Annotated in this window: 56 protein-coding genes and 2 pseudogenes (2 of these 58 only partly in view); 32 read left to right on the top strand and 26 right to left on the bottom strand. The window is 73.6% G+C overall.

The genetic code is table 11. The annotated features are described in order from the left end of the window. From ACWDUZ_RS01015 to ACWDUZ_RS00995, 5 genes are all read left to right on the top strand, one after another. On the top strand, positions 1 to 511 hold the 3' portion of the coding sequence (locus tag ACWDUZ_RS01015) for an alpha/beta fold hydrolase (RefSeq protein WP_451629617.1). It extends 797 nt beyond the left edge of the window; 511 of the gene's 1308 nt are visible here — the last part of the coding sequence; its start codon lies off the left edge, out of view; its stop codon occupies positions 509 to 511. Between the two features lie 283 nt (positions 512 to 794). Next, entirely contained in the window at positions 795 to 1223 is a 429-nt protein-coding gene (locus tag ACWDUZ_RS01010) for an ester cyclase (protein ID WP_451629616.1), read from the top strand. Between the two features lie 299 nt (positions 1224 to 1522). Continuing rightward, positions 1523 to 2428 (top strand): sigma-70 family RNA polymerase sigma factor, encoded by a 906-nt coding sequence (locus ACWDUZ_RS01005; protein ID WP_451629615.1) that lies wholly within the window; start codon positions 1523 to 1525, stop codon positions 2426 to 2428. A gap of 78 nt (positions 2429 to 2506) precedes the next feature. After that, positions 2507 to 3382, top strand: a complete 876-nt coding sequence (locus ACWDUZ_RS01000; protein ID WP_451629614.1) for an alpha/beta fold hydrolase — start codon at positions 2507 to 2509, stop codon at positions 3380 to 3382. A gap of 10 nt (positions 3383 to 3392) precedes the next feature. Next, on the top strand, positions 3393 to 4259 hold the full coding sequence (locus tag ACWDUZ_RS00995) for a pentapeptide repeat-containing protein (protein WP_451629613.1): 867 nt from the start codon (positions 3393 to 3395) through the stop codon (positions 4257 to 4259). Here ACWDUZ_RS00995 and ACWDUZ_RS00990 read toward each other — a convergent pair. Then, the gene (locus ACWDUZ_RS00990) at positions 4221 to 5828 is read right to left on the bottom strand and encodes a cytochrome P450 (RefSeq protein ID WP_451629612.1); all 1608 of its coding nucleotides are present in this window, start codon (positions 5826 to 5828) and stop codon (positions 4221 to 4223) included. The genes ACWDUZ_RS00995 and ACWDUZ_RS00990 overlap by 39 nt on opposite strands. A gap of 97 nt (positions 5829 to 5925) precedes the next feature. On the opposite strand from ACWDUZ_RS00990, the gene ACWDUZ_RS00985 reads away from it, so the two are divergent. Both ACWDUZ_RS00985 and ACWDUZ_RS00980 read left to right on the top strand, forming a co-directional pair. Continuing rightward, positions 5926 to 6537, top strand: a complete 612-nt coding sequence (locus ACWDUZ_RS00985) for a TetR/AcrR family transcriptional regulator (RefSeq protein ID WP_451629611.1) — start codon at positions 5926 to 5928, stop codon at positions 6535 to 6537. Between the two features lie 172 nt (positions 6538 to 6709). Further along, entirely contained in the window at positions 6710 to 7435 is a 726-nt protein-coding gene (locus tag ACWDUZ_RS00980; RefSeq protein WP_451629610.1) for a DUF2470 domain-containing protein, read from the top strand. Here the strand turns inward: ACWDUZ_RS00980 and ACWDUZ_RS00975 are convergent. The 4 genes from ACWDUZ_RS00975 to ACWDUZ_RS00960 form a co-directional block, all read right to left on the bottom strand. Next, positions 7403 to 8647: a lactonase family protein gene (locus ACWDUZ_RS00975; protein ID WP_451629609.1), complete on the bottom strand. Its 1245-nt coding sequence runs from the start codon at positions 8645 to 8647 to the stop codon at positions 7403 to 7405. The genes ACWDUZ_RS00980 and ACWDUZ_RS00975 overlap by 33 nt on opposite strands. 146 nt (positions 8648 to 8793) lie before the next feature. After that, positions 8794 to 9798 carry a hypothetical protein gene (locus ACWDUZ_RS00970; protein WP_451629608.1) on the bottom strand — a complete coding sequence of 335 codons (1005 nt, stop codon included), beginning with the start codon at positions 9796 to 9798 and terminating at the stop codon, positions 8794 to 8796. 25 nt (positions 9799 to 9823) lie between these two features. Continuing rightward, positions 9824 to 11077, bottom strand: a complete 1254-nt coding sequence (locus ACWDUZ_RS00965; RefSeq protein ID WP_451629607.1) for an FUSC family protein — start codon at positions 11075 to 11077, stop codon at positions 9824 to 9826. A gap of 107 nt (positions 11078 to 11184) precedes the next feature. Beyond that, a complete protein-coding gene (locus tag ACWDUZ_RS00960) occupies positions 11185 to 11679 on the bottom strand; it encodes an FBP domain-containing protein (protein WP_451629606.1) in 495 nt (164 codons plus the stop codon). Between the two features lie 273 nt (positions 11680 to 11952). Here ACWDUZ_RS00960 and ACWDUZ_RS00955 point away from each other — a divergent pair. Beyond that, positions 11953 to 12183 (top strand): annotated as a pseudogene (locus ACWDUZ_RS00955) (DUF3626 domain-containing protein); the annotation flags it as partial. Positions 12184 to 12304: 121 nt separating this feature from the next. Beyond that, complete coding sequence (locus ACWDUZ_RS00950) at positions 12305 to 13591, top strand: ROK family transcriptional regulator (RefSeq protein ID WP_451629605.1); 1287 nt, start codon at positions 12305 to 12307, stop codon at positions 13589 to 13591. 24 nt (positions 13592 to 13615) lie between these two features. Here the strand turns inward: ACWDUZ_RS00950 and ACWDUZ_RS00945 are convergent, their stop codons facing one another. The 3 genes from ACWDUZ_RS00945 to ACWDUZ_RS00935 all read right to left on the bottom strand — a co-directional run bounded on the left by ACWDUZ_RS00945 (position 13616) and on the right by ACWDUZ_RS00935 (position 15792). Beyond that, a complete protein-coding gene (locus ACWDUZ_RS00945) occupies positions 13616 to 14425 on the bottom strand; it encodes an SAM-dependent methyltransferase (protein WP_451629604.1) in 810 nt (269 codons plus the stop codon). Positions 14426 to 14667: 242 nt separating this feature from the next. Further along, positions 14668 to 14922, bottom strand: coding sequence for a DUF397 domain-containing protein (locus tag ACWDUZ_RS00940; protein WP_451629603.1), 255 nt, complete (start codon positions 14920 to 14922; stop codon positions 14668 to 14670). Positions 14923 to 14925: 3 nt separating this feature from the next. Beyond that, positions 14926 to 15792: a helix-turn-helix domain-containing protein gene (locus ACWDUZ_RS00935; protein ID WP_451629602.1), complete on the bottom strand. Its 867-nt coding sequence runs from the start codon at positions 15790 to 15792 to the stop codon at positions 14926 to 14928. Positions 15793 to 16048: 256 nt separating this feature from the next. On the opposite strand from ACWDUZ_RS00935, the gene ACWDUZ_RS00930 reads away from it, so the two are divergent. The 3 genes from ACWDUZ_RS00930 (at position 16049) to ACWDUZ_RS00920 (ending at position 18114) form a co-directional block, all read left to right on the top strand. Then, positions 16049 to 16633, top strand: coding sequence for an ATP-binding protein (locus tag ACWDUZ_RS00930; protein ID WP_451629601.1), 585 nt, complete (start codon positions 16049 to 16051; stop codon positions 16631 to 16633). Further along, positions 16630 to 17781, top strand: coding sequence for a DUF6624 domain-containing protein (locus ACWDUZ_RS00925; protein WP_451629600.1), 1152 nt, complete (start codon positions 16630 to 16632; stop codon positions 17779 to 17781). Before ACWDUZ_RS00930 ends, ACWDUZ_RS00925 begins: the two co-directional genes overlap by 4 nt. Before the next feature lie 81 nt (positions 17782 to 17862). After that, positions 17863 to 18114, top strand: coding sequence for a hypothetical protein (locus tag ACWDUZ_RS00920; protein ID WP_451629599.1), 252 nt, complete (start codon positions 17863 to 17865; stop codon positions 18112 to 18114). 111 nt (positions 18115 to 18225) lie between these two features. Here ACWDUZ_RS00920 and ACWDUZ_RS00915 read toward each other — a convergent pair whose 3' ends face one another. The 4 genes from ACWDUZ_RS00915 to ACWDUZ_RS00900 all read right to left on the bottom strand — a co-directional run bounded on the left by ACWDUZ_RS00915 (position 18226) and on the right by ACWDUZ_RS00900 (position 22574). Further along, a complete protein-coding gene (locus ACWDUZ_RS00915) occupies positions 18226 to 19254 on the bottom strand; it encodes an SDR family oxidoreductase (RefSeq protein ID WP_451629598.1) in 1029 nt (342 codons plus the stop codon). A gap of 171 nt (positions 19255 to 19425) precedes the next feature. Further along, positions 19426 to 20403: an SDR family NAD(P)-dependent oxidoreductase gene (locus tag ACWDUZ_RS00910; protein WP_451629597.1), complete on the bottom strand. Its 978-nt coding sequence runs from the start codon at positions 20401 to 20403 to the stop codon at positions 19426 to 19428. Positions 20404 to 20817: 414 nt separating this feature from the next. Beyond that, entirely contained in the window at positions 20818 to 21483 is a 666-nt protein-coding gene (locus ACWDUZ_RS00905) for an HAD family hydrolase (RefSeq protein ID WP_451629809.1), read from the bottom strand. 53 nt (positions 21484 to 21536) lie between these two features. Next, a complete protein-coding gene (locus ACWDUZ_RS00900; protein WP_451629596.1) occupies positions 21537 to 22574 on the bottom strand; it encodes a PHP domain-containing protein in 1038 nt (345 codons plus the stop codon). A gap of 110 nt (positions 22575 to 22684) precedes the next feature. Between ACWDUZ_RS00900 and ACWDUZ_RS00895 the strand changes: the two genes are divergently transcribed. Next, a complete protein-coding gene (locus ACWDUZ_RS00895) occupies positions 22685 to 23497 on the top strand; it encodes an SDR family oxidoreductase (protein ID WP_451629595.1) in 813 nt (270 codons plus the stop codon). Between the two features lie 138 nt (positions 23498 to 23635). Beyond that, entirely contained in the window at positions 23636 to 23872 is a 237-nt protein-coding gene (locus ACWDUZ_RS00890) for a hypothetical protein (protein ID WP_451629594.1), read from the top strand. An 86-nt stretch (positions 23873 to 23958) separates the two neighbouring features. On the opposite strand, the gene ACWDUZ_RS00885 is transcribed toward ACWDUZ_RS00890, so the two are convergent. Next, positions 23959 to 25203 carry a lectin gene (locus tag ACWDUZ_RS00885; protein WP_451629593.1) on the bottom strand — a complete coding sequence of 415 codons (1245 nt, stop codon included), beginning with the start codon at positions 25201 to 25203 and terminating at the stop codon, positions 23959 to 23961. Between the two features lie 319 nt (positions 25204 to 25522). On the opposite strand from ACWDUZ_RS00885, the gene ACWDUZ_RS00880 reads away from it, so the two are divergent. The 7 genes from ACWDUZ_RS00880 to ACWDUZ_RS00850 all read left to right on the top strand — a co-directional run bounded on the left by ACWDUZ_RS00880 (position 25523) and on the right by ACWDUZ_RS00850 (position 30410). Further along, positions 25523 to 25708 (top strand): hypothetical protein, encoded by a 186-nt coding sequence (locus ACWDUZ_RS00880; RefSeq protein ID WP_451629592.1) that lies wholly within the window; start codon positions 25523 to 25525, stop codon positions 25706 to 25708. Further along, the gene (locus ACWDUZ_RS00875; protein WP_451629591.1) at positions 25705 to 26157 is read left to right on the top strand and encodes a monovalent cation/H+ antiporter complex subunit F; all 453 of its coding nucleotides are present in this window, start codon (positions 25705 to 25707) and stop codon (positions 26155 to 26157) included. Before ACWDUZ_RS00880 ends, ACWDUZ_RS00875 begins: the two co-directional genes overlap by 4 nt. Continuing rightward, positions 26150 to 26413: a Na(+)/H(+) antiporter subunit B gene (locus tag ACWDUZ_RS00870; RefSeq protein WP_451629590.1), complete on the top strand. Its 264-nt coding sequence runs from the start codon at positions 26150 to 26152 to the stop codon at positions 26411 to 26413. The genes ACWDUZ_RS00875 and ACWDUZ_RS00870 overlap by 8 nt, the downstream gene beginning before the upstream one ends. Beyond that, the gene (locus ACWDUZ_RS00865; RefSeq protein WP_451629589.1) at positions 26410 to 27150 is read left to right on the top strand and encodes an MnhB domain-containing protein; all 741 of its coding nucleotides are present in this window, start codon (positions 26410 to 26412) and stop codon (positions 27148 to 27150) included. Before ACWDUZ_RS00870 ends, ACWDUZ_RS00865 begins: the two co-directional genes overlap by 4 nt. A gap of 72 nt (positions 27151 to 27222) precedes the next feature. Then, on the top strand, positions 27223 to 27582 hold the full coding sequence (locus ACWDUZ_RS00860) for a sodium:proton antiporter (protein WP_451629588.1): 360 nt from the start codon (positions 27223 to 27225) through the stop codon (positions 27580 to 27582). Further along, the gene (locus tag ACWDUZ_RS00855; RefSeq protein ID WP_451629587.1) at positions 27582 to 29363 is read left to right on the top strand and encodes a complex I subunit 5 family protein; all 1782 of its coding nucleotides are present in this window, start codon (positions 27582 to 27584) and stop codon (positions 29361 to 29363) included. Before ACWDUZ_RS00860 ends, ACWDUZ_RS00855 begins: the two co-directional genes overlap by 1 nt. A 75-nt stretch (positions 29364 to 29438) precedes the next feature. After that, on the top strand, positions 29439 to 30410 hold the full coding sequence (locus tag ACWDUZ_RS00850) for a ribose-phosphate diphosphokinase (RefSeq protein ID WP_451629586.1): 972 nt from the start codon (positions 29439 to 29441) through the stop codon (positions 30408 to 30410). A gap of 67 nt (positions 30411 to 30477) precedes the next feature. Here ACWDUZ_RS00850 and ACWDUZ_RS00845 read toward each other — a convergent pair whose 3' ends face one another. The 4 genes from ACWDUZ_RS00845 to ACWDUZ_RS00830 form a co-directional block, all read right to left on the bottom strand. Further along, positions 30478 to 30858 (bottom strand): anti-sigma factor antagonist, encoded by a 381-nt coding sequence (locus tag ACWDUZ_RS00845; RefSeq protein WP_451629585.1) that lies wholly within the window; start codon positions 30856 to 30858, stop codon positions 30478 to 30480. Between the two features lie 148 nt (positions 30859 to 31006). Further along, on the bottom strand, positions 31007 to 31939 hold the full coding sequence (locus tag ACWDUZ_RS00840; RefSeq protein ID WP_451629808.1) for an NADP-dependent oxidoreductase: 933 nt from the start codon (positions 31937 to 31939) through the stop codon (positions 31007 to 31009). Between the two features lie 60 nt (positions 31940 to 31999). Next, a complete protein-coding gene (locus ACWDUZ_RS00835) occupies positions 32000 to 32323 on the bottom strand; it encodes a DUF4235 domain-containing protein (protein ID WP_451629584.1) in 324 nt (107 codons plus the stop codon). Positions 32324 to 32350: 27 nt separating this feature from the next. Further along, a complete protein-coding gene (locus ACWDUZ_RS00830; RefSeq protein ID WP_451629583.1) occupies positions 32351 to 33370 on the bottom strand; it encodes a glutathione S-transferase family protein in 1020 nt (339 codons plus the stop codon). A gap of 255 nt (positions 33371 to 33625) precedes the next feature. On the opposite strand from ACWDUZ_RS00830, the gene ACWDUZ_RS00825 reads away from it, so the two are divergent. Continuing rightward, positions 33626 to 34543: a cation diffusion facilitator family transporter gene (locus ACWDUZ_RS00825; protein WP_451629582.1), complete on the top strand. Its 918-nt coding sequence runs from the start codon at positions 33626 to 33628 to the stop codon at positions 34541 to 34543. A gap of 114 nt (positions 34544 to 34657) precedes the next feature. Here the strand turns inward: ACWDUZ_RS00825 and ACWDUZ_RS00820 are convergent, their stop codons facing one another. Then, positions 34658 to 35107 carry a nitroreductase family deazaflavin-dependent oxidoreductase gene (locus ACWDUZ_RS00820; protein ID WP_451629581.1) on the bottom strand — a complete coding sequence of 150 codons (450 nt, stop codon included), beginning with the start codon at positions 35105 to 35107 and terminating at the stop codon, positions 34658 to 34660. 150 nt (positions 35108 to 35257) lie between these two features. Next, entirely contained in the window at positions 35258 to 35890 is a 633-nt protein-coding gene (locus ACWDUZ_RS00815; protein ID WP_451629580.1) for a LysE family transporter, read from the bottom strand. A gap of 299 nt (positions 35891 to 36189) precedes the next feature. Between ACWDUZ_RS00815 and ACWDUZ_RS00810 the strand changes: the two genes are divergently transcribed. Then, a complete protein-coding gene (locus ACWDUZ_RS00810) occupies positions 36190 to 37398 on the top strand; it encodes a cytochrome P450 (RefSeq protein WP_451629579.1) in 1209 nt (402 codons plus the stop codon). 13 nt (positions 37399 to 37411) lie between these two features. Next, positions 37412 to 37612, top strand: a complete 201-nt coding sequence (locus tag ACWDUZ_RS00805) for a ferredoxin (protein WP_451629578.1) — start codon at positions 37412 to 37414, stop codon at positions 37610 to 37612. A 36-nt stretch (positions 37613 to 37648) separates the two neighbouring features. Here the strand turns inward: ACWDUZ_RS00805 and ACWDUZ_RS00800 are convergent, their stop codons facing one another. After that, positions 37649 to 38593, bottom strand: coding sequence for a sigma-70 family RNA polymerase sigma factor (locus tag ACWDUZ_RS00800; RefSeq protein ID WP_451629577.1), 945 nt, complete (start codon positions 38591 to 38593; stop codon positions 37649 to 37651). Between the two features lie 77 nt (positions 38594 to 38670). On the opposite strand from ACWDUZ_RS00800, the gene ACWDUZ_RS00795 reads away from it, so the two are divergent. The 4 genes and pseudogenes from ACWDUZ_RS00795 (at position 38671) to ACWDUZ_RS00780 (ending at position 43181) form a co-directional block, all read left to right on the top strand. After that, a complete protein-coding gene (locus ACWDUZ_RS00795; protein WP_451629576.1) occupies positions 38671 to 39345 on the top strand; it encodes an FMN-dependent NADH-azoreductase in 675 nt (224 codons plus the stop codon). A gap of 138 nt (positions 39346 to 39483) precedes the next feature. Next, positions 39484 to 40129 (top strand): annotated as a pseudogene (locus ACWDUZ_RS00790) (flavoprotein). A gap of 55 nt (positions 40130 to 40184) precedes the next feature. Beyond that, complete coding sequence (locus ACWDUZ_RS00785; protein WP_451629575.1) at positions 40185 to 41153, top strand: aldo/keto reductase; 969 nt, start codon at positions 40185 to 40187, stop codon at positions 41151 to 41153. Positions 41154 to 41336: 183 nt separating this feature from the next. After that, the gene (locus ACWDUZ_RS00780; protein ID WP_451629574.1) at positions 41337 to 43181 is read left to right on the top strand and encodes a ricin-type beta-trefoil lectin domain protein; all 1845 of its coding nucleotides are present in this window, start codon (positions 41337 to 41339) and stop codon (positions 43179 to 43181) included. 31 nt (positions 43182 to 43212) lie between these two features. Here the strand turns inward: ACWDUZ_RS00780 and ACWDUZ_RS00775 are convergent, their stop codons facing one another. From ACWDUZ_RS00775 to ACWDUZ_RS00760, 4 genes are all read right to left on the bottom strand, one after another. Further along, positions 43213 to 43737: a universal stress protein gene (locus tag ACWDUZ_RS00775; protein WP_451629573.1), complete on the bottom strand. Its 525-nt coding sequence runs from the start codon at positions 43735 to 43737 to the stop codon at positions 43213 to 43215. A gap of 59 nt (positions 43738 to 43796) precedes the next feature. Further along, entirely contained in the window at positions 43797 to 45086 is a 1290-nt protein-coding gene (locus ACWDUZ_RS00770) for an SLC13 family permease (protein ID WP_451629572.1), read from the bottom strand. 52 nt (positions 45087 to 45138) lie between these two features. Further along, on the bottom strand, positions 45139 to 45858 hold the full coding sequence (locus ACWDUZ_RS00765; RefSeq protein ID WP_451629571.1) for a DUF4232 domain-containing protein: 720 nt from the start codon (positions 45856 to 45858) through the stop codon (positions 45139 to 45141). Between the two features lie 280 nt (positions 45859 to 46138). Continuing rightward, positions 46139 to 47506, bottom strand: coding sequence for a serine/threonine-protein kinase (locus tag ACWDUZ_RS00760; RefSeq protein WP_451629570.1), 1368 nt, complete (start codon positions 47504 to 47506; stop codon positions 46139 to 46141). A 45-nt stretch (positions 47507 to 47551) separates the two neighbouring features. Here ACWDUZ_RS00760 and ACWDUZ_RS00755 point away from each other — a divergent pair, with 45 nt between their 5' ends. Continuing rightward, complete coding sequence (locus ACWDUZ_RS00755; RefSeq protein WP_451629569.1) at positions 47552 to 48103, top strand: RNA polymerase sigma factor; 552 nt, start codon at positions 47552 to 47554, stop codon at positions 48101 to 48103. Between the two features lie 148 nt (positions 48104 to 48251). On the opposite strand, the gene ACWDUZ_RS00750 is transcribed toward ACWDUZ_RS00755, so the two are convergent. Then, the gene (locus ACWDUZ_RS00750; protein WP_451629568.1) at positions 48252 to 50639 is read right to left on the bottom strand and encodes a SpoIIE family protein phosphatase; all 2388 of its coding nucleotides are present in this window, start codon (positions 50637 to 50639) and stop codon (positions 48252 to 48254) included. A 339-nt stretch (positions 50640 to 50978) separates the two neighbouring features. Between ACWDUZ_RS00750 and ACWDUZ_RS00745 the strand changes: the two genes are divergently transcribed. Beyond that, positions 50979 to 54077: a glycoside hydrolase family 2 TIM barrel-domain containing protein gene (locus ACWDUZ_RS00745; RefSeq protein ID WP_451629567.1), complete on the top strand. Its 3099-nt coding sequence runs from the start codon at positions 50979 to 50981 to the stop codon at positions 54075 to 54077. Here the strand turns inward: ACWDUZ_RS00745 and ACWDUZ_RS00740 are convergent. Beyond that, positions 54058 to 54468 (bottom strand): hypothetical protein, encoded by a 411-nt coding sequence (locus tag ACWDUZ_RS00740; protein WP_451629566.1) that lies wholly within the window; start codon positions 54466 to 54468, stop codon positions 54058 to 54060. The two genes, ACWDUZ_RS00745 and ACWDUZ_RS00740, sit on opposite strands and share 20 nt — an antisense overlap. Positions 54469 to 54685: 217 nt before the next feature. Here ACWDUZ_RS00740 and ACWDUZ_RS00735 point away from each other — a divergent pair, with 217 nt between their 5' ends. Both ACWDUZ_RS00735 and ACWDUZ_RS00730 read left to right on the top strand, forming a co-directional pair. Further along, the gene (locus tag ACWDUZ_RS00735) at positions 54686 to 54931 is read left to right on the top strand and encodes a hypothetical protein (protein WP_030172510.1); all 246 of its coding nucleotides are present in this window, start codon (positions 54686 to 54688) and stop codon (positions 54929 to 54931) included. Positions 54932 to 54934: 3 nt separating this feature from the next. Then, positions 54935 to 55154 carry the 5' portion of a toxin Doc gene (locus tag ACWDUZ_RS00730; protein WP_451629565.1) on the top strand. It continues 158 nt past the right edge of the window, so only the first 220 of its 378 coding nucleotides appear in the window; it begins with the start codon at positions 54935 to 54937; its stop codon lies off the right edge, out of view.

Below are 55154 nucleotides of genomic sequence, written 5' to 3'. Positions count from 1 at the left end.
GTCCGACGCCTTCCAGGAGGAGGTCCAGGGCCTGCTGTCGTACGCCGGGCATCCGCTGTACGCCCTCGTCCACGAGGCGATCTACGGTCAGGACGCTCGTCCCACCGCCTGGTCCGCCGAGCGGGTCCGCGGGGAGTTCCCGCAGTTCGACGCGGCCAAGGCACTGGCGGGCGACGGACCGGTGCTGTTCACCGGCGAGTCCGTGCATCCCTGGACGTTCGACTGCGACCCGGCGCTGCGTCCGCTGCGCGAGACCGCCGACCTGCTCGCCGCCCGCACCGACTGGCGACCCCTGTACGACCCCGCCCGACTCGCCGCCAACAAGGTCCCGGTGGCCGCGGCCGTCTACCACGACGACATGTATGTCGACACCGAGCACGCCCTGGACACCGCCCGTGCGATCCGCGGGCTGCGCACCTGGGTCACCGACGAGTTCGAGCACGACGGGGTGCGGGCCGGCGGGCCACGCGTCCTGGACCGGCTGCTGGCCCTGGTCCGCGACGACGTCTGACGACGGGCACCTTCGCCCCGCGGGGCCGGCCCGGCGGCGCGCCGTGAGCGGCGGCCGGTCCGCCGCCACGACGGAGCCGAAGGCGGTCGGCTCCAGCCGCTGCCCGTTGCCCGGCGCCTGCGACGTGAAGGGCAGCGGCCCGAAGCGGCGGCGGCACCCGCGCCCCGGCCACGGAGGAAAGCGGTCGTCCGGGTGCTCCGGAGCCGTGAGTGGTGCGCCATATTCCCACCGGGGTACAGCTCGGCGGTGTGGGACATGGTCGGTCGAACCGTTGGAGGATGCCATGGCGTACGCGAACTCCGTCGAGATCGTCGAGGCGTTCTGGGAGCAGGTGTGGAACGCGCACGATCCCGACAAGGCGGACGACTTCGTCGTCGAGGACTTCGTGATCACCAACGCGGGCGAGCGCATCGAGGGCCGTGACAACTTCAAGGCCTGGATCAGGGACTTCCTCGACCAGGTCGGCGACCTGCGGCTGGAGGTCGCCGAGACCTTCCAGAACCAGGACGGCAGCCGGGTGGCCTCCCGCTGGTGCGTGCACGGGCTGAACAACGGCGTCATGGGCACCGAGGCCGACGGGCGGCCGATCTCCTTCTCCGGTATCGCGGTGTGGGCGGTACGCGAGGACGGCAAGCTGCTGCACAACTGGGTCGAGCGGGCCGGCTGGGAGCTGTACCGGCGCCTCACCGCGGCGCCGTCCCAGGACGACTGACGTGGTCCGGGCCGCTCGCGGGCAGCCCGGTCGCGGACTCCGCGCATCGGCGCGTCCAAGGGCTGTCCCGTGATCCGCGGTGGATCGGCGCGCGGCGTCGGATGCCGGGGCACCTCCCACGCCGTTCAGGCAGTGGGGGATCATCGCAAGGCGCAGGGGCGTCCGCATACTGGGCGTATGCGGATGTTCCGACAACGCGGCAAGGCGTAGCCGGCGTCGCGCGCCCGCCGGGGATCGCGGGACAGCCCTTAGGCTGATCCGCAAGGACCGGGACAGGGGACGCGGACGGGGGGCAGAGGATGACCGGGACGGGTGACCAGGAGATCCTGGCGCGGCGCTTCGAGGAGCACCGGGGTCAACTGAGGGCGGTGGCCTACCGCATGCTCGGCTCGCTGCCGGAGGCCGAGGACGCCGTGCAGGAGGCCTGGCTGCGGCTGACCCGCGCGGACGCGGATGCCATCGACAACCTGACCGCCTGGCTGACCACCGTGACCGGCCGGATCTGCCTCGATCTGCTGCGCACCCGCACCTCGCGCCGCGAGGAACCCATGGACGAGACCTTCGTCCCCGACCCCGTGCTGCGACCGCTGACCCGGATCGACCCCGAGCAGGAGGCGCTCCAGGCCGACTCGGTGGGGCTCGCCCTGCTGGTCGTGCTGGAGATGCTGGAGCCGGACGAGCGGCTGGCGTTCGTGCTGCACGACCTGTTCGCGGTGCCGTTCGACGACATCGCCCCGATCGTGGAGCGCACCTCGGCCGCGACCCGGCAGCTCGCCAGTCGTGCCCGGCGCCGGGTCCAGGGCGCCACCCCGTCCACCGAGACCGACCTCGGACGGCAGCGGCAGGTCCTCGACGCCTTCCTCGCCGCGTCGCGCGGCGGCGACTTCGAGGCACTGGTGGCCGTGCTCCACCCCGACGTGGTGCTCCGGGTCGACGCCGGAGCCCTGGTCCGGGGCGGCGCCGTCTCCAAGGTGGTCCACGGCGCCAGGACGGTGGCCGCGCAGGCGCTCACCTTCTCCCCGTACGCGGGGTCGGCCCGGCTCGTCCTGGTCAACGGCACGGTCGGCGTGGCCAACGCGCCCGAGGGCCGGCCGCTGTCGGTCATGGGCGTCACCGTCGCCGACGGCCGGATCACCCACATGTACATCCTGGCCGACACCGAGCGGCTGGAACGGCTGGACCTGCCCGCCGTCCTGGCCCACTGACCGCCGCCGGCGCGGGAAAGGTCGCGGGACGGACGATCCGGTTGCCCGGCCGGCCCGCCCGCTGACAGGCTCCTCGCCATGCCCGCCTTCTCCGCCCACGACGGAACCCGCCTCGCCTACCACGTGAGCGGTGACGGCCCGCCGGTGGTCTGCCTGCCGGGCGGTCCCGTACGGGCCTCGGCCTATCTCGGCGACCTCGGGGGCCTGTCCGCCCACCGGCGACTGGTGATCCTGGACCTGCGGGGCAGCGGACAGTCGGCGATCCTGCGGGACCCGGCCGGCTACCGCTGCGACCGACTCGTCGACGACGTCGAGGCGCTGCGGGAACACCTCGGCGTCGAGCGTGTGGACCTGTTGGCGCACTGCGCCGGCGCGAACCTGGCGGTCCTCTACGCGAGCCGCCACCCCCGACGCGTGGGACGGCTCGCGCTGATCACGCCGAGCGTGGCGGCCGTCGGCATCACGATCACGGCGGAGGTGCGGCTGGCCACGGCGCGGCAGCGCCGGAGCGAACCCTGGTTCCCGACGGCGTACGCCGCTCTGGAGGACGTGGTGAAGGGCAGAACCGCGGACGGGCAGTGGGAGGCCATCGCCCCCTTCCTGCACGGCCGCTGGGACGAGTCCGCCCGGGCCCTGGACGCGGCGGACGCCGAGCAGAAGAACAGCGAGGCCGCGGCCGTCTACGGCGGCGGCGGCGCCTACGACCCGGAGGCCACCCGCTCGGCCCTCGCCCGGCTGCCCGCACCCGTGCTGGTGCTCGCCGGCGAAGTCGACCTGAACTCCCCACCGGCCGCGATGGCCGAGTACGCCGGGCTGTTCCACCACGCCGGACTGGTCGTCCAGCCCGGCGCCGGGCACCATCCCTGGCTCGACGACCCGGAACGCTTCACGGCGGCCAGCGCCGTCTTCCTGCGCCGACCGGGGTGGTCCGGAGGCGGCCCCGCAGGTCAGTAGGGTGGACGGCATGCCAGATCAGACAGCCGGCCCGGCCGGCCGGACGGACGTGCCCCACCGGTCCGACCTGCGCGGCGACTGCGCGCGCTGCTTCGGGCTGTGCTGCGTGGCCCTGCCCTTCGCCGCCTCGGCGGACTTCGCGCTCGACAAGCCGGCCGGGAAGCCCTGCCCGAACCTCCGGGGCGACCACCGGTGCGGCATCCACGCGCGGCTCAGGCAGAAGGGCTTCACCGGTTGCACGGTCTACGACTGCTTCGGCGCCGGCCAGAAGGTCTCCCAGGTCACCTTCGCCGGCCGGGACTGGCGTGACGGCTCCCGGGAGGACGCCCGGCGGATGTTCGAGGTGTTTCCGGTGGTCCGCCAGCTCCACGAGCTGCTCTGGTACCTCACCGAGGCGCTGGGTCTGCCCGCCGCCCGTCCCGTCCACGCCGACCTGCGCCAGGCCCTGGCGAAGACCGAGCGACTCACCCTGCTGCCCCCCGGGGAGCTCACCGCGCTGGACGTCGGCGCCCACCGCCAGGACGTCAACGTGCTCCTGCTGCGCACCAGCGACCTGGTCCGGTCCGCGGTCCGTGGCGGGAAGGGCAGAGGCAAGGACCGGCGGGGCGCCGACCTGGTCGGTGCCCGGCTGCGGCGGGCCGATCTGCGCGGGGTCAGCCTGCGCGGCGCCTACCTGATCGCCGCCGACCTCACCGGCGCCGATCTGCGCGGCGCTGATCTGATCGGCGCCGATCTGCGGGACGCCGACCTGACGGACGCGGATCTGACCGGTGCGTTCTTCCTGACCCAGCCCCAGCTCGACGCGGCCCGTGGCAACGAGCGCACCCGGCTGCCCGCGTCAGTGACCCGTCCGGTGCACTGGGCAGCGCGGGGCTGAACGCCCTTCCCCGTCCGGGACCGGAACCCGGTCGTCCGAGGACGGCACCCGAGCCACCCCGGCCGCGCCCGAGGGCGGCGGCGCGAGGGGGGCCGTCCGCCGCTCGAGGCGCAGCCGCAGGCCCTCCGGCATGAGGGTCAGCCGCTCGGTCACCCTCAGCCGGTACCCCGGATCGGCGTGCAGGTCGTAGCGGCGCAGCAGCAGACCGAGGACCAGCGTCGCCTCGTGCAGGGCGAACTGGCGGCCGATACAGGCCCGGGCTCCGGTGCCGAACGGCTTGAAGACGTGCGGCGGGCGGGCCCGTACGGCCCGTGCCTCGAACCGGTCCGGGTCGAACCGCTCGGCGTCCGCGCCCCACACCTCGGGGTCGCGGTGCAGCATCGTCGTCAGCACCAGCGCCCAGGCGCCCCGGCGCATCGGATGCTCTCCGCCCAGCACCGTGTCCCGCAGGGCCTCACGGGCGAAGGCGGGCGCCGTCGGCCAGAGCCGCAGTGACTCGTCCAGCACCCGGCGCACGTACCGCAGTTTGGCGACCTGCTCGTAGCCGGGCGCCGGCGTGTCTCCCCACACACGGTCCACCTCGGCCCGGGCGCGGGCGGCGACCTCCGGGTGCCGGGCGAGGTGGTGCAGCGCGAAGGACAGCGCGCCCGAGGTGGTCTCGTGACCCGCGACCAGGAAGGTGATCACCTGGCGGCGCACGTTCTCGGGGGACAGCCGCTCCCCGGTGTCCGGGTGAGCCGTCCGGAGCATCCGGTCGAGCAGGTCCCCGTCGCCGGCCGCGTCGCCACCCGCCGTGCGCCTGGCGCGGACGAGGTCGTCGACCGTCCGGTTGAGGTAGGCGATGTCGGCGGCGTTGCGGCGGGTCGCACCCCGCAGCAGGTACGGGGCCAGCGGGGCCGGGACCGTGTTGAGCCGCTGCGCGTAGGAGAGGGTGCCGACCATCGCGGTGACGAACGGGTGCGGCCGGGGGCGCTCGAAGGAGCCGAAGTCGTGGCCGAAGCCGGTGCGCGCGATGGTCTCCAGGGTCAGCTTGGTCATGTCCCCGGGCACGTCCACGGTGCGCCCGGCGGCGAGCGCGCGGTCCCAGTGGTCGGTGAGCCGGGCGGCCACGTCCAGCATCATCACGTGATAGCCGGCCATCGCCTCCCGGCTGAAGCCCGGGGCCAGGACGTCGTGCGCCAACTGCCAGTTGGGCTCGTGGTTGTACGCCGTGAACAGGCCGTCCCCGGCGACCGGCCGCAGGTTGGCCACGCCGAGGCCCACGTGCTTGGCGAAGCGTGTCTCGTCCGCCAGGTCGGCGGCCGGCCGCGCACCCCAGACGAACACGAACTCCTTGCCGAACACCCGGCGCCGGAAGATCGGGCCGAGTGCGCGGGCGTAGCGCATCGAGTCCTGCACGGGCTTGCGCCGGTGGGCGCCGAGCACATCGCCGAGGAGCGGGAGTCGGTGCGGCGGATGCGGGATGCGGTGCAGCTCCGGCCAGCCCAGCTCCGCACCGCGGAATCCTTTCGGAAGCTCGTCATATCCGGCGGGTCCGGCCGGTCCGGTTCCGGTCGTCGTCTGCGCCATGCGCTCGTCCCCCCGGTCGCCTCGGTGTTGTACGCGGATTCAATAGCGGTTCGCAGTCTGGTCCGGCTGTTGAACCGGCGTCAAGTAGAGTGCGGGCATGGCCGCGAACCAGGGGGAGCAGCGCACGCGCCGCCGGCTCAGCACGGAGGAACGCCGCGAGCAGCTGCTGTCGGTCGGGGCGCGTCTGTTCTCCGAAAGCCCGTACGACGACGTGTGGATCGAGCAGGTCGCCGAGATCGCGGGTGTCTCGCGAGGGCTGCTCTACCACTACTTCCCGACCAAGCGGGACTTCTTCGCGGCGGTCGTGGAGCGGGAGAGCGAGCGCATGCTGCGGATGACCGCGGCCGTGCCCGGAGTGCCGGTGCGGGAGCAGCTCGCGGCGGGGCTGGACACCTATCTGGAGTACGTGCGGGCCCATGCGCACGGCTACCGTGCCTTCCATCGCGCGGACGCGGCGGGCGACCAGGCCGTGCGCCGCGTCTACCAGCGGGCTCTGGCCGCCCAGGAGCGGCAGATCCTGGCCGCGCTGGCCGCGGATCCCGAGTTCGGCCCGCTCGCCGCGCGGCGTCCCGACCTCGAACTCGCGGTGCGCGGCTGGCTGGCGTTCACGACCGCCGTCTGCCTGGAGTGGCTGCGCCGTTCGGATCTGACGCGCGAACAGGTGCGGGACCTGTGCGCACGGGCGCTGCTGGGCGTGCTCTCGCCCTGAGCGGAACTTCGGGCCTCCGCGTCCGGTCGGAGACCGCCGCGTGCGCCCTGTCCGTCGCCGCCCGTGCCTCCGCACGCCCCTGAGATGCCTCTGTCCATGCCCGGTGCCTGGTTGGCGTGCGCCTCGATCTTCTGTAAGTTAGGCAAGGCTTACCTAAAATAAGGAGGTCGGGATGGGTGACAGCCACACCTGGGAGGCGGTGCCCGGCGCGGCACAGCGGGCGCGGTCCGTGCTCGCCGCCGCGTGGTCCTGCGCGGTGACCGCCGAGGGCGGCCGGGAGGACTTCGTCGGGGCGCACACGGTCGACGAGGACGGCCGGGTGCGCCTGCGTCCGTCCGAGGACAGCGTGCTGAGCGTGAGCGCCCTGTGCGCGCCCCGCGGTGAGCTGCCCGCCGTGGTGGAGTTCGCCGACGTCGCGCCCGTCCCCGTGCGCAGGCGGATCCGCGCCCGGCTGCGGCTCGCCGGACGGTTCGCCGGCGAGGGCGAGGACCTGGTGTTCCAGCCGACGCGCGTGCTGCTGCGGGAGCCGTCCGGCACCGTCGCGGTGGACCCCGAGGAGTTCGCCGCCGCGGCGCCCGACCCACTCGCTCGGGCGGAGGCACGGCTGCTCACCCACCTCGCCGACGCCCACCCCGACGCGGTGGAGCGGCTCAGCCGGCTCGTCGGGCCCGACAGCCTGCACGGCGCGGTGCGGGTACGGCCGCTCGCCGTGGACCGGCACGCGCTGACCCTGCGCGTCGAGCGCGCCCGCACCGACGGCGATGTACGCCTGATGTTTCACGCGCCCGCCGACGACCTCGCCCAACTCGCCGAGCGCATGCACGTCCTGCTCGCCCAGGCGGGCTCCACCGCCTGCCCGCGTTCCCTACAGGGGCAGCGCGCAGACGGCGACCGGTGAGGCGAACGGCTCGCCCGCCGGACGCAGTGCGCCGCTCGTCCGGTCCACATGGAAGACGCTGACCGTGCTCGACTTCTGGTTCGCCGCGAAGAGCAGCCCGCCGTCCGGCGAGAGGGCGATCTGGCGCGGGAAGTCACCGGCCACCGTCACCGTGTCCAGCAGCCTGAGCCGGGACCCGTCCGCCTCGACCGCGTAGCGCGCCAGGGTGTTGTCGCCCCGGTTGGCGAGGTAGGCGAACCGGCCGTCGGCGGTGACGAGCATCTGCGCCGGATAGTTCGTGCCCGGGCCGGAGCCCGTGGACTGCGGCCGGCCGACGGTCAGCCGCCCGGTCGGCGGATCGTAGGCGCACACGGTGACCGTGTCGTCGACCTCGTCGGCCAGGTAGACGTAGCGGCCGCCGGGGTGGAAGGTCAGGTGGCGCGGCCCGGCGCCGGGCCGGGTGTGTGCCCGGGAGGTCTCGGTGAGCCGTCCGCTGCGGGGGTCCAGGCGGTAGGTGTAGACGGTGTCGGTGCCCAGGTCGACGGCGAGGAGGTGGCGGCCGTCCGGAGCCGTGACGAACTGATGGGCGTGGGGCCCCTGCTGCCCGGGACCGGGCGGCGGGCTGGAGTGCGTCACCAGGTCGGTGCGCTCGCCGAGCGCACCGGAGCCGTCGATCGGGTGCACGGCCACGCTGCCGGACCGGTAGTCGGCGCTCAGCAGCCAGCGCCCGCCGGGGTGCACGGACAGGTGGCAGGTGCCGGCGCCGCCGGTGGAGCGGGTGCCGAGCACCGCGTGATCGGCGAGCCGAACGGCGGTCACACCGCCGTCGGGGCGCTCGTCGACGGCGTACAGCGTCCGGCCGTCCGGGTGCACCGCGAGGTAGGAGGGGTCGGGGATCCCGGTGAGGGTGCCCCGGCCGGTCACGGCGCCCGTGACCGGGTCGTACTCCGCGAGGCCGATGCCCGTGCCGCCGCCCGCCACGGACGTGTAGGTGCCCAGGTACAGCGGGCGCGGCCCGGACCGTGTGCCCGTCGGCTTCCCGGCGCGCGCCGCCGCCTCCGGCGCGGCGGCCCCGCCCGGCGACCGCCCGGCTCCGGAGCCGGGCGCGGGACCGGACCCGGACCCCGGACGTGCCGGGGCCGGAACGGCCGCCATCGCCGCGACACCGGCCGCGGCGCCGACAAAACGGCGCCGGCTCCAGCCTCCGCGTGCCGCTCGTGCCCCACCGCTCATGCCCGTACCCCACGTCTCCACCGCCTCGGCCGACACAGGCCACCTTCGCCTGGACCACCTGGGAAGGGCAAGACAGGCAACCGTCGATGCACGCTGCGCAATGGCTCGCGCAGGGTGCCGGGCCTGGTGGGTGCCGCGTACCGGGCTTACCAGGTGCCGTCGTCCACGGGCTTGCTCGGGGCGTCCTTGAGCGGGGTGATCTGGTGCGGCGACGGTTCCTGCCAGGGTTCGTGGTCCTCACCGAGCCAGTCCCCGACCGGCCGCACCGAACCCAGGCCGTCCGTGGGGGCGAGGTCCTCGGCGTCCTGGTCGTAGTAGTCGAACCAGGGCAGGCCCGCGCGGGTGTACGCGGCGCGGTCCACCGGCGACGGCGGGGGAGCCTCGCCGGTGATGCGGCGCCACTCCGGGGGCGTCACCAGGTGCACGAACACTCGTCCGGCGGGCTCGTCGGCCCAGTCGCCGGGCGGCCGTTCGTCCCGGTAGACCTCCTGGTGCATCGAGCCGCCGACGCCAAGACCCATCGCGACGCCGTACGCACGGGGCGCGTTCCCCGGTGCCGGGGCGGCGGCCGGGGCAGGCGGCATCCGCCGCCGTACGGTCCCCAGCCGCGCCTGCTGCTCCTGCCACCTGGCCAGCGCCGCCTCGCTCAGCGGGAACGACTGCAACTGCACACCGCCCCACACCTCCTCGCCCGTGACCTGACCCTCCACGGTCGCTCCGAGGCCCAGCGGCACCGCGACGAACTGGCGCACCGTGCCCTTGCCGGAGTTGATGCCGTCCAGCCAGGGCTGGCGCGGCAGGACCACGTAGTTCTGCGGATCGCGCGAGAGCCGGTCGCTCCACGGCCGGCCCGAGACGGCGCACACCTTGCCCACCCCGACCTGCAGCGCGGCCGGGCGGGACGTGCCGGCGAAGCTCAGCCACATCGCCTCGCGCAGATACACCGGGAGCATCACCCCGCCCCGTGCCCGCCACTGTTCCGGCACCGTGTCCGGGTAGTCCGACACCCGCCGCAGCGGGAACTCCCCGTGCCCCGGCGGCAGCCGGTGCGTGCCCGTCTCCGGCAGCCTCAGGGTGCGTATGAACCGCACCGTCACACCGTCCGGCAGCCGCAGGCTGTTGCCGTCGATCCGTACCCTCGTGTCGGTCACGGGCCCGTCCCCCTCCGTCGTCCTGTCACAGAGAACGCCCCACGGCCTCCTCACGGTTCCGCCCCAGCCTGACCGGGGCCCCCAGCCGGTCCGCGAACCGGGTCAGCCGGGACCGGCGGGCGCGCTGCGCGCGGGTGTGCAGGTCCAGCTCCTCCAGCAGCCGCTTCGAACGGTGCTCGATGTCCATCTCGTCGAGGATGCGGTTGACCTCGGTCAGCACCGCGCCGTGCAGCTGCCACTGGCTCGCGTCCTGCTGCACCTCCTCCAGCAGGAGCTGCGCCAGCTTGTCCCGGGTGGCCGATGCCTGCCGCAGCTCGGCGGCGAGCCGGGACTCGGCCGACTCGGCGCTCACGCTCACATCGGTGGTCACCAGGACCGCGTAGCTGACCACCGCGTCGGAGATCTCGCACAGCAGCTGCTGCACCAGCGGACCGGTCTGCGGCGAGAACAGCGGTTCGGGCTCGCGCGCCTTGGTCAGATCGGTGAAGGTGCGTGCGAGCACCCGCAGCACGACGGTGCAGATCTCCAGGGTGTCCAGCCCGGTGCGCAGCACCACCCGGTTCAGCAGACCCTCCCGCACCCGGGGGTTGAGCCGCAGGCTGTCCTCGGCCTGCCGCAGGGCGGCGTCCACCCCGGCGATGTCGTGGTCCAGGCGGCGCGCCTCGTGCAACCGCGCCGCCGTGTGCTCCACCGCCGGGCGACCGGCCGCCTCCTCACCCATGTACAGCATCAGCTTCCGCATCCGGCGGGCCAGCCCGTCGATCGACTCGCCCGCGTGCTCGGTCCACACCGGGGGTGCGAGCAGCAGATTGCAGGCCATGCCGACCACCGCACCGATCAGCGTCTCCACGATCCGCGCCCAGCCTGTGCTGCCGACGGTGGTGACCCCGAGGACCAGCATGGCGCTGATCGCCACCTCGGCCACGAACTCGTCCACCCGCACCAGGTGCCCGACGGCGAGCCCGGCCAGGATCACCAGCGCCAGGCTCCACCACGTCAGCCCCACCAGCAGGGAGAAGGCGATCGCCACGAGCACCCCCGCCACCACCGAGTTGACCCGGCGGATGCTGGTGGTCAGCGTGGCGAACAGGGTGACCTGGACGACGAGCAGGGCCGTCAGGGGAGCGGTCAGCGGCGCCGGCTCCGGGCTCAGCTGCTTGGCGATGACATACGCGATCGTCGCCGCGACCGTGGACCGCAGCGCCTGAACGACGACGGGGTTCCGGTGCCGGCGCAGCAGTCGTACCAGGGGTGCCGTCCACTCACGTACATCTCGCATCCCTTGCGCTGTTCCCCGTTCACCGGCGCATCGAACGTCCTGGGTCCACCGCCGGGCCGGCCCGCGTCCGGTCCGGTCCGGTCCGGCGGTGGGGCCGGCCCCGCCGGTCAGGCGCCCAGCTTGTCGAGGAAGGCGGACAGGTTGCCGGTCGCGCGCGCGATCTGCTCCTGGAGCGTCAGGCTCTCCTCGAACCGGGCCCCGGAGTCCGGGACCTTCTTGCCCCGCACGTACAGCGAGCAGGCGAGGTCGGTGCACATGTAGACACCGACCGAGTTGCCCTCGCGGCCCGCCGCGCCGGCCTTGCGGGCGGTCATCAGGGACACCCCGCCGCCGCGATGCGTGGTCAGGCACACCGAACACATGCTGCGGTGCAGGAAGCCGCGCTGGGAGGACGGGAAACGCAGGGCGATGCCCGCCAGGCCTCCGCCTCGTTCGGTCACCAGGTAGCTGCGGTCGGGGGCGCCCGGATCGCGCCAGCCCAGGAAATCGAGATCGTCCCAGGGGCGCTCGGCCAGATCGCGCGGCACGGCCAGCCGCTTGGCCTCGCCCTTCGAGCAGTTGACGAAGGAGTTGCGGATGTCCTGCTCGGTGAGTGATCTCATGGGAGGCTCCGGTGTGTCGGGGCACGACACGTCTGCGCGCAGTGCCTAAAAGCTTTAGTTTCATGCCTAGGGTAAACAGCTTGGGGGAAGGGATCCAATGGATTTCGAGGGCGTGCGGTCCCGGCGGGCGCGGGCGGCGCTGCGGCATGTCGCCGGCCTGTCGACGGGGTCCGGCCGTCGATCCGGACCTGCGCATCACCCTCAATCTCCACCCGGACCGGCTCTGCGGCGGTCTGCCCGTCGTCCGCGCGCTCGCCCGGGACGGGGTGTACCGAGCTGCGTCGCCACGCCGACTACCGGGGGCGGGAGTACGTGGACCGCGGTGCCCGGATCGCCGAGGACGGCCGGCTGGACTCGAGGATCATCGGAGAGGCGGCCCGCACCGGCCGGTACGCGGCGCAGGACCTGAAGATGGTCTGGCACACTCTCGCCCGGCAGCACGGGGTGTCCGAGGGTGCGGGGACGGCGTGTGCCCCACGAGTGGGCGCGGGCCGCACCCCCTGATCGAAGCCACGTCTTAATTTATTACGTGGACTAAGGGGGCGAAGAAGTCGTGCCATCATGGCTCGCAGCGGTATGTTGCAGGTCGGGGACGGGCCGGGACGGATTCGGACGAGGGAGCCACATGGCGGGGCGGAACGGGCGCACGGTGCGCGATCTCAGGCGGGCCAACCGTACGGCCGTCCTGCAGAGGCTGTACTTCGACGGCCCTCTGAGCCGTTTCGAGCTCGGCCCGGCGACCGGTCTGAGCTCCGGCTCGGTCAGCAACGTCGTCGCCGACCTGATCGCCGACGGCCTGGTCGAGGAGGCCGGCAGCGTCGACTCCGACGGCGGGCGCCCGCGCACCCTGCTGCGCGTGGCCCCGGACAGCGGTCACATGATCGGTGTGGACGTCGGCGAGACCCGGGTGCGCGTCGAGCTGTTCGACCTCACCCTCACGGAGCTGGCGCGGGCCGAGCGGCCGCTCGCGGCGCAGCGCTACGACGTCGAGGTGATCACCGGGCACATCCGGGACGGCATCGCCGAGGTCCTGGCCGCCGCCGGGCCGGACCCCGAGCGGCTCCTCGGCGTCGGCATCGGCGTCCCCGGCATCGTCGAGCGCACCGAGGACCGGGGCGCCGTCGTGCACGGGCAGACCATCGGCTGGGACGCGGTCCCCCTGGAGGCGCTGCTCCGCGGCGGCTCGCAACTGCCGGAGACCGTCCCGTACTTCATCGACAACGGCGCCAAGACGCTGGGCCAGGCCGAGATGTGGTTCGGCGCGGGGCGCGGCGCGGGCAACGCGGTCGTGGTGCTCTTCGGCTCCGGTGTCGGCGCCTGCCTGGTCACGCCCGACGTCGAACACGGCCGAGCCGTCGAGTGGGGCCACCTGACCGTCCGGGTGCGGGGCCGCCGGTGCCGGTGCGGCGCGCTCGGCTGCCTGGAGGCGTACGCCGGTGCGGAGTCGCTGCTGGCCCGGTGGCGCGAGGAAGGAGGACAACCGCCGCGCGGCACCGACGAGGAGACGGCGCTGACCGCCATGCTGGCCGCCGCCTACCCGTCCGAGGGCACCGCCGCCGACCCCGTGGCCCTCGCCGTGCTGGAGGAGACCGCCGAGTACCTGGGCGCCGGTCTGTCCGACCTGATCAACCTGTTCCAGCCCGAGCGCATCCTCATCGGCGGCTGGGCGGGCCTCCAGCTGGGCGCGCGCTTCCTGCCCGCCGTGCGCCGCCACGCCACGGCGTACGCCCTGCGTCACCCGGCCGAGAAGGTGACCGTCGAACTGGGACGCCTGGGTCCCGACGCGGTCACCGTCGGAGCGGCCATCCTCCCGCTCGCCGACTTCTTCGCCCGGGGCGGCCGACGCGCCGAACCGGCGCCGGAGGACCGGCTCCCGGCCTGGCGGACGGCGCTGGAGGAGCGCAGGTCATGACCGAGCGGGTACGTACCTGACCCGTCAGGGCTTGCGGGCCACGCCGCCGTGGATGTCCGTGGGCTCGGGGTGCGTGCCGGGCTCGGGGCGCCACAGCGGGCAGGAGACGATGCCGGGCTCGACCAGATGGAGACCCTCGTAGTAGGCGGTGAGCTGTTCCGGGCTGCGCAGGACGTACGGGATGGCGCCGGTGTCGTCGTAGCCCTGCTGGGCCTCCTTGAGCGCCTGGTCGGTGTCGGTGCTGTCGTAGTGGACGAAGCAGCTGCCCGAGGGAAGGGCCGCCTGGAGGCGGCGGACGATCGACTTCGCCTCCTCGTAGTCCTGGATGTGGCCGAGGATGCCCATGAGCATCAGGGCGACCGGCCGGTCGAAGTCCAGGGTCTTCGCGGCCCGTTCGATGATCCTCTCCGGGTCGTGCAGGTCCGCGTCGATGTACTCGGTGACACCTTCCGGGGTGCTGGTGAGCAGGGCCTGGGCGTGACGCAGCACCAGCGGGTCGTTGTCGACGTACACGATGCGCGACTCGGGGGCGAGGCGCTGGGCGACCTGGTGGGTGTTGTCGTAGGTCGGCAGCCCGGTGCCGATGTCCAGGAACTGGCGCATGCCGAGTTCGCCGGTCACATAGGTCACGGCGCGGATCAGGTACTGGCGGGAGGCGCGGGCCATCGTCTCGATGGTGGGCGCGTGCTCGCGGTAGGCGTCGCCCGCGATCCGGTCCACCTCGTAGTTGTCCTTGCCGCCCATCCAGTAGTTCCAGATGCGGGCCGAGTGCGGCACCGTCGTGTCGATCTTGGACAACGCGTCCTGGTCGGGGGTGAGCCGCTCGTCTGCCATGGAGTTCTCCTGCTGTACGTCACACGCGGTCTGCGGTCCGTCCAAGCTACCGGCAACGTCCGTACGGATGCCGCCGGTTGGCGATTCGCCCGTTCGCCGTACGCGACGGGCCCGAGCGGGACCACCCGCACGGCGGGAGGTGTCGTGCGGGTGGTCCCGCGTGGTCGGGCCGGCCGGCGGCCCGGGCCCGGTTCGGCCGGGGCCCGGCCGCTGTCCGGCCCTGGTCCGGTCGCGGCCGCCGGTCAGTCGACCAGGAAGTCCGCGAGCCCTGCCTTGGCGCCCTGGAGAAAGATGATCATCTCTTCCCGGGTGTAGATGAGCGCGGGGCCGTCGGGGTCGGTGGACTGGCGCACGGCCACCCTGCCGTCGGGCAGGCGCTTGGCCTCGACGCAGGAGCCGCCGTTGGTGCCGCTCCAGGGCTTGTGCCAGCCCTCGCGGCCCAGTTCGCCGGCGGGCATGCCGTTGCGGACGGGGGTGCCGGATGTCGTGGATGCCATGGATCACAACTCCTTGCGCAGTTCGGCCAGGATCTCCCTGGTGCGGGTGAGCGGCTCCGCCTGTACGGACATCCGGTCCAGTACTTCGAGGTAGGCCACGACGTCCTCGGGGCGGTCGTAGTAGACGGAGCCCGCCAGGTTCTCGGTGTAGACGACGTCGGGCAGTTCGGAGAATCCGAAGCGGAAGTGGTGGAAGGGGCCGTAGGCGCCGGGGTGGGCACCCACGGAGAAGCGCATGATCTGGATCCGCACCTTCGGCACGTCCAGGACCTCGAGGAGCCGGTCGAGTTGGGCCCGCATCACCTCGGCCCCGCCGACGGGGCGGCGCAGCACCGTCTCGTCCAGGATGGCCCACAGCACCGGGGCGTCCGGCTTGGCGAGCAGGTCCTGGCGCCTGACGCGCAGGTCCACGCGGCGGGCGAGCCCTTCCTTCGACTCGTTGGGGAAACCCACCCGCAGCAGCGCGGCGGCGTACTCGGACGTCTGCAACAGGCCGGGCACGTAGTGGGGTTCGTAGAGGCGGATGACGCTCGCCTCGCTCTCCAGGCTCACATAGGCCTTGAACCACTCGGGCAGCACGTCGCGGTACTTGTACCACCATCCGGGCTTGTTGGCCTCCCTGGCCATCGCGACGAAGTCGTCGATCTCCGCGTCCGGCACCCCGTAGGCGCGCAGCAACTCCCTGACGTACGGGATGCGCAGACCGACCTCGGCCTTCTCGATGCGGCGAACCGTCAACGGGGTGACCTCGATGGCCCGCGCCGCGTCCTCGAAGGACACCCCGGCCTGCTCCCGCAGTTGGCGCAGGCGCTTGCCGAGAACCATCCTCAGGACCGTGGGCGCGCTGCCCCCAGAGCGGTTCTCGCTCACTCCCGACCTCCTGGAACGGCCCGTCACAGCGTGCAGTGTGCCATGCCGTACGCGTCGGACACAGGGTGATGCGCGTCTGTCTGAAATTATCAGAACGCAGGTTGCGAGCTGAGTGTGTGCCACATCATAGTGATCCGGGGAGCTGCCGCACCGGCCGCCGACGACGCGGCCAACTGGACGCGGCAGCACCGAAGCTGATGATCCGACAGGTACGGTGCCCGCTCCCCACCGCACGGGACTGCGAGGCGAGACCTGGATGACCACCGTGACCGACGGACAGCCGAACGCCGAGGGCGGCCCGGTCGGCTGTGGCACGCCGACCGCTCTGGTGCGGCCCCCGAACGCCACCGTCGTCGCCGCGGAACCCGGGCCCGGGGCACGTGAGTCCGGGGGATCGGCCGTGGACGACCCCGTTCCACAGGGCGGGCCCGCCCGCGCCGGCCGGCTGCGCTCCACGGTGCCGGCCGATCCTTGCTGGGCCTCGGCGGTGCGACGCCTGGTGACGGAGCACCTCGCCGGGCTGCGAATCCCGGCCGACCAGTGCGACAGCGCGGTGCTGGCGACGGACGAGCTGTTCGCCAACGCGGTCAGCCACGCGAGCACGGACCCGCGCGACACGGTCACGCTCACCGTCGAGTGGAACGCCCGTGGCCTGCGGGTCACGGTGGCCGACCGCTCGCCGGTGCCGCCCCGGGTCCGGACGGCAGACGCCGCCGAGTCGGGGCGCGGCCTGTCCATCGTGGGCGCGCTCGCCGACGACTGGGGCATGGCACCGCCGGAGTCGGGCCGTCCGGGCAAGCGCGTGTGGTTCACCCTGCGACGGCGAGGCGGGACGCCGTGACGTACGACGACTCGGTGACCGGCGAGCGGGCCGCGGGCCGTCCGGGAGCCGGCGACCCCGCGCCGGGCCGACCGCCGGTCGGCGGCCCGCTTCCCGGTGGTCCCGCCACCGGGGACCGCGCCTACGGCGACCAGGTGTCCGGCGAGCGGGCCCACGGCGGCTCGGTGTGCGCCGATCCGGTGCCGCGTGGAGCACCGGCGCCGGGTCGGGTCAGGGGCGCGGCAGGAGCCACGGCTCCCAGGGTGCCGCGTCAGAGCACGGACACGGACGGGGGAGCGAGGGGCGGGGGCGAGCCCGTCACCCGGGCGGCGCACCCGGACCGTGCGGTGGACACGGTCTCGGCGGCGGCCCGGACCGCGCTCCCGTACCCGGCGCCGTCCGGCGCGACCGCCCCGGCGACGGCGCCGCGCCCGGCGCCCGCCTTCGTGGGAACACCGGTCACGGCCATCGTGGCGGAGGCGGCGCGGCGGCGGCCCGGCCGGACGGCGTCACCGGCCCGGCATGCGCACCGGCCGCCTGCCCCGCACCCCGGGGAAGGAACCGCGGAAGCACCGGCGGGCGAGACCGCACCCGCGCCCGCCTCGGACCAACGCCCGCAGTCGCCCGCCGACGGCCCGCCGTCCGCGGTCGGCGCCGCGCCCGACCTGCCCCCGGAGCGCGCCCCGGCACTGGCGGCCGAGCTGGTCGGCAGGGCCGACGAGGACCGGGAACTGACCCGGAAGGCCGGCGCCGCCCCCACTCCGGAGCGCCGGCGCCGGGTCGTCGAGTGCCACCGCGACAACGGTGAGGCCCTCGCGGCGATCGTGCGACGGCACGGCTGGCCGGCCGCGGACCTCGTGGGACCGGAAGCCTCGACCGCCGCCCTCATGATCCTGCTGCACGCCCCCGACCTGCGCCTGCGGCTGCGGTGCCGGGATTTGATCGCACAGGCGGCGGCCGACGGCCGCTGTCCCGCCGTCCACCTCGCCTACATCGCCGACCACTGCGCCGTGGAGCTGGGCGAGCCGCAGTACTACGGGACCCGGATCAACCCCGTGACGTTGCGCCCGTACCCGGTCCGGCGGCCGGAGACGCTCGACGAGCGCCGGCAGGACGTCGGCCTCGGCCCGCTGGCGGAGCAGATGAGGGCACTGCGGTTGCGCGGCTGACGCGGTCGAGAGGTTTCGCAGGTCACCGAAGAGGTACCCGCGCCTCGTCCATCGACAGGACGGACGCGAAAGGAGCCCGCCGTGACCGAGCACCGCCGAGAGGCCCCCGGCGAGACCGGCCGGCCGGTGCCCCGTGACATGCCGGACCAGCAGGCCCGTCCGGGCGAGGACCCCTGGGAGGCGGCCGAGGCCGACGCTCGCAGGTCCGTCCGTTCCGGGCCCGGCTCGGACGACGTCCCCGACACCGACGAGGCGGGCACCGGACGCAAGGGCCGCCGGAACGCGGCCACCGTGCACCCCGAACATCCCGCACCGGACGAGCCCCCCGGCTGACGGGCGCGGCACACCCGCGCCGGTCGTGGCCGATCCGATCCGGGTCGGCCGGGCCACTGCCGTCCGACGGGCGCCCATCGGGTGCCCCGCCGGCTCAGCCGACCCGCGGGCTCAGCCGACCTTGCGGCCCTGCATGGGCGCGGTGTCCATGCCCTCGCCGCGCCGCAGCCCCTGCAAGAGCTCCTGGACGACCTCGGTGGCCGTGCGCTCCGGGCGCCAGCCGAGCTCGGTGTGCGCCCGTGTGCAGTCCATCAGGGGCAGGCGGAGCACCGCGTCGAAGAGGTGTGGCGAGGCGGGCAGCAGGTGCAGGCCCCAGGCGGCGGCGATCGCCGAGCGGGCGGCGGCTCGCGGCAGGCGCACGGGCCGGGTGCCCAGCAGTTCGCCCAGCACCTCGGCGTCCAGCGGCGGGTCGGCGGCGAGGTTGAACGCCCCCCGCACCTCGTGCCGCAGCGCCAGCCGGTAGGCCTCGGCGCCGTCGTCGGTGTGCAGGGCCTGCACACGCAGGCCCGGGATGTCCGGCAGGAACGGCAGCAGCTCCGGCCGCGCCAGCGGCCCCGGCAGGAACCGGCCGCCGAAGATGCGGCGCTGCTCGCTCGCCGATTGAGCCTTGAACAGGAACGCCGGTCGCATGCGCACCACCCTGATGTCCGGGTGGTCCCGCTCGAAGGTGTCCAGGGCCCGTTCCAGATACGCCTTCTCCCGGGTGTACGCGGCGTCCGGCCAGCCATGGGTCGGCCACGACTCGTCCACGGGATGATCCTTCGGCCCCGGGGAGTATGCGCCGACCGAGGACGCGTGCACCAGCACCGGCACGTGCGCGGCCGCCACCGCGTCGAACACCCGGATGCTGCCGAGCACATTGGTGCGCCAGGTCGTCGCCGGATCGTGGGTCGGCTGGAACGCCCAGGCCAGGTGGATGACGGCGTCGGCACCCTCGAACTGCCCGGCGAGACCGGCCTGCTCGGACGCCACGTCGACCGCCACCCAATCCGTCCTGGGCGGCGACCACCGCGGGATCCGGCGGGCGAGACCGCGCACCGAGGCGACCTCCGGATCCTCGGAGAGGAGGCGGACGACGCTGGTACCGACGTTGCCGGTGGCGCCCGTGACGACGATCCTGCTGCCCGACGCGCTGCTCACCTGCGGCTCCTCTCGGCGGGCGGACGGTGCGGACCCCCGAGTACCCGGTCCGCGGCGATCCACCCGACCCGGCCGACGCCTCCGGTCGCCACCTCGGCATCGGCACGTCCGATCGACGGTCCGATCAACCAGGTGGAACGAGGCAGCCGTTGGGAACGGACGCCGCCGGCGTCAGCTCCGTCCCGGGGACGCGAACGCGTTCACACCGGTCAGCTCCGCGGAGAGGTCCCACAGCCGGGCCGCCTGGGCGGCGTCGACGGCCCAGTCCTTGACTCCGCTGAGCTCGTCGCCGTCCTGGGCCGGTTCGGCGATGTCGCAGTCCTCCAGGTAGACGCCGCCCAGGCCGTCCAGTCGGGGGGAGGTGGCGGCCCAGACCTGGGTGGCGGCGCCCTGCTGCGGGGTCTTGAAACCCGCGGCGTTCAGCACGGTGCCGTCCTCGTCGATCCAGCCGCGCTCGATCATCTCCTCCTTCGGGATGTGGCGCTGGAGCGGGGTGATGATGCCGCCCGGGTGGAGCGCGAAGGCCCGGACGCCACGGTCACGGGCGAGGGCGTCGAGGTGGACGGCGAAGAGCACGTTCGCGGTCTTGGCCTGGCCGTAGGCCTGCCACTTGTCGTAGCCCCGCTGCCAGTGAAGGTCGTCCCAGCGGATGCCGGAGTAGTGGTGGGCGCGCGAGGAGACCGAAACCACGCGGGCGCCGCCCGGCTCGATCGCCGGCCACAGCCGGTTGACCAGCGCGAAGTGGCCGAGGTGGTTCGTCGCGAACTGGGCCTCCCAGCCGGGCCCCACCCGGGTCTCCGGGCAGGCCATGATCCCGGCGTTGTCGATCATGATGTCGATGGTGCGGCCGGAGGCCAGGAACCGCTCGGCGAAGGCGCGGACGCTGTCCAGGTCGCCGAGGTCGAGTTCGTCCACCTCGGTGCCTTCGACGCCCTCCAGCGCCTCTCGGGCGGCCGTGGGTCGGCGGGCCGGGACGACCACCCGGGCCCCCGCACGGGTCAGCGCGCGCGTGGTCTCCAGGCCGAGCCCCGAGTAGCCGCCGGTGACGACCGCGAGCCTTCCGGTGAGGTCGATGCCGTGGAGGACGTCGTCGGCGGTGCTCGTCGCGCCGAAACCCGAACCGATCTTGTGCTGATGCGTAGTGCTCATGCCGGAAACGCTACGAATTGGAGTGCTCTCGAAGTCAAGCGCTCACGGTTCGGCGTCGAGAGCGGACGGCGTCGGCACGGGAGAGGCCGGCACGGGAGCGGCGGACAGGAAAGAGCCCCGACCGGACGGGGGAATCACGGTCGGGGCCGTCGAGCTGTGGGCACGCATGGCGGTCGCCTCTCGGCGAGACGCTCCACAGGGCTTCAGCCGAACGATCGTCCCTGTGGGCAATAGGTGAGGCCCGGGGACACTGTCCCATCCGCACCCACGTTCGGTACAACGGGGAGCACCCGTCCGGTGTTCCGGCATCTGCCGGGTTATGTGGTGATCTGCATCACTCCGATGCGACGCGCTGCGATGCCACGGGCTGCGAATGCGACGCGGTGCGCTGCACCGCGGCACAGCACGGTACGGTCAGCCGGTGCCGCCGAAGGGGCCGTCCGGGAGTGACGACAGGAGGTGCGCGGGGTCGTCGTAGACGGTGTGCGCCCCGGCCCGCTCCAGGTCCTCGCGCGGGATGCCGCCGCACAGAACGCCCACGCAGCGCACGCCGGCCCGGCTGCCTGCCCGCATGTCCCAGACGGTGTCTCCGACGAACACCGCCCGTTCGGCGGGCACCCCGGCCAGTTCGAGAGCGTGTTCGACCGGCTCCGGTGCGGGCTTGCCCTTGTCCACGTCGTCGGCGCCGGCCGTCGCGGCGATGGCGTCGTCCGCGTCGATCGCGCGGCGCAGCGCGCTCAGCTCCGGACCGCTCGCCGAGGTGGCCAGCACCACGGTCCAGCCGTCCTGGTGCAGGCGCCGCAGCAGCCGCCCGGCGTCGGCGAGGACGGGCAGCCGGTCGAAGTACTGGGCGTACAGCGTGGTGTGCGACGCGCTGAGCCGGGCGTCCTGGTCCTTGTCGCGGTCGTCGCCGAGCAGGTGCGCGATCAGATCGGTGGAGCCGAGCCCCACGGACCGGTGGATGGCGTGCATGGGCACCCGGTGCCCCGCCTGCCGGAAGGCCTCCCACCAGGTCGTGACGTGGAGGTGGTTGGTGTCGACGAGCGTTCCGTCGACGTCGAACACGGCGGCACGGTCCACCATCGGCGTCATCCCTCGCTCACGTCGGTCTCAGGGAAGGAACGGGTACCACGTCAGGCGCTCGCCACTCCGGACGGCGTCCGGCGCTCCCGCGCCCAGGCGAGCAGTTCCTCCCGCGACCAGGTGGTCACCACCCGCTCGGGCGGCACCCCGCACTCCTCGGCCCGCGCGCAGCCGTTGATCTGCCAGTCCAGCTGGCCGGGCGCGTGGGCGTCGGTGTCGACGGCGAACAGCACGCCCGCCCCGACCGCGCGGCGCAGCAGCCGCCGCGGCGGGTCCAGCCGCTCCGGACGGCTGTTGATCTCCAGGGCCGTGCCGGTCTCGGCGCAGGCCGCGAAGACCTCGTCGGCGTCGAACTCCGACTCCGGCCGCCCCCGCCCGGTCAGCAGCCGTCCGGTGCAGTGTCCGAGGACGTCGGAGTGCGGATGGCGGACGGCGGCCACCATCCGCCGGGTCATCGAGCGGGCGTCCATGCGCAGCTTGGAGTGCACCGAGACGACGACCACGTCCAACTGCTCCAGCAGCTCGGGGTCCTGGTCGAGCGAGCCGTCCTCGAGGATGTCGCACTCGATCCCGGTCAGCAGCCGGAACGGGGCCCAGGTCTCGTTCAGCGCGGCCACCACCTCCAGCTGCTCGCGCAGTCGCTCCGCGGACAGCCCGCGGGCCACCGTCAGCCGCGGTGAGTGGTCGGTGAGCACCGCCCACTCGTGCCCGAGTCCCGCCGCGGCCCGGCCCATCTCGTCGATCGGGCTGCCGCCGTCCGACCAGTCGGAGTGCAGATGGCAGTCCCCGCGCAGCCGCGCCAGCAGTTCGCTGCCGCCGTCGGCCGGCGGCCGCGGCGCCTCGTCCTCCAGCTTCCGTAGATACTCGGGCACGGTCCCGGCCAGCGCCTCGCGGACCACCTGTGCGGTCTTCGGGCCGACGCCCCTGAGCGACTCCAGCCTTCCCGCCGCGGAGCGTTGCGCGACCTCTTCGGCGGGCAGTTCCGCCAGCGTGCGCGACGCCGTGCGGAAGGCGCGCACGCGGTACGTCGGCGCCTGCACCCGCTCCAGCAGGAAGGCGATCCGGTCCAGTGCCTCGACGGGGTCCATCGCCACCTCCGTCACCAGGGTTGCCCACGTTTGCCCCAGACGCCCCTCGGGTACTGGGGGTGCCTTGTCCGCGAGGCTGCGCGGGGTCGCAGCGCGGGAGGAGCCCGCCCATGTCCGCTTCCATGCCGTCGGCCGCCGAGGTGGCCGTGATCACCGGTTCCGACTCCGGCATCGGCCGTGCCACCGCCGTCCGGCTGGCCGAGGCGGGGCTGGACATCGGCATCACCTGGCACAGCGACGAGAAGGGCGCCGAGGAGACCGCCGAGGAGGTCCGGTCGAAAGGGCGGCGGGCCGCCGTCACCCGCATGGACCTCACCCGGCTGCCCGCCGCCGCGGACGCCGTCGACGAGCTGGCCGCGCGGCTCGGCGGCCGGATCGACGTCCTGGTCAACAACGCCGGTACCGGCACCGCCACGCCGTTCCTGGACCTCCGCCCGGACGATGTGCGCCGCGTGCTGGACGTGGACCTGCTCGGACCCTTTCTGTGCGGTCAGAAGGCGGCCCGGCGGATGATCGAGCAGGGCGACGGCGGCCGGATCGTCAACGTGACCTCGGTGCACGAGCACCAACCGCGGGTGGGAGCCGCTCCCTACTTCGCGGCCAAAGGCGGCCTCGGTCTGCTCACCCAGGTGATGGCCCTGGAGCTGGCGGAGCACGGGATCACGGTGAACGCGGTGGCACCCGGGGAGATCGCCACGCCGATGACCGGCCAGGAGGACACCGACGTGCACACCGAGCACCGCCCCGGCGTGCCGCTGGGCCGCCCGGGCGACGCCCGTGAGGTGGCCGCCGTGATCGCCTTCCTCGCCGGCCCCGGGGCCTCCTACGTCACCGGCGCGTCCTGGAGTGTGGACGGCGGCATGCTGCGGATGGGGCCGATGGCCGGATCCCACCTGACCGGCGACGACTGGCGGCGCCCCTGAGCGGGGCACCCTACGGCCGCACAGGTACGGCCGTACGTCTGCGACCGTGTGCCGGCCGCGGGGGCGGGCCCGGTTTCACCGCCCGGTCGTGGGGGGGCGGTGGCTCGTCCCGGGCGGTCCCGTCCTAGGCTTGATGACATGACCGAAAGCGCGACCCCCCGTGTCTCCCAGCCGCGAATCATGGTGCTCGGAGTGCAGCCGGGCCATCCGCCCTTCCGCATCGTGGAGATCGACGGTGAGGTGGTCGGCGAGGCGAAGACCGTCACCGACGTCCTTCAGGCCGCCGCGGCATTCGGCATCCGGGTCCACGACCTGGACGACCCCGACGTGGTCCGGTGGGTGGGCGGCGACAAGTTCACCTGGACCCTGCACTAGGGCAGCATCAGGCTCGCCGGTCCCGGCCCCGCGGAAGCCTTCCGGCCCCCGCAGGACCGTTTCCGGCGCCGCGGGGCGCCCTGCCCTCACCCCACCGTCCACTTCTGGTTGGCACCGCCGGTGCACGTCCAGATCTGCAGACGAGTGCCGTTGGCGGAGTTGTTGCCGGTGACGTCCAGGCATTTGTTCGCCTGGGGGTTGACGATGTCGTGCGCCGAGGACAGGACCCACTTCTGGTTCGGTCCTCCGGTGCAGTCCCACAGCTGGACCTTGGAGCCGTCCGCGGTGCCGTTGTCCGTGACGTCGAGGCACTTGCCGAGCGCGCGCAGGCTCCCGTCGGAGGCGAACGTCCACTGCTGGGCGGCGGTGCCGTTGCAGTCGTAGAGCTGGACCGGCGTGCCGTTGGCGGAGTTCGCGCCGGCCACGTCCACGCACTTGCCGGCCAGCCCGCGGATCGCGGCGCCGGTGGAGGTGGTGCTCGTGGTGACGGACACCGAGTCGACCACCAGTTGCTGCGGGAAGGCGGTGGAGCCGTCCGGGTCGCCCGGCCAGTAGCCGCCCACCGCCAGGTTGAGGATCAGGAAGAACGGCTTGTCGAACACCCACGTCCTGCCGCCCAGGTCGGCGGGCGTGCGGCGTTGGTAGACGGTGCCGTCCACGGACCAGGTGATCGAGTCCGGCGCCCAGTCCACGGCGAAGGTGTGGAAGGCGTCCGCGAACGCCTGGCCGCCCGGCAGCGAGTACGCCGCGCCGATGCCGCCCGAGCCGGAGTAACCGGGGCCGTGGATCGTCCCGTGGACCGTGGAGGGCTCGAAGCCGACGTTCTCCATCACGTCGATCTCGCCGGAGTCCGGCCAGCCGACCTGCCCGATGTCGGTGCCGAGCATCCAGAACGCCGGCCACATGCCCTGCCCCCGGGGGATCTTCATCCGCGCCTCGACGTGCCCGTACTGCGCGGCGAACTTCCCCGAGGTGTTCAGCCGGGCCGAGGTGTACTGGCAGGTGCCGTACCAGCACTGGTAGTTGGCCGGGTTCTCGCGCCGGGCCGTGATGACCAGGTGGCCCTGCCCGTCCAGGGCGGCGTTCCTGGTGCCCGAGGTGTAGTACTGCCGCTCGTGGTTGTTGACGTTGTCGCCGGTCTCCGTCTGCCACTTGGCGGGGTCGACGGCCGCGCCGGCGGGGCCGTCGAAGGTGTCGGAGAACGTCGTCACCGTGGCGGCGGAGGGGGCGCTCGGTGTGTCCGCCCGTGCGGGGCCGACCGCGGCGGAGCCGACGAGCGCGGCGGACAGGGCACCCAGGAGACATCTGCGGAGCAGTCGAGGAGAGGTCACGGCTCTCCCTTCTGTCCGGCGGCCCGCAGCGCGGGCCGCCGACCGTTGTGGGGGGTTGGGGTCGACTCTTGATTCAAGGAGTGAGGTAAGGGGCCGTCAAGACCTTGGTCCAGACCGGTCCTGACGGTGATTCAGGCAAACACGCACCGCTCGGTCGATGCCGGACAGCCGTCCGCTGTTTCCGCTGCTGCTGTCGGGGCAACCGGGTTGCACACCCGCGCGCCGCCGCGCCGTGCGCGGCCGGGGCGGTGTTTGGATGCCGGAGAGCGCCGGACGGCGTACATCGGTGAACAGGGGGCCGAGCCCGCGGATGTGGCCTGTGAAGGCGCGTACGACGCTGCTCGCCGTCGGCGAGGTGCTGGTCTGGTGGGCCGCGCTCGTGCTGCTGTGGCTGATGCTGATCAGCACCGTCGACACCCTGGAGTGGGTGGTCGGAGCGTGCGCCGCGGGCGTGGCCGCCCTGGCCGCACGGGCCGGCCGACGGGCGGCGGCGAGGCCGCGGTGAACGGCTGGATCCTGGCGGCGACGGTGGTGCTGGCCGTCGGTCTCGGGACGACGCTGTGGGGCGTGACCACCGGCCCGCTCGGGCGCCGCGTCGCCGCCCAGAACCTGTCCACCGCCCTGGTCTGCCCGGGTCTGCTGCTGCTCTCCCAGGGCTACGAACGCCCCTCCTACGTCGATCTCGCCCTGCTCCTGGCCCTGCTCGGCCCGATCGGCACCCTGGTGTTCGCGCGGCTGCTCGCCGACGAACTCGCCGGCGAGCGGCCGCGGGCCTGGGGGCCGACCTGGGCGGCCGCCGGTCTCGGCACCGTGGTCGTGGCCGTGCTGTGCGCGGCCGCCGGGCCCGGCCGGGCGATGGTGAAGCTCCTGATCGTGGGGGCGCTGCTGGTCGGCGGGAACCTCCTCGCCTCCCGGGCGATGTCCGGCGGATTCCCGGGGGTGAGCCGTGGCTGACGCGGTCGTCGTCGTGGCCCTCCTCGCCGTCGCCGGCTGCGCGACGGCGGCCGTCGCCAACCGCGAACCCGCCCGCCAGGCCCTCGTCCTGGCCGTCCACGGCACCGCCCTCGCCGTGCTCTTCACCGTGCTCCAGGCGCCCGACGTCGGGCTGTCGCAGCTCGCCGTGGGCTCGGCCCTGACCCCGCTGCTGATCATGCTCTCGGTGCGCAAGGTCCGCCGGCGCTCCGCCCACGGCAAGGACGGCAGGCAGTGAACCCGCGCACCCGGCTGTGGCTGGTCCTCCTGGGCGGCGGCGGGCTCGCCGCCCTCCTGGTCGCGGCCTGCCTGCGGCTTCCCGCCTTCGGCGGCTCCTGGCACCCGTACGGCGAACGTGCCGTCCGCGCTGCCCTCGCCCGGCACGTCGCCAACACGGTCGCCGCCGTCAACTTCGACCAGCGCGCCTTCGACACGATGGGCGAGATGACGATCCTCTTCGCGGCCGTCCTCGGCTGCGTCGTCCTGCTGCGCCAGGCCCGGGACGAGCACCGCGACCCGCCCGAACCCTGCGAGGTCGCCGCGCCCGTACGCCGCTACGCGCTGATCGTGCTGCCCCTCGCCCTGGTCACCGGCCTGTACGTGATCGCCCACGGGCAGCTCAGTCCCGGCGGCGGCTTCCAGGGCGGCGTGGTCGCCGCGACCGCTCTGCACCTGATGTACCTGGGCGCCGACTACGCCGCCCTGGAACGCATCCGCCCGGTCGAGGCCTACGAGCTCGGCGACGCGCTGTCCGCGTCCGCCTACCTCGTGCTGGGGTTCGCCGGCGTGCTGGCGGGCACCGCCTTCCTCGCCAACACGCTGCTGCCCTACGGCACGTTCGGCACGCTGTCCTCGGGCGGCACCGTTCCGCTGCTGAACGCGGCCATCGGCATGGAGGTCGTGTGCGCGGTCGTCGTGCTGCTCGCCCGCTTCCTGGACCAGGCCGTCGAGATCGAGGAGGGCGACGGGACGTGAGGACCGAGGAGGGCGGCCGGGGAGCGGGACGGCGGGCGGCCGGAGACCGGCGCGGCGGGGGGTGAGAGCGCTGTGAACGCCGTCACGCACATCCTTCCGTACCTGGTCGCCGCCTACGTGTTACTGGTCGGCTGCTACGGACTGGCCACCAGCCGGAACCTGATCCACGCCGTGGGCTGCCTGGCCGTGTGCCAGTCGGCGACATACGTCCTGCTGCTCGCCGTCGGCTACCGCGACGGCGGCACCGCACCCGTCTTCTCCGACGTCCGGCCCGGCTCGCGGCCCGTGGTCGACCCGGTCGTCCAGGCCCTCACCCTCACCGACGTCGTCGTCGGCGCCACCGTGACCGCGCTGCTGCTCGCGCTGACCGTGCAGATGGCCAAACGGCACGGCACGGTCGACCCCGACGAGCTGCGGGAGCTGCGCGGCTGATGCACCGTCTGCTGCCGCTGCTGCCGGCCGTCCCCCTGCTGGGTGCCGGTCTGCTCGTCGCGGGCGGCCGACGCCTGCCGCGCCCGGTCGCCGAGGCCTTCGGCTGCCTGGCCGCGGCCACCACGGCCGCTCTCGCGATCGTGCTGCTGCCGCACTCCTCGCCGGCCCTGGTGGAATGGGCCGGCGGCTGGTTCCCGGAGGGAGGCGAGAGCGTCGGCATCGTGCTGATCGGGGACGGGCCGTCGCTCGGCATGGCGGCGCTCGTCTCGCTGCTCACGCTGGCCGCGCTGGCCTACTCCTGGCACTACTTCGACGAGCCGCCACGCGGTCACGCCGGGACCTTCCCTGCGCTGATACTGCTCTTCCAGGGCGGCATGTGCGGCTTCGCCGTGGCCGGGGACCTGTTCGACGCCTTCGTGTTCTTCGAACTGATGAGTGCCGTCGCCTACGCGCTCACCGGATACCGCATCGACGAGGCCAAGGCCGTGCAGGGCGCGTTGAGCTTCGCACTCGTCAACTCGCTGGGCGCCTACTTCATGCTGATGGGCATCGCCCTGCTGTACGCCCGCACCGGTGAACTGGCCATGGCGAAGATCGGGCAGGGACTGGACGCGACCGCCGGGCACCACGGGCCGGACGCCCTGACCCTCGCCGCCTTCGTGCTGGTCCTGACCGGCCTGCTGGTGAAGGCCGCCGCCGTGCCCTTCCAGTTCTGGCTGCCCGACGCGCACGCCGTCGCGCCGACCCCCGTGTGCATGCTGCTGTCCGGCGTCATGGTGGAGCTCGGCGTGTACGGCGTCTGGCGGGTGTACGGCACCGTGTTCTCCGGCCCCGGCGGCATCCCCGCGGCCGACGTGACCCGGGCCCTGGTCGTCCTGGGCGTGCTGACCGGCGCCGTCGGCTCGGTGATGTGCTGGTACCAGCGGCACATCAAGCGCCTGCTCGCCTTCTCCACCATCGCGCACACCGGGCTGTTCCTGATCGCCGTCGGCGCCCTCGAGGCCGAGGCGGACGACGGCGCGGCGCTGTACATCCTCGGACACGCGGGTGTGAAGGCCGCGCTGTTCGCCTGCGCCGGCATCCTGCTGGACCGCTACGGCACCGTCGACGAGTTCTCCCTGCACGGCAGGGCCCGGCACCTGCGGGGCGTCGGCGCCATGTTCGCCGTCGGCGCCCTGGCCCTGGCCGGGCTGCCGCCCTTCGGGACCGGCCTCGGCAAGGCCGTCAGCGAGGAGGCCGTGGGCGACCCGCTCACCGTGGTCTACGTCGCCGCCTCCGCCCTCACCGGAGGGGCGGTGCTGCGGGTGGCCGCGCGCGTCTTCCTGGGGCTCGGCCCCCGGCCCGAGGAGCGGGAGGGCGAGGAGCGCGACGAGGACAAGACGTCCGGGGGCGACGAGGAGCCGGAGACGCGGCGGCGGCTGGTGCGCGTCCCGCGCACCATGGGCACGGTCCCGGCGGTGCTGCTCGCCGCCGCGCTCGCCGTGGGCGCGGTGCCCGGCTTCGCCGGCCTGGTGGGTCACGCCGTCGACGAGGCGAGGACCTGGGGGGTGTTCTCCTCGGTGCACTGGACCGCGACCGGTGTCGTCCTGGACCTGCTGTCGGCCCTGCTCGCCGTGGCCCTGGCCCTGACCGCGGTCACCCGCCCCGGCCTGCTGAGCGCGCCGGAGTGGGCACTGCCGCTGCGCCGCCTCCAGTCGGGGCACGTCGGCGACTACGTGGCCTGGCTGCTGGTGGGTACGACGCTCATGGGCGCGCTGGGGCTGCCCGGGATCTGGCGCTGACGGGCGGCCGGACGGCCGCGACCGCGATCAGTAGCATGAGTCCGGCAGCCCGAATGATCATGCGAGGAGCAGATCGTGCGAGACATCGCGGTGTTCAGCGGCAGCGCCCATCCCGAACTGGCGGCCGAGGTCTGCACGCACCTGGGCGTGCCGCTCAGCCCGACCCGGGTCAGCCGGTTCGCCAACGACTGCCTGGAGGTACAGCTTCAGGCCAACTGCCGGGAACGGGACGTCTTCCTGATCCAGCCGCTGGTCCGGCCGGTGCAGGAGCATCTGGTGGAACTGCTGCTGATGTGCGACGCGGCCCGGGGCGCCTCCGCCGGGCGGATCACCGTCGTGATGCCGCACTACTCCTACGCCCGCTCCGACAAGAAGGACGCCCCGCGCATCTCGCTGGGCGGGCGGTTGGTGGCCGACCTGCTGGTGGCCGCGGGTGCGGGCCGCGTCCTGGCGATGACGATGCACGCGCCGCAGGTGCACGGCTTCTTCTCGGTGCCCGTCGACCATCTGCACGCGCCGCGCGAACTGGCCGCGCACTTCCGGCAGTACGACCTGACGCGCACCACCGTCGTCTCGCCGGACCTCGGCAACGCCAAGGAGGCCGCCGCCTTCGCCCGGATGATCGGCGCCCAGGTGGCCGCCGGCGCAAAGCAGCGCTACGCCGACGACCGGGTGACCATCAGTTCGGTCATCGGCGACGTGGCCGGACGGGACGTGATCGTGCTCGACGACGAGATCGCCAAGGGCAGCACGGTGCTGGAACTCCTGGACCGGCTGCGCGCGTCCGGACCGCGATCCATCCGGGTCGCCTGCACGCACGGCCTGTTCGCGGCGGGCGCGCTCAAGCGGCTCAGCGAGCAGCCCGACGTGCTGGAGATCGTGTGCACCAACACCGTGCCGGTGCCGGTGGAGGACCACGAGGACTACCGGGACCACAAGGACAAGCTCCGGATTCTGTCCATCGCGCCCGCGCTCGCCGAGGCCGTACGGCGCATCCACAACGGGGAGTCCGTGAGCGCGCTGTTCGACGCGCCGCGCGACGAATGACGCCGAGCCGGCACCGCCCGACGCATGACCTTCGGCCGACCCGCCACGCGGCCGGTGACCCGGGCGGTCAGACCGGGCCGGACGCGGCCTCGGCCTGTCGGAGCGCCGCGTCCAGCGTCGGGCGGGGTGGCAGCAACCGGGACAGCCCGGTGACCTTGAGCACGCGCAGCGTCAGCGGGTGCGTGCACACCAGGCGCAGTTCGCCGCCCCCGTCCAGGAGCCGGGCCCGGGCCCGGTAGAGCAGCCGGAGGCCGGAGCAGTCGAAGAAGTCGATCCCGCTCAGATCGATCACGACCCGTGCTCCGGGCCGGGCCGTGATCCGGTCCAGGTACGGGACGATCTCCACGGCCGCGGCGATGTCGATCGCACCGTGCAGTTCCAGCACGGTGTGCCCGCGCTCCCGGCGGACCCGCAGATGGCGGGTGAATGGCGCGCGTTCGTTCCCCACGACGACCTCGCCTCCCACCGGACTCCGCTGTTGCGGGGGTGCGGTTCAGTCGGACCAACACCCGCCCCTGCTCAGCAAGTTACCCTCGTTGGAGGGAATTTCAGCATGTTCGATTGACATATGTCTGCGAATTGAGGTGAGCCGAAGCTCAGTCGACCACCAGAACCAGCTTGCCCGTGGTGCGTCCGGTCTCGCCGAGCTCGTGTGCCTTGGCGGCCTCGGCCAGCGGGAACGTGCCGGCGATCGTGGCGCTCAGCTTCCCCTCCTCGACCAGGCCCGCGATCGTCCGCATCCCGTGGTGGTCGGCGTCGACCAGCATCCGGACCGCCCGGACACCGAGCCGCTCGGCCTCCTCGTAGAAGTCGTCGGAGCCCATCGGGATGATCGACACCACGACCCCGCCCGGCCGCAGCACCCGCAGCGAACGCAGGCCGGTCTCGCCCCCGATGGTGTCCAGCACGACATCGACGTCGTGCACGGCCTCGGCGAAGTCGGTCGCGAGGTAGTCGACGGGTTCGTCCACGCCGATGCCGCGCAGGAAGTCGTGCTTGCCGGCGCTCGCCGTGCCGATGACGTACGCGCCGCGCGCCTTGGCGATCTGCGCCGCCACATGGCCCACGCCGCCGGCCGCCGCATGGATCAGCACCCGCTGCCCGGCCCGCAGCTCGGCCCGCTCCACCAGCGCCTGCCACGCCGTCAGCGAGACCAGCGGCAGGGCGCCCGCCCGGACGTGGTCGATCCCGGTGGGCTTCGGCGCGAAGACACGGGCCGGAGCGGTGACGTACTCGGCGTGCGAGCCGTGGCCGAAGGGGTAGCTGAGCATGCCGAAGACCTCGTCGCCGGGCCGGAACAGGGCCACGCCCACGCCCGTCGCCTCGACCACGCCGGAGACGTCCCAGCCCAGGACGAAAGGCGGCTCGCCGAGGAACCCGCCCGTGGCGCGGTGCTTCCAGTCGGTCGGATTCACCCCGGCGGCCCGCACCCGGACGAGCACCTCGTTGGGGCGCGGCGCGGGCCGCTCCAGTTCGGTCACCTTCAGCACATCGGGGCCGCCCAGGACGTCCTGGCCGATGACACGCATCGTCTTCACGGTGTTCACCTCGCCCATGGTGGCCCAGCCCGCCCGGGTCCGCGCGCCGGCTCAGTAGCGGCCACTCTTCTTCTCCGCCTTCTTCGTGGCCTCCTTCGCGGGCCACACACCGGTCGAGCGCTCGATGGCCTTGGCGCCCGCGCGGTCCACGATGCTGCGCACCATCGAGAAGATGGCCCCCTGCACCGCCGCGGCCAGCAGGATCTCGCCCCAGCGCCGGTCCCGGTCGAGCGCGTCGGGTGCGTCGTCCTCGTGCCGCATGGCCTTCCACGTGGCGCGGAACGCCATCCCGGCCAGCGAACCACCGGCCCAGCCCAGCACGAAACCGACGGGCTGGTAGGCGACGGACAGCTTGTGCTTCTTCTTCTTGGCCACCTGTGTCTCCTCGTGCGGATACCTCGGTCAGGCCCTGCCCTGAGGCGGGACCTCCTCGCCGTGCGGTACGGGACCCGGTGCCGTTCCCTCGCCGAAGGGACGGCCGCCCAGTTCCTCGCGGTGATGCGGTGTCAGCCATCCGGACGTATCGGGCCCGAGCGGCACGATGCCGGTCGGGTTGATGCCCGTGTGCACCTGGTAGTAGTGCCCCTTGATGTGGTCGAAGTCGACGGTGTCGCCGAACCCGGGCGTCTGGTAGAGATCGCGGGCGTACGCCCACAGAACCGGATTCTCCACCAGTTTCCACAGGTTGCACTTGAAGTGTCCGTGATACACGGCGTCGAAACGGACCAGAGTGGTGAACAACCTGATGTCGGCCTCGGTGATCGTGTCACCGACGAGGTAGCGCTGCCCCGTCAGCCGCCGTGCGAGCAGCTCCAGCCGCCGGAACACGCCCGCGCACGCCGCCTCGTACTCCTCCTGGTTCGTGGCGAAGCCCGCCCGGTACACGCCGTTGTTCACGTCCTCGTACACCTCGGCCATCACCGTGTCGATCTCGTCGCGCCGTGCCCGCGGGTACAGGTCCGGCGCGCCGGGCCGGTGCAGGTCGGTCCACTCGGTGGCCAGGTCGAGGGTGATCTGCTGGAAGTCGTTGGTGACGAGCGCGCCGCTCGGCACGTCCACGACCGCGGGCACGCTCACCCCGCCGGGATAGCCGGTCTCCCGCCGGTCGTAGGCCTCGCTGAGGAAGCGGATGCCCAGCACCGGGTCCCGGCCGCCGGGGTCGAGGGTGAAGCGCCAGCTGCGGTCGTCCTGGACCGGATCGACGACGGCCAGGGACAGGGCGTCCTCCAGCCCCAGCAGCCGCCGCGCGATCAGCGCCCGGCTCGCCCAGGGGCACGCCCGGCTGACGACCAGCCGGTAGCGGCCCGCCTCCACCGGCCGGCCGTCCCGGCCGTCGGCGGTGATCCGGTCCGCGAAGTGGCTCTTCGAACGCTTGAAGGCCTTGTGGCCGTACGCACGGTTGCCCTCGCCGCCCTCGCTCATGTCTGGTCCCTCCTGCCGCACGGGTACCCCGCCGGACACCCCCCGTGCGGGTGCCCTGGTGGACACCTTCCCCGAAATCGGCCCCCGGCACGGTGTCAGCCGTGAAGCCGGGGGCAGTCGGCCAGCGTGAGCGGGACACCTGGGAACACACGCGAGACGCATCCGAACGAATCCCACCCGAAGGAGCACGGGGCCGCCCGAAGCCCGGCCGGAGGCGGCCCCGGACGTGCCTCGGACCGCAGGACCCGCGTCACCGTGCTGGTGGCGCTGGCGGCGAACCTGGTCATCGCCGCGGCCAAGGCCGTCGGCGGTCTCCTCGCGCACTCGCCGGCCCTGCTGTCGGAGGCCGCCCACTCCGTCGCCGACAGCCTCAACGAGATCTTCCTGCTCGCCGCGCTGCGCCGCAGCCGCCGCCCCGCCGACCGGCGCCATCCTTTCGGCTACGGCAAGGAGCGGTTCTTCTGGTCGCTCCTCGCCGCCGTCGGCATCTTCGTCATGGGTGGCTGCTTCTCCTTCTTCCAGGGCGTCGAGGCCCTGCGCAACGGCGCGCACGAGGACTTCACCGGCTACGTGGTCGGCCTGACCGTGCTCGGTGTCGCGCTCCTCGCCGAGGGGATCTCGCTGCTGCGGGCGCTGCACCAGGTGCGCGGGCAGGGCGGCGCGAGCCGGCTGCGGGACCCGGCGCTGCGCACGGTCGTCGCCGAGGACGCCACCGCGGTGCTGGGCGTCACGCTCGCCATCCTCGGCATGGCCCTGCACATGGTCACCGGGCAGGTCGTATGGGAGGCGTCGGCCTCGCTCGCGATCGGCGCGCTGCTCGTGTACGTCGCCTACCGCCTCGGCCGCGACGCACGCGACCAGCTGATCGGGGAGGCGGCGGACCCGGAGCTGAGCGGCCGGATCGGCAGCCTGCTGCGGGCTCAGCCGGAGATCGACAGCGTCGAGGCGCTGTTCACGATGAAGACGGGCATGGACTCGCTGCTGGTTGCGGCCCGCGTCGACCTGGTGCCGGGTCTGGACAGCGAACGGGTCGAGGAGGTCGCGATGCGCATCAAGCACTCCGTCGCCCGCACCGTCCCCCAGGCGGAGCGGATCTTCCTCGACGTGACCGACCGGCCGGCCGAGGAGGCACGCGAAAGCCCCGCCGCGACGGGGGAGCGCGGCGGGGCCTGAGGAACCGGTGCCCCGACGGCCGCCACTCCATGCCTGCCCGGCCCGGATTTCTCCCGGACGGCGGCGACGGCCTTCGGACGGCGGCTCACGGCCTCCGGACGGAGGCCGGCCGGTTCAGTGCCCTTCCGCCGGCTCCAGCACGAAGACCGGGATCTCCCGCGAGGTCTTCGTCTGGTACTCGGCGTACGGCGGATACGCGGCGACGGCCCGTTCCCACCACTCGGCCTTCTCGCTGCCGGTGACCTCGCGGGCGGTCATGTCCTGCTTGACAGGACCGTCCTGGAGTTCCACCCGGGGGTCGGCCTTCAGGTTGAAGTACCAGAACGGATGCCGGGGGGCGCCGCCCTGCGAGGCGACCACGGCATAGCGCCCGTCGTGCTCCACCCGCATCAGCGGCGTCTTGCGCAGCTTGCCGCTGCGCGCCCCCCGGGTGGTCAGCAGGATCACGGGCAGTCCCGTGTCCAGGAGCGTGGTGCCCTTGGTGCCGCCGGAGCTCTCGTACAGCTCCACCTGCTCCCTCACCCAGTCGGCCGGGCTGGGCTCGTACTCGCCCTCAAGAGGCATGGCGTACGTCCTCTCGTCGCATGCTGTGACGGTTCGTGCACCGTCATTCAACACCGGCGCCGACGACGCCGTGCCCCACGGAGCGATCCGGCGGGCCGCGACGGCCGTCCGGGCGCCGGATCGCGCCAGACGCCGCCGCGTCGCCGCGGCTCACGGCGACACCGCCGTGCGCACCGAAAGCGCCATGATCACGGCGCTGGACACCAGGGCGGTGACCAGCCGCCCCCGGCGGCCGGTCAGGGCCCGGCCGAGCACGGCGCCGCCCCCGGCCAGCAGCAGCTGCCAGCTCGCCGACGCGGCGAACGCGGCCAGGACGAACACCCCCTGCTCCGCCGGCGGCACGGCGTCGGTGGCGCGGGCACCGCCGACGACCAGCGCCGCGAAGTAGATCACGGTGGTCGGATTGAGCAGGGTGATCCCGAGCAGCCCCAGGTAGGCCCGTGCGGGGCCGGGTGGGGGAGCGCCCGGGCGGGTGGTGTGCCGGTCCTGCCGGTGCCGGCGTACGGCGGTGATCGTGCCCCGCACCGCCAAAGCGGCGAGGACCAGGGCCGAAGCCCAGCGCAGCGGCGTCAGGGCCGGGCGCAGCGCGTCGGCCAGGGCGGCACCGCCGAGGACGGCCAGCAGGGCGTAGAGGCCGTCCGCGGTGGCGACGCCGAGCGCGGCGCAAGCCCCGGTCCGCAGGGACGTACGGGCGGTCAGGGAGACGAGGAGGGTCGCGACGGCGCCGACGGGCACGGCGATGCCGTAGCCCGCGACGAGCCCGGCGACGAGCGCCGCCGTCACGATCGCGGCGGATCGGTCCTCCGGGGACGGCCGGGCTGCTGTCGGCGCGCTGCCGGGACGGCGGCGGCGGACAGCGGCAGCGGGAACACGGGGATCGTGGACATGGCCGGATCCTGCGGGACCGGGGTCCGCCGAGGCAACTTGTTTCTGAACGAGGCACCCTGTCTATGAAGCGGAAGAGACGCTTCCCAGCCAGCTCCCGCAGGTCACCGATCTGGCCGAACTCCGCGTCGCCCCATGGATGCCTCGGGCATCCAATGGAGATCGGCACGACGCACCCTTCGTCTGCGAGGTCTCCCATGCCGGACCCGACCACCCGAACGTCCCAGCCCGTCGCCTTCCCTCAGGACCGCACCTGCCCCTATCACCCGCCCGCCGGCTACGAACCGCTGCGCGCCGCCCGGCCGCTGGCCGGCGTCACCCTCTACGACGGCCGACCGGTCTGGCTCGTCACCGGACACGCGCTGGCCCGCGAGTTGCTGAGCGACCCGCGCCTGTCCACCGACCGCAACCGCGACGGCTTTCCCATGATCACCCCCCGTTTCGCGGCGGTCAGGGACCGCAGGCCCGCGCTCCTGGGAGTCGACGACCCCGAGCACCGCGCCCAGCGGCGCCTCATGGTCCCCAGCTTCACCCTCAGACGCGCCACCGAACTGCGGCCGCAGATCCAGCGCACCGTCGACGGCCTGCTGGACGCGATGATCGCGCAGGGGCCGCCCGCCGAGTTGGTCAGCGCGTTCGCGGTGCCGGTGCCGTCCATGGTGATCTGCGCGCTGCTCGGCGTCCCCTACGCCGACCACGAGTTCTTCGAGGAGCAGTCACGGCGGCTGCTGCGCGGCCGGACGGCCGAGGAGACGAGGGACGCGCGCAACCGGCTGGAGAAGTACCTGGGTGACCTGATCGACCGCAAGCGGCAGGACCCCGGCGAAGGCGTGCTGGACGACCTGGTCCGGCTCCAGCGGAGCGAGGGCCGTCCCGATGACGAGGAACTGCTCGCGCTGGCCGTCATCCTCCTCGTCGCGGGCCACGAGACCACCGCCAACATGATCTCCCTGGGCACCTACACCCTCCTCCAGCACCCCGAGCGGCTGGCCGAGCTGCGCGCCGACCCCGGGCTGCTGCCGACGGCGGTGGAGGAACTGATGCGGCTGCTGTCCATCGCGGACGGGCTGCTGCGGCTGGCCACCGAGGACATCGAGGTGGCCGGCACCACCATCCGCAAGGGCGACGGCGTGATCTTCTCCACCTCCGTCATCAACCGCGACCAGGACGTCTACGCCGCCCCCGACACCCTCGACTTCCACCGCCCGGCCCGCCACCACATCGCCTTCGGCTTCGGCATCCACCAGTGCCTCGGCCAGAACCTCGCCCGTACCGAGCTGGAGATCGCGCTGGGCAGCCTCCTCCGGCGGCTGCCCGCCCTCCGGCTCGCGGCCCCGCCGGAGGAGATCCCCTTCAAGCCCGGCGACACCATCCAGGGGATGCTCGAACTCCCCGTGACCTGGTGAGAGACGTACCGCCATGCGCATCGACATCGACAAGGACCGCTGTATCGGCGCCGGCCAGTGCGCGCTGGCCGCCCCGAACGTGTTCACACAGGACGACGAGGGCTTCAGCACCCTGGTGCCCGGCAAGGAGGACGGTGACGGGGACCCCATGGTCCGCGAGGCCGCCCGGGCCTGCCCGGTCGGCGCGATCACCGTGACCGAGGCGCCGGACTGACGTCACGGTCACCGGGCCGGCGGACTGACGTCACGGTCACCGGGCCGGCTCGCCGACGTCGCCGTCGTCGCGCGAACCCGTGACGCCGACAGCCGCGCCCGGCACGTCGAGCACGGCCAACGGCAGCGGGCGCAGCCGTTCCGGTGCGGCGATCACCTCGTAGGAGGCGATCCGGTCGTCGCGGACGGCGATGTCCAGGGCGAACAGCAGCCGGCCGTGCGGCGCCACCACCGCGCCGACCCGGCCGTCGACCAGGGCGACGGCGGCGAACCGGGCGCGGTGGCGCAGCGCCACCGTGCCCTCGGCCACCGCGCGCGCCCCGCGCAGTTCCGCCGGGACCCCGGCCGGCAGGGCGGCCGGGTCGGCCCGGCGCACCACGTCCGGCGCGAGCACGTCCAGCAGCGCGTCCAGGTCCCCGCCCCGTGCGGCCGCCAGGAACGCCTCCACGATCCCGCGGTGCCGTTCCAGCTCCGCACCGGAGGCCGCCGGGGCTCCCCGCACCTTGTGCCGGGCCCGGCTGGCGAGCTTCTTCGCGGCCGGCTGCGAGCGGTCCACGACGGCGGCGACCCGGTCGAAGGACACCGCGAACAGGTCGTGCAGCACGAACGCCACCCGCTCCAGCGGGCTCAGCGTGCCGAGCACCACCAGCAGGGCCACCCCCACCGACTCCGCGAGCAGCGCCTCCTCCTCGGGCGCCCGCCCGCCGACGGTGCCCGCCTCCTCCGGGGCCTGGTGCCCGTACGGCTCCTCGCGGCGCGCCGCACGGGCGCGCAGCATGTCCAGGCACACCCGGGAGACGACCGTGGTGAGCCAGCCGGACAGGTTGTCGATGCCTTCCGCGCCGGTGCGGACCAGCCGCAGCCAGGTCTCCTGCACGGCGTCGTCCGCCTCGCTGAGCGAGCCCAGCATCCGGTACGCGATCGCCCGCAGGTGTGCGCGCCGCTCCTCGAACCGCCGGGCCAGTTCGTCGTCTCCCGCCATGAGGCCCATGGGTCACCTTTCCGGGTCGTGCTCCGTCACCCCATTGACGAACCGGACACGATCGAGGTGACACTTCCATGCTGCTGCACATCGACTCCAGCGCCGACGCGACCGCCGACTCGGTCAGCCGCCGGCTGACCGCCGACTTCGTACGGGTGTGGCGGGAGCGGCACGGCACGGCGGAGTACCGCCACCGTGACCTGGCCGCCGCCCCCGTGCCACCGCTCACCGCCGCCTACACCACCCTGGGCCGCAGGGTGGAGCGCCAGGGATTCGTACCCCCCTCGAAGGTGCCCGCGCTGATCGAGGGCCCGGCCGAGCAGCGGGAGTGGGACCTGACCCTGCCCCTGATCAGCGAGCTGCGCTCCGCGCACACGGTGCTGCTGGGCGTCCCGATGTACAACTTCTCGGTGCCCGCGGCCCTGAAGGCGTGGATCGACCGGGTGACCTTCCCCGGGGCGTTCGCCGACCCGGACACGGGCGAGAGCCTGCTGGGCGGCACCCGCGTGATCGCGGTCATGGCCCGGGGCGGCGGCTACGGTCCCGGAACCCCGCGGGAGCCCTACGACTTCCAGACGCCGTACCTGAAGGCCTGGTTCGGCAACCTGGGCGTCGCGCCGGACCACCTCCACCTGATCGCCGCCGAACTGACCCGCGTCGACGTCCTGCCGCAGCTCGCCGGCCTGGAACACCTGGCGCGGCAGTCGCTTGCCGCGGCCCGGGAGCAGGTCCGGGCCCTGGCCGCCGCCTGAGCCCGGGGCCTGTCCGCGGTGGCACGGCCCGGCCACCGCCCGCCCGGGCCGGGGCGGAGTGCGGTTCCGGCCGGCCACGCGCGAGGTCCCCGAAAAACCGCTGAACACGTGAGCGGGCGACCGACTAGGGTCGGTTGGATGACGGAACACGCCGGGGAGTCCTCCAGCAGACCCTTCCTGTACGTGGTCGTCTGCGCCGCGGGCATCGCCTCCGGTGTCGGGCGGCTGATCGTCGCCGCGCAGGCCCGGGGCTGGGAGGTCGGTGTCATCGCGACACCGGTCGCCATGGGCGGCTTCTTCGACACCGCCGAGGTGGAACGGCTGACCGGCCGCCCCATCCGGTCCGCCTGGCGCACCCCCGACGACCCCCGGCCGTTCCCGCCGCCGGACGCCGTGGCCGTCGCGCCCGCCACGTTCAACACGATCAACAAGTGGGCCGCCGGGACCGCCGACACCCTCGCACTCGCCACCCTGTGCGAGGCGTACGGGCTCGGCGTCCCGGTCGCCGTCCTGCCCCGCGTGGCCGCCACGCTGGCGGCCCACCCCGCCTACCGGGAGAGCCTGGTACGGCTGCGGGCCATGGGCGTGCGCTTCGGCGACCCCGCCCCGGCGAGGCCGCCCCGGCGATCCCCGGTCCGGCGATTCCGCCTCCGGTGAGACCGAGGGGAGCGGCGGACGGCCGGACTTCGCCTGGGAGCGGGCCCTGGACCTGCTCGACGCGTGCCCGCGTCCCGGGGGACCCCGGCCGGCCGGGTCCGGCATGCGGCACGGTCCGCGTTCGTGATCGGCGACGGCCTACGCTCAGATCGAGGACCATCCGGAAGGCAGGAGCAGCAACGATGCAGTACGTGAAGCTCGGTTCGACGGGCCTGGACGTGTCGCGGATCTGTCTGGGCTGCATGACCTTCGGTCTGCCCGACCGCGGCACGCACGAGTGGACCCTCGACGAGGAGGCGTCGCGACCCCTGATCCGGCAGGCCCTGGAGGCCGGGATCACCTTCTTCGACACCGCCAACGTCTACTCCGACGGCACCAGCGAGGAGATCGTCGGCCGCGCGCTGCGCGACTTCGCCCGCCGCGACGAGATCGTGCTCGCCACCAAGGTGCACGGACGGATGCGGCCGGGCCCCAACGGCGGCGGCCTGTCCCGCAAGGCGATCATGACGGAGATCGACCACAGCCTGCGCCGCCTGGGCACCGACTACGTCGACCTGTACCAGATCCACCGCTGGGACCCGCACACGCCGGTCGAGGAGACGATGGAGGCGCTGCACGACGTCGTCAAGGCGGGCAAGGCCCGCTACATCGGAGCCAGTTCGATGTACGCCTGGCAGTTCTCCAAGGCCCAGTACACGGCCACGCTGCACGGCTGGACCCGCTTCGTCTCCATGCAGAACCACTACAACCTCCTCTACCGCGAGGAGGAGCGCGAGATGCTGCCGCTGTGCGCGGACCAGGGCGTCGGCGTGCTGCCCTGGAGCCCGCTCGCGCGGGGCCGTCTCACCCGGGACTGGGGTACCACCACGCAGCGCAGCGAGAGCGACGCCTTCGGCAGCCGCCTCTACCCGGAGGGCGACCGCGCCATCGTCGAGGCCGTCACCCGCATCGCCGGGGAGCGGGGTGTCCCGCGCGCACAGGTGGCCCTCGCCTGGCTGCTGCACCAGGCCACGGTGACGGCGCCGATCGTCGGCGCGTCCAAGCCGCAGCACCTCCAGGACGCGGTGGCCGCCGTCGAACTGGAGTTGAGCGACAAGGAACTCGAGGAACTCGAGCGGCCCTACACCCCGCACGAGATCAGCGGTCACTGAGGCCGGAGCGCCCCGGCGGGCCGTGCGCCACCACGGCCCGCCGCGGGCGCCGGCACAGCGCCAACCGAGCGGGGATCAGGGGCGTTTGGGGAAGACCGTGTGATCCCTTGTTGCTCCGCGCCGACCTGTGCCAAGGTGTGGCCCAGTCGGCGCGTGAACTATGGGCCCGGAGGAAGACCAGCCGTGAAAGACCCAGGCCTGTCCCGTCCCCCGGAGCCGCCCCGCCCGTTCGATGCGACGGACCAGCAGCTGAGCACGGAACTGAGCAGGTGGACCGGCGCCACACCCGCGCTCGGGCCCGTCGGCCAACTGCTCGACCGGCACTGGGAGGCGGCCTTCGCCTACGCCCGGCTGTGCACCGACGGCCCACACCCGGCGGGCATGCTGACCACCGCCTCCTTCACCCGGCTGTTCGGGCAGACGCTGCGCCAGGCCGGACCGACGGCGGCCTGGCGGCCCCAGCTGCTGATCACCGTGCGCCGTATCGCCGCCGAGTGGGCCGCCGACCACCGGCGGGAGTTGCTGCACCCCGAGCTCAGGGCCGCCGCCGCGGTCGACCGGATCGCCGCCCGGCTGCTGTCGCCCGCCGACCGCCGCCTGCTCTCCCAGGCCTTCCAGCGGCTGCCCCAGACGGCCCGCGCGCTGCTGTGGCACGCCGACGTCGAGGCCGAATCCCTCGCGGTACCGGCCCGGCTGCTCGGGGTCGACGAGGAGGACGCGCGCATCGGACTGGGGCGCGCCCGGGAGCGGCTGCGCGAGGAGTGCCTACAGGCGCACCGGGACCTCGCACCCGAGCAGGACTGCCTGCGCTACTTCCGGCTGCTGGACGTGACCTGGCGACGCGGCGCTGTCGACGTCGACCCCGACCTGCGCGAGCACCTGGCCCGGTGCACCCACTGCCGGTACACCGCCGACCAGCTGGCGCGGTTCGACGACGGCCTCGGCACGGCACTCGCCGAAGGCGTGCTCGGCTGGGGTGCGCGAGAGTACCGGGAGAGCCGCTCCGCCGGAGCCGCGCGGCCCGCCGAGGACGCGTCACTCACGCCCCCGCCGTCCACGGCGTTCGTCGGCGGTGAGGACTTCACGGCCGCCCCGCCCGGAGCCGGGGCGTTCGACGCGGCCGACGGACCGGGCGTGAACCCCGCGGGCGGCGTCCTCGGCACCGTCCGCTCCGGCGGGCCCGGTCGGCGCCGGGCGGCCGGGCCCGCGCTGTTCGACCGGGCCAGGCGCGGAGCCCGGCCCGTCACGGAACGTCCCGTCCCGCCCGGCCCCGCCGGCGCGGAGTCCGCGTCCGCCCCTCCTACCGGTGCGCGCCGGTCGGCGCACCGGGCCGCCCGGCGCGCCGTCCGCCGGCGCAACCTGGCCATCGCCGTGGCGACGGTGAGCGGACTGGTCGTCCTGCCCCTGGCCCTGTGGTCGGTGCTCGGTTCCGGCGACGACACCGCTCCGGACGCCGGCCGGCAGCCCTCCGGCACGCCCGGCCCCTCGGGCACCGCGGCTCCCGGATCGGGACCGGGATCCTCCTGGGCCGGTGCGGGCGAGGCGGACAAGGCCACTGTGCGGGGGCGGCTGCACAACGTCGCCTCCGGGTTGTGCGTCGGCATCGTCGGGGGCAAGGCCGTCAAGGGCGCGGAGACCGAGCTGACGACATGCTCCACGGCGCCCGGGCAGCAGTGGGCGTACCAGAGCGACGGCCTGCTGCGCAGCGGCGCCGCCCGCGGCCTGTGCCTGGATTCCCACCTCGGCTGGTCCGTGCAACTGGCTCCGTGCACCACCGCCTCCGCCCCGAGTGCGAGGAAGGTCCGCTACGACTTCACGCTCCAGGGCACCCTCGTCCCGCGTTTCGACCAGGATCTGGCCCTGACGCCCGCCGCGACCGACGGCGCGGGCGCCCTCGTCCTCAAGACGCGCTCGCGGAGCGACACCCAGCGCTGGACGATCGACGCCGCCGGCCCCGAGCTCCAGATGGACGTGGCCGCCTGGATCCCGGACAGCGGCGCGTCGGCGTACCCGACGGCCGGCCGCTGAGCGCTCTCGCCGTCGGGGCCGCCCGCCGCACTCAGCGATGCCGGGGCGGCGCCGGCGGTGGCGGCGCGGGCTCCGAGGACGGCGGAGGGGGCAGGGTGGCGAGGTCCGGCGCGGCCTCCGGCCACACCAGCAGCACCGGGCAGGGCGCGTGGTCGACGGCGAACCGTGCGGCGGGCCCCAGGCTGTGCGGGCCGAGCCGCGCGCGGTCCCCGTCCCGGGCCAGCACCAGCAGATCGGCGTCCTCGGCCGCCGCCACCACCTCGCGCTCCACCCGCCCGGCCCGCTCCAGCAGCGTGCACGGCCGCCCGAGCCGGTCCGCAGCGGCCCGAAGCAGTTCCGCCCCTGATGTGGCCTCCAGATCGGCCAGCCGGTCGCCGGGATCCCGTTCGTGGTGGCCCCGGCCGAGCAGCCCGGCGAACGCCCCGTGCGCCACACCGGGCACCTCCGGCCCGCTGACATGCAGCAGCACCACGTCGGACGCGTCGGGTGCATGGGTGCGCACCGCGTCCACACAGGCCGGCCAGGTGCCCTCGACCAGCCAGGCGATCACGCGCATACGACGGCCTCCCTCGGCCCTCCGGCCACCGGCGTGCCGGGTTGTTCTTCGACCAAGACTCACAGAATCCGCAGCGACCCCCACAGTGCCACGACCGCGGGCACGAGTGCCGACGGAACGGCCAGCAGACCCAGCCGGGTGAACTCCTTCAGATCCACGCCGTGTTCGTGCTGGTGCACGATCCGCCGCCACAGCAGGGTCGCCAGGGAACCGGCGTAGGTCAGGTTCGGCCCGATGTTCACACCGACCAGCACGGCGAGCACGGCGCCCGGCCCGGCCGGTGCGGTCAGCGGCAGCAGGACCAGCACCGCCGGGAGGTTGTTGATCAGGTTGGCCAGTACGGCGGCCAGCGCGGCGATCCCGAGCAGCGCGGGCAGTGTCTCGCCGGCGGGCAGGACGTGCCCGAGCGCGTCGGCGAGCCCGTTGTCCACCACCGCGCGCACGACGACGCCCAGGGCGAGGACGAACGCCAGGAAGCCCGGTGCCGCGGCCCGGACCACGGCCGGCACGCCGGCCCTGCCGCGCGCCAGCGCGCGCCCGGCGAGCACCAGCGCACCCGCCAGCGCGGCCCATACCGGCTCCACGCCGAACGTGGACGCCACGAGGAACCCGCCCAGCGTGCAGGCGACCGTGACCAGCGCGAACAGCGGAAGCTCGGATGGTGCGCCGAAGGCGGGAGCGGGCGCCGCGGCGGCCAGGTCGCGGGCGAAGAAGCGGCGGAAGACCACGTACTCGGCACCGATCGCCACCAGCCAGGGCAGCGCCATCAGAGCGGCGAACCGGGTGAAACTCAGTCCGCTCGCCGCGAACGCCAGCAGGTTGGTCAGATTCGAGACGGGCAGCAGCAGCGACGCCGTGTTCGACAGGTGCGTGCATGCGTACACGTGCGGTTTGGGGCGCACGCCCGTCCGGGCGGCCGTGGCGAACACCACCGGGGTCAGCAGCACGATGGTGGCGTCCAGGCTGAGCACCGCGGTGATCGCCGACGCCAGCGCGAACACCGCCGTCAGCAGCCGCACCGGACGGCCCCCGGCCCAGCGGGCCGTCCACGCCCCGCACGCCCGGAACAGCCCCTCGACGTCGCAGAAATGGGCGAGGACCAGAACCGCGGCCAGGAACCCGACCACCGGTCCCAGCCGCTCCGCCTCGGCACGGGCGTGGTCCAGCGAGATCGCGCCGGTGGCGACGGCCAGGGCGGCGGCGGGGACGGCCATCACCGCCTCGGGCAGACCGTAGGGGCGGATGACGGCCCAGGCGAGGACGGCGACGAGCAGGGCGACGGACAGTGCCTCTGCGAGCGGGGTGTTCAGGGCTCGTTCCTCCGGACGCGGTCGACGGTGCCCGCACATCAAAGCAAAAAGCCGACGGGGACCCGGGCCGACGTGCGAGGACGGCTGCGCGTCAGGGGCCGGTGCCGGGGCTGAGGACCGTCAGGAACACCGACGAGGCGTTGCCGCCCACGGGAACCCGCCCGGCCGTCCAGGTCACCGTCAGATGATCCCGCTCGTCGGGCGGTGTCACGATCAGCGAGGCCGGCGCCGCCGTCCGCGCCCCGCTCACCTCGGGATTGGAGAAGGTCAGGCCGGCCCAGGCGCTCGCGCCCGGCCGCAGGGTCACCGTGGTGGGCGTGCCCGACTCGCGTGTCGGGTCCGGGCCCAGCTGCCGGCCGGAGGCGTCCACGAACGCGGCGCCCGGGTAGCCGTGCACCGTGCAGGTGCGGCCGGAGACATTGGTGAGGACGACCGGGAAGTTCTCCTGGCCGGCGCCCGGGTCGTTGCGTCCCACGGTCGCCTTCAGCTCGGAGGTGTGGCAGCGGGCGCCGCGGGCCGTGGTGCCGGTGCCGGAACCGGTCTTGCCGTCGGCCGGGGCCGTAGAGGGGCCCGGATGCGTCGCTGTCCCGCCCGGGGCCGTGGGGGTGACGCTCGGCGCCCGGCTCGGTGCGCCGCTCGTCGCGGGCGCGCCGGTCGTCGGGCCGCCGGTCGCGGGCGCGGCGGTGCCGGGCAGCTGCTGCGGGGGACTGGCCGTGCCGGTGCCGTTGCCGCAGGCGGTCAGCAGGCCCAGCGCGGCGATCGAGGTCGCGAGCAGCGCCGTGCGGTGGCGGGAGGGGGAGGTGTGCGCCATGTTCCACGCTCCTGGAGTTCGTCGCACGCGGTCGGGCGTGCGTCCGGCGCCTGGTGCGCCGACATGGTGTCCGATGCACGGTCGCGGCGGAAAGTTCGCGGTGTGCCGGGCATTTCCCCCCGTGGACCCGACTCCGCGCCGGACACCTGACGCATTCCCGTTCCCGTGCCGGGTGCCGTTCACCCGTACGGAGGTCGGGGACCGGCCGGAGCCCCCTGTGGAGCAGGGGTCCCGCCGGACCGCTCCGCGGCACCGGGCGCCCCGCACGCCCGTAGGGCAGTCAGGCGATCCGCAGGGAACCGAGTACGCGGTCGGTGGCGTCGTCGTCGCCGTGCTGACGGATCTGCACGTACACCTCGGGCTGCCGGGCGGAGCCGACCGGGACCAGGGCCGTCTCGGTGAGCAGGTCGCCGTCGGGGCAGCCGGTCCAGGTCCGGATCCGGCCGTCCCAGCGCGGGCTCGACCAGGCGCGGCTGCCGTCGTAGTGGCAGCCGGGGTGGTGCAGGGCGTCCACCCGGGCCGTGACGTCGCCCTGCTCGCTGAGGCCGACGAACACGCCTCGTACGTCGGCACCGAGGTCCTGCCACCGGGACAGGTCGTCGGCGACGGCGAGCCCGGGCTCGTGCCCGGCGGGCAGCCCCAGGGCACGGGGATCCCAGCCGGAGTCCCGCAGCTCCCGCCCCCAGACGCCCGGGACCTTCACGGCCACCCGGCCGGTGGCGTCCGCGACCCGCATGTCCGAGGCCTGGGACGGCCACAGGGTCAGCGCCAGCGTCACACCCGCCGCGGCGGCCACCGCCATCGCCGCCCCTGCCGCCGCGAGCCTTTTGCGCCGGCGGGGCCGGACGCCGGACGGCGCCGCGGCGGCCAGCCGTTCCAACGCCTCGGCGAACGCCTCCGCGCTGGGCCAGCGCCGCCCGCGCTCCGGTTCCAGCGCCCGCATCAGTGCCCTCGCCACGCCGGGGTCCACGTCCGGACGCAGCCGCTGAAGCGGCACGACCCTGCCCGGCGCGGCCGGGACCGTGCCCGTGACCAGTTGGTAGCCGACCGCGCCCAGGCCGTAGACGTCGGCCCGCGCGTCGATGCCGGCCCCCGGCTCGGCCTGCTCCGGCGGCCGGTACCCGGCCGAGCCCGCGGCCAGCGTCAGCCCCGAGGCCTCCGCCAGGCTCTTGGCGAGCCCGAGGTCGGCGAGCAGCACCCGGCGGGTGCCGTCCGGCGCGGTGCGCAGCAGGATGTTGCTGGGCTTGACGTCCCGGTGCACGACGCCGGCCTCGTGCAGGGCCTGCGCGCCGCGGGCGGCGAGCGCGGTCAGCCGCAGCGCCTCCGGCACGGGCGGCGGATCCGTGGCGAGCAGGTCCGCCAGGGTGCCGCCGTCGGCGTACTCCATGACGAAGTACGGTCTGCCGTCGGGTAGTTCACCGATGTCGTGGACCTGCGCCACGAGCGGCGAGCCCGCCTTGCGCAGCAGCCGCGCCTCGGACAGGAACCGCTCCCGCACGTCCAGGCGGTGCGACCAGTTCTCGGCGAGGACCTTGACGGCCACCGGGGCCTGGAGGTCGTCGTCGTGGGCCAGCCACACCGTGCCGAAGGCCCCGGTGCCCAGGCGTCGTTCGACCCGGTAGCGGCCGATCCGCTCGACGGAGTGCATGCGACTATCATGCCTGCCCTGAGATCGACTCCAAGGGGGCCTGCCGTGCCGGACCCGGCGGTGACCGACGACCTCGCCCGGCGCGCCGCCGCCGGTGACGCCACGGCGCTGGAGGAACTGCTCCGGCAGATCCGTCCCGAGGTGCTGCGGCGCTGCGGGCGCTTCCTGCCCTGCCGGGAGGACGCGGAGGAGGCCGCACAGGACGTCCTGCTCCAGGTCGCGCGGCGGGTCTCCACGTTCCGGGGCCGCAGCCGCTTCTCCACCTGGCTGTACACGGTCGTCGCCAACTGCTGCCGCCAGAAGTACCGGGAACTGAAGCGGCGCGCCGCCGAGCAGCCCGCCCCGATCGAGCCCGCGCAGTTCGCCGACCCGCGCACCACCAGCGTCATCGCGGGCTCCCGCGTCGACCTCCTGGAGGCGCTGGACCGGCTGGAGCGGGAGCATCCGCACCTGGTGGCGCCGCTGGTGTTCCGGGACATCTGCCAACTGGAGTACGCGGAGGCCGCCGAGCGGGCCGGCGTACCGCTGGGTACGTTCAAGTCGCGGCTGCACGAGGCGCGCCGCCAGGTCAGGCCTTGGCTGACGGGCACGCCGTGAGCGGGTGCGCCAGTCAGCCAGGGAGAGCGAGTCGCCCAGCGAGAGTGAGTCGCCCAGTGAGAGTGAGTCACTCGCTGCAAGAGAGTTGCTCAGTGAAAGTGAGCCACCGGTCACGCCTCAGCGCGCCCCCTCGCGCCCCGGTGCGCCCTCACTCGTCCAGCAGGCTCAGCTCCGCCCAGATGGTCTTGCCCTCGGCGGTATGCCTGCTGCCCCACCGCTGGGTGAGCTGGGCGACCAGCAGCAGTCCGCGGCCGCCCTCGTCCCAGGTCCGGGCGCGGCGCAGGTGCGGGGCGGTGCTGCTGGTGTCGGACACCTCGCAGATCAGATGGGCGCCGTCGTGGATCAGACGCAGCTGGATGGGCGGCGTGCCGTACCGGATGGCGTTGGTGACCAGCTCGCTGACCACCAGCTCGGTGGTGAACGCCGCCAGGCTCAGATGCCAGTCGTCGAGCTGGTCGAGGACCTGTTTGCGGATCGGGGCCACCAGCGCGGGATCGGCGGGAATGTGCCAGGTGGCCACCTGGGAGGCGGGCAGTCCCCGGGTACGGGCGAGCAGCAGGGCCACGTCGTCCTCGAAGCCGCCCGCCGGCACCACGGAGTGCAGCACACGGTCGCAGGCCGCGTCCAGGGAGCCCGCCCGCTCGGCCAGTGCCTCGCACAGCAGTTGGTGACCGGCGTCGGCGTCGCGCGTACGGTTCTCGATCAGCCCGTCCGTGAACAGGGCGAGCACACTGCCCTCACGCAGGTCGAGCTCCGTCGACTCGAACGGCAGTCCGCCCAGGCCCAGCGGGGGGCCCGGCGGCAGCTCGATCCGGCGCGGCGGGCCGTCGGGCGGGAGCAGCACGGGGGAGGGGTGCCCGGCGCGGGCCAGGACGCAGCGCCGCGAGACGGGGTCGTACACCGCGTACAGGCAGCTCGCGCCGACCTCGGCGGGGCGGCCCTCGCCCTCGGCGTCCGCCTCGCCGGACATCCGGGCGACGACGTCGTCGAGGTGGGTGAGCAGTTCGTCGGGAGCGAGGTCGATGTCGGCGAGGGTGCGCACGGCGGTGCGCAGCCGACCCATGGTGGCCGAGGCCCGCACTCCGTGCCCGAGGACGTCCCCGACGACCAGCGCGACCCGCATCCCGGACAGTGGGATCACGTCGAACCAGTCGCCGCCCACCCCCGCACGCGCCGCCGGAAGGTAGCGGGAGGCCGCCTGCACGGCGGCCGTGCGCGGCAGGGTGCGCGGCAGCAGGCTGCGCTGAAGGGCAAGAGCGGTCTCCCGCTCGCGTGAGTAACGACGGGCGTTGTCGATGCAGACGGCGGCCCGGGCCGTGACCTCCTCGGCCAGCAGCACGTCGTCCGGCATGAAGGGGGCGGGCTGGTCGAACCGGGTGAAGACGGCCACCCCGAGGGTCACGCCCCGGGCGCGGATCGGCACCGACATGACGGCATGGATGCCGAGCCGCTCCACGCGCCGGCCGAGCTCCGGATGCCAGGCGAGCCAGGTCTGAAGGTCGCCCGAGGCCTTGGCGACGACGATCGGCTGCCCCGACAGCAGGGACGCGCCCTGGGGGGAGGCCGCGGGGTAGGTCTCGCACTGGCCGGCCGGGGTGACGGGGTCGGGGTCGCCCGGCCGTACCGAGCGGTGGGCGACGCGGCGCAGGACGGCCGGCACGGTGAGCGGCCCGATGGGCAGTTCGCCGCCGTCCTCGGGCGGGTCCACCAGGTCGACGCTGACGAAGTCGGCCAGGGCCGGGACGCAGACGTCGGCGAGCTCCTGGGCCGTCAGGGCGACGTCCAGGGTGCTGCCGATGCGCACGCTGGCCTCGTTGACCAGTTGCAGCCGCTCCCGCGCCCGGTGCTGCTCGGTGAAGTCGTGGGCGGCGACGCACACCCCGCGCACCCGTCCCGTGGCGTCGGTGATCGGCGAGATCCGGGACAGCCACGCGCGCCCGCGGCCGTCCCCGCCCATCGGGGTGTGCAACTGCACGTCGAGGACGCGGCCGGTCCGCAGCACCCGGAGCATGTGCCCCTCGATGTCCGCGTGCTGCGGCCGCCCGCCGATCTCGGAGGGGCGCAGGCCCCGCGGCGGCTCCTTGGGGAGTCCGAGCGCCTCGGCCATGGCGTCGTTCATCGAGGCCAGCCGCAGCCGCTCGTCGTAGATCGCGATCGCACAGGGGGACTGGGTGAGCCGTACCCGGTCCAGCGGGTCGTCGTCGTGGAAGGAGGAAGGGCCGCTCTCCGGGGGCAGGGGAGTGACCACGAGCCAGCCGCCGTCCTCCTTCGGGGGACGGCGGTGCGCCAGTACCCAGACGGAGACGGTGTGCCCGTCGCGGTGGCGCAGGGGGAGTGTGCCGCTGAAGCGGTCGCCCTCGGGGAGGAAGGGGCGCGCGCTGTTCGCGAGCAAGGCTGCGGCGGGCTTGGACACGACCTCTTCCGGCGTCCAGCCGAGGAGTCGGCGCGCGCCGTCGTTCCACTCGACCAGGACGCCGTGCGCGTCGACGACCGCCCGTGCCGAGGCGGCCTCGTCGAACGGATACGCCGGACTCATCGTCGCCACCCTATCGCGCACACTCACAGTGATCAGGTGTGTCACTCGCGTTCCAGCCTAGTGCGTACCGGTTCCGCGTGGTCGGGCGGCCCCGGCCCGAGCGCCGGAGCCGCCCCAGTGGTGCCCCTTGCCCGCGTCGATACCGGCCCAGGCCCGAGCCCGTCGCTACCGCCCGGTGACCGAGGAGCGCGCGACGAGTGCGCGGCGAGTGCGCGCCGGCGGACAAGCGCTTTCTGCGCACCCCTTGACGACTGCATGTGCCGTCACGTCAGAATCTGTTCGTTCACGAGCATTTCTGAGTGCTTCTGAGTTCCGTGTGGGAAATCAAGGAGAGCCGCCATGACGGTCACGCGCAGATCGGTCCTGATCGCAGGTACGGCGGCTCCGGCGGCGGTAGGGCTGCTGGGTGGCCCCGCCGCCCTCGGCGCCCAGGCCGCGGACGCCGCCGGACACCTCCCGGGCCGCCGGACCGTGGCCCTGCGCGACGGCTGGCGCTTCGCGCTGGTCGACCCGGACGGCGGCGCCGACCCCAGCCGTGCCGACGACGCCGCCGCCCCCGGCTTCGACGACTCCGACTGGCGTCGGGTGGCCGTCCCGCACGACTGGAGCATCGAGCAGACGCCCACCACCGAGCACTCCACCACCGGCGGGACCGGCTTCCTCCCCGGCGGTCTCGGCTGGTACCGCCTCGCCTTCACACTGCCGGCCGCCTGCGCCGGCAAGCGGATCTCGGTGGAGTTCGACGGCGTCTACATGGACTCCCACGTCTACTGCAACGGCACCGAAGCCGGCCGTCACCCCTACGGCTACACCGGCTTCGCCTTCGACCTCACCGACCTGCTGCACACCGACGGCGCCACCGAGAACGTCATCGCGGTGAAGGTGCGCAACCGGCTCCCCAGCAGCCGCTGGTACTCCGGCAGCGGCATCTACCGCGAGGCCCGCCTGGTGATCACCGAGCCGGTGCACGTGGCCCGCTGGGGCACGTACGTCACCACGCCGGAGGTCACCGCCGAGCGGGCCGTGGTCCGGGTGCGCACCTCGGTGGCCAACGACTCCGGCGCGTCCGCCGAGGTGGAGGTCGCCTCCAGTGTCGTCGCCCCCGACGGCCGCACCGTCGCCCGGACCGCCTCCATGATCACGGCCGGCCCGCAGGGCGGCACCGAGACCCACGAACTGTCCGTCGCACACCCCCGGTTGTGGGACTTCGCCACCCCGCACCACCGCTACACGCTCCGCACCGAACTGCGCGTCGGCGGCCGGACCGTGGACACCCACGACACCGGCTTCGGCATCCGCACCTTCCGCTTCGACGCGGACGAGGGCTTCTCGCTCAACGGCACCCGTACCAAGATCAAGGGTGTCGACCTCCACCACGACCAGGGCGCGCTCGGCGCGGCGGTCAGCATCGACGCCGTGCGCCGGCAGATGACCGTCATGAAGTCGATGGGCGTCAACGCCTTCCGCACCTCCCACAACCCGCCCTCGCCGCAGATGATCCAGGTCTGCGAGGAACTGGGCATCGTGATGATGGTCGAGGCCTTCGACTGCTGGCACACCGGCAAGACGACGTACGACTACGGCCGGTTCTTCGACGAGTGGTGCGAGGAGGACGCCACCGAGATGGTGCTCGCCGCCCGCAACTCGCCCGCCGTCGTCCTGTGGTCCATAGGCAACGAGATCCCCGACTCGACCTCCACCGCCGGACTGGCCATGGCCGACCGGATCATCGCCGCCGTCAGGGCGGCCGACGACACCCGCCCGCTCGTCATCGGCTCCGACAAGTACCGCAGCCTGCCGAAGAAAGGCTCCGCGGCCGACCTGATGCTCGCCAAGCTCGACGGACTCGGCCTGAACTACAACACCGCCAAGTCCGTCGACGCGCTGCACGCCGCCTACCCGCACCTGTTCCTGTTCGAGTCCGAGTCGTCCTCGGAGACCTCCACGCGTGGCGCGTACCAGGAACCCGAGCACCTGAACACGGGCGAGAACCACACTCCGGGCCGGCGGGAGACCTCCTCGTACGACAACAACCTCGCCTCCTGGACCATGAGCGGCGAGTACGGCCTGAAGAAGGACCGCGACCGCCCGTGGTTCGCCGGGCAGTTCCTGTGGTCGGGCATCGACTACATCGGGGAGCCCACGCCGTACAACGTGTTCCCGGTCAAGTCGTCCTTCTTCGGCGCCGTCGACACCGCAGGGTTCCCCAAGGACATGTACCACCTGTTCCGCAGTCAGTGGACGGCCGAACCCATGGTCCACCTGGTGCCCATGACCTGGAACCACGAGGAGGGCGACGTCGTCGAGGTCTGGGCCTACGCCAACGTCGAGTCGGTCGAGCTGTTCCTCAACGGCAGGTCGCTGGGCGTGAGGAAGTTCGACCTGAAGCGGACCGCCGACGGCCGCCCCTACCTGGAGACCACCGAGGCCACCGGCGACGACAAGACCTTCACCGACGGCCCTTACCCCGGCAGCTACACCAGCCCCGACGGCAGCGCCGGCAAGCTGCATCTGACCTGGAAGGTGCCGTACCGGCCGGGCGAGCTGAAGGCGGTGGCCCGGCGGGACGGCAAGGTGGTGGCCACCGACGTCCTGCGCACGGCCGGCGCGCCGCACGCGGTACGGCTGACGCCCGACCGCCGCTCGGTCGCGGCGGACGGCCGGTCCCTGGTCTTCGTCACCGCCGACGTCGTCGACGTCCACGGCGTCGTCGTGCCCGACGCGCAGCACCTGCTCACCTTCGACGTGCGGGGCGGCTCGCTCGCCGGTGTCGACAACGGGCGCCAGGAGAGCGCGGAGCGCTACCAGGCGAGCACCCGTACCGCCTTCCACGGCAAGGCGCTCGCGATCGTCCGCTCCGGCACGAAGCCGGGCACGCTGCACGTCACCGTGCGCGCCGACGGCCTGCACCCGGGCACCGCGACGGTACGCACCACAGCGGCCCGCTCGGCCGCGACCACACCGCCCGCCGACTTCGAGCCGGACCCGCCGGCCCCGACCGCCCACCCGTACGCGGACGCCGGCTACTCCGGCCGCCCCGACACGCTGCCCGCCGCCATGCTCGACGGTGACCCGGCCACCGGGTGGTCCAACGCCTTCAGCAAGGCGGCCACCGCGCTGCTGCCCGCCTTCTCGGGGGCCCGCCCGAAGGACTGGGTGTCCCTGGACTGGGGCAGGACGCGCACCGTCGACCGCCTGGCCGTCTCCTTCACGGTGGACGCCACGCACAGTCTCCCGGCCGCGGTCGAGGTCGCGGTCTTCCGCGACGGCGCGTGGAAACCGGTGCGCGGTGTGCGCACCGCTTGGGCCGACACCTCCGACGCCCCCACCGTGATCACCTTCGACGCGATCCGCGGCTCCCGGATCCGGCTCACCCTGACCAGCAGTCGCCCCGGAGAGGTCCAGGGGGCGGTCCGCATCAGCAAGCTGGAGGTGTAGCGGCGTCCGCGGCGTCCTCCATGCCGTCGGGCCGCACCTGCCGGAGCTTGCCGGGGTGGGTGACGGTGTGGACGCCGGACACCTGGTCGCCCTCGGGTGTGAGGTGACCGTCACCGCGAAGGAGGCGTCGCCCTGGAACGGCACCGCCGCGTCGTCGCCGTTGACGCGCCGGTGGCGGATCTCCAGCGCGCGCGGGGCCGCGCCGGGCGGCGTAGGAGGTGAACAGACGGACGGCCCTGTCGCGCCCGCGCACCGGGCGGAGGCCCGCCTGCCGGCGCGGGCCGCCGCCGTCCGTCCACACCGCCACGTCCGGGGCGAGGATCCCCGTCAGGGCGGTGAAGTCCGCACCGGGCGCGGCCCGCACGAACCGCTCGGTCGCCTCCCGTCGCACCCGAGGATGCGCCACGTACCGGGGCGCTGGCGCGCACATGGGCGTGCACTTGGGCGCGCGCCCGGTGCGCGAGCCGGCGCGCCGCGGCCGGGGGTACGGCCGATGGTCTGCCCCGCTGCCGGTGCGGTGCCCTGGCGTGACCTGGTCGGTACCGTCTTGCCAGGCCTGTGACCTGCTGCTATTTACGCGCAAGTACCCGAGCGGTACCGTGTGGGGCATGCCAGCGCTCAATGTGGAGTTCAGCGACCGCGAGCTAGAGGACCTGCGGCAGATCGCCAAGGAACGCGGTACGTCGATGAAGGCGCTCGTGCGGGAGGCCGCCGCCGCCGACATAGCCAGGCATCGGGCCCTCCAGGAGGGTGCCGAGGCCTTCCGCCGCTTCTTCGCCGCTCACGCCGACGAGTTCGCCGCCGCCTTCCCCGACGACGAGCCGCCCACCAAGGGAGAGGGACGGGCCGCCTGACCGATGAGCCCCGTCATCCATATCGACGTGCCCTGGCTGCTCCAGCGCCATGAGGAAGTGCTGCCGGACCAGCCCACGGTCAACGACTTCTCGGCCCTGGTGGCCGCCGTGGCCCGCCACCGGGTGGATCCACCGCGCCTCGGCGTGGACTCCGACCCCGCCTGGCGCGCCGCCGCGCTGCTGGACACCCTCGCCGTGCTCAAGCCCCTGCCCTCCGCCAACG

The organism is Streptomyces sp. NPDC003393, from assembly GCF_053589015.1.
This window is presented reverse-complemented; position numbering and strand designations above follow the sequence as displayed.

Excerpts from the sequence above, each read along its gene's own strand:
- ACWDUZ_RS00800 (WP_451629577.1), bottom strand. The coding sequence starts at position 38,593 with ATGGCGGGAGACGACGAACTGGCCCGGCGGTTCGAGGAGCGGCGCGCA.
- ACWDUZ_RS00810 (WP_451629579.1), top strand. The coding sequence starts at position 36,190 with ATGCCGGACCCGACCACCCGAACGTCCCAGCCCGTCGCCTTCCCTCAG.
- ACWDUZ_RS00805 (WP_451629578.1), top strand. The coding sequence starts at position 37,412 with ATGCGCATCGACATCGACAAGGACCGCTGTATCGGCGCCGGCCAGTGC.
- ACWDUZ_RS00830 (WP_451629583.1), bottom strand. The coding sequence starts at position 33,370 with ATGAGCGAGGGCGGCGAGGGCAACCGTGCGTACGGCCACAAGGCCTTC.
- ACWDUZ_RS00760 (WP_451629570.1), bottom strand. The coding sequence starts at position 47,506 with ATGCACTCCGTCGAGCGGATCGGCCGCTACCGGGTCGAACGACGCCTG.
- ACWDUZ_RS00985 (WP_451629611.1), top strand. The coding sequence starts at position 5,926 with ATGGCCGCGAACCAGGGGGAGCAGCGCACGCGCCGCCGGCTCAGCACG.
- ACWDUZ_RS00900 (WP_451629596.1), bottom strand. The coding sequence starts at position 22,574 with ATGGACCCCGTCGAGGCACTGGACCGGATCGCCTTCCTGCTGGAGCGG.
- ACWDUZ_RS00965 (WP_451629607.1), bottom strand. The coding sequence starts at position 11,077 with ATGCGAGATGTACGTGAGTGGACGGCACCCCTGGTACGACTGCTGCGC.
- ACWDUZ_RS00750 (WP_451629568.1), bottom strand. The coding sequence starts at position 50,639 with ATGAGTCCGGCGTATCCGTTCGACGAGGCCGCCTCGGCACGGGCGGTC.
- ACWDUZ_RS00975 (WP_451629609.1), bottom strand. The coding sequence starts at position 8,647 with ATGAGCGGTGGGGCACGAGCGGCACGCGGAGGCTGGAGCCGGCGCCGT.
- ACWDUZ_RS00895 (WP_451629595.1), top strand. The coding sequence starts at position 22,685 with ATGTCCGCTTCCATGCCGTCGGCCGCCGAGGTGGCCGTGATCACCGGT.
- ACWDUZ_RS00785 (WP_451629575.1), top strand. The coding sequence starts at position 40,185 with ATGCAGTACGTGAAGCTCGGTTCGACGGGCCTGGACGTGTCGCGGATC.
- ACWDUZ_RS00940 (WP_451629603.1), bottom strand. The coding sequence starts at position 14,922 with ATGGCATCCACGACATCCGGCACCCCCGTCCGCAACGGCATGCCCGCC.
- ACWDUZ_RS00745 (WP_451629567.1), top strand. The coding sequence starts at position 50,979 with ATGACGGTCACGCGCAGATCGGTCCTGATCGCAGGTACGGCGGCTCCG.
- ACWDUZ_RS00855 (WP_451629587.1), top strand. The coding sequence starts at position 27,582 with ATGCACCGTCTGCTGCCGCTGCTGCCGGCCGTCCCCCTGCTGGGTGCC.
- ACWDUZ_RS00840 (WP_451629808.1), bottom strand. The coding sequence starts at position 31,939 with ATGCGTGTCATCGGCCAGGACGTCCTGGGCGGCCCCGATGTGCTGAAG.
- ACWDUZ_RS00950 (WP_451629605.1), top strand. The coding sequence starts at position 12,305 with ATGGCGGGGCGGAACGGGCGCACGGTGCGCGATCTCAGGCGGGCCAAC.
- ACWDUZ_RS00945 (WP_451629604.1), bottom strand. The coding sequence starts at position 14,425 with ATGGCAGACGAGCGGCTCACCCCCGACCAGGACGCGTTGTCCAAGATC.
- ACWDUZ_RS00795 (WP_451629576.1), top strand. The coding sequence starts at position 38,671 with ATGCTGCTGCACATCGACTCCAGCGCCGACGCGACCGCCGACTCGGTC.
- ACWDUZ_RS00910 (WP_451629597.1), bottom strand. The coding sequence starts at position 20,403 with ATGAGCACTACGCATCAGCACAAGATCGGTTCGGGTTTCGGCGCGACG.
- ACWDUZ_RS01010 (WP_451629616.1), top strand. The coding sequence starts at position 795 with ATGGCGTACGCGAACTCCGTCGAGATCGTCGAGGCGTTCTGGGAGCAG.
- ACWDUZ_RS00960 (WP_451629606.1), bottom strand. The coding sequence starts at position 11,679 with ATGAGATCACTCACCGAGCAGGACATCCGCAACTCCTTCGTCAACTGC.
- ACWDUZ_RS01005 (WP_451629615.1), top strand. The coding sequence starts at position 1,523 with ATGACCGGGACGGGTGACCAGGAGATCCTGGCGCGGCGCTTCGAGGAG.
- ACWDUZ_RS00765 (WP_451629571.1), bottom strand. The coding sequence starts at position 45,858 with ATGGCGCACACCTCCCCCTCCCGCCACCGCACGGCGCTGCTCGCGACC.
- ACWDUZ_RS00930 (WP_451629601.1), top strand. The coding sequence starts at position 16,049 with ATGACCACCGTGACCGACGGACAGCCGAACGCCGAGGGCGGCCCGGTC.
- ACWDUZ_RS00980 (WP_451629610.1), top strand. The coding sequence starts at position 6,710 with ATGGGTGACAGCCACACCTGGGAGGCGGTGCCCGGCGCGGCACAGCGG.
- ACWDUZ_RS00820 (WP_451629581.1), bottom strand. The coding sequence starts at position 35,107 with ATGCCTCTTGAGGGCGAGTACGAGCCCAGCCCGGCCGACTGGGTGAGG.
- ACWDUZ_RS00890 (WP_451629594.1), top strand. The coding sequence starts at position 23,636 with ATGACCGAAAGCGCGACCCCCCGTGTCTCCCAGCCGCGAATCATGGTG.
- ACWDUZ_RS00990 (WP_451629612.1), bottom strand. The coding sequence starts at position 5,828 with ATGGCGCAGACGACGACCGGAACCGGACCGGCCGGACCCGCCGGATAT.
- ACWDUZ_RS00995 (WP_451629613.1), top strand. The coding sequence starts at position 3,393 with ATGCCAGATCAGACAGCCGGCCCGGCCGGCCGGACGGACGTGCCCCAC.
- ACWDUZ_RS00735 (WP_030172510.1), top strand. The coding sequence starts at position 54,686 with ATGCCAGCGCTCAATGTGGAGTTCAGCGACCGCGAGCTAGAGGACCTG.
- ACWDUZ_RS00770 (WP_451629572.1), bottom strand. The coding sequence starts at position 45,086 with ATGTGCGGGCACCGTCGACCGCGTCCGGAGGAACGAGCCCTGAACACC.
- ACWDUZ_RS00775 (WP_451629573.1), bottom strand. The coding sequence starts at position 43,737 with ATGCGCGTGATCGCCTGGCTGGTCGAGGGCACCTGGCCGGCCTGTGTG.
- ACWDUZ_RS01000 (WP_451629614.1), top strand. The coding sequence starts at position 2,507 with ATGCCCGCCTTCTCCGCCCACGACGGAACCCGCCTCGCCTACCACGTG.